The organism is Acinetobacter sp. YH12254 (assembly GCF_013417415.1).
Classification (GTDB): Bacteria; Pseudomonadota; Gammaproteobacteria; order Pseudomonadales; family Moraxellaceae; genus Acinetobacter; species Acinetobacter pseudolwoffii.
Genome location: NZ_VPEB01000010.1, coordinates 115,344 through 159,447 on the forward strand (window position 1 = coordinate 115,344; position 44,104 = coordinate 159,447).

At 45.3% G+C, this 44,104-nt stretch carries 38 protein-coding genes and 1 pseudogene (1 of these 39 running past the window's edge); 27 read left to right on the forward strand and 12 right to left on the reverse strand.

What is annotated here, in order from left to right; translation table 11 throughout:
* The 4 genes from FTV29_RS09655 to FTV29_RS09670 all read left to right on the forward strand — a co-directional run.
* Window positions 1-418 carry the 3' portion of an MFS transporter gene (locus FTV29_RS09655; RefSeq protein ID WP_005170902.1) on the forward strand. 863 nt of this gene lie to the left of the window's left edge, so the window shows 418 of its 1,281 coding nt (coding positions 864-1,281); its start codon lies beyond the left edge, outside the window; its stop codon occupies window positions 416-418.
* A 41-nt stretch (window positions 419-459) separates the two neighbouring features.
* The gene (locus tag FTV29_RS09660) at window positions 460-1,131 is read left to right on the forward strand and encodes a 3-oxoacid CoA-transferase subunit A (RefSeq protein ID WP_005170906.1); all 672 of its coding nucleotides are present in this window, start codon (window positions 460-462) and stop codon (window positions 1,129-1,131) included.
* Complete coding sequence (locus FTV29_RS09665; protein WP_005170908.1) at window positions 1,131-1,784, forward strand: 3-oxoacid CoA-transferase subunit B; 654 nt, start codon at window positions 1,131-1,133, stop codon at window positions 1,782-1,784. The genes FTV29_RS09660 and FTV29_RS09665 overlap by 1 nt, the downstream gene beginning before the upstream one ends.
* Window positions 1,785-2,034: 250 nt before the next feature.
* A protein-coding gene (locus FTV29_RS09670) for an IS5 family transposase (RefSeq protein ID WP_373683606.1) occupies window positions 2,035-2,786 on the forward strand; the annotation gives its coding sequence in 2 pieces (ribosomal slippage) (window positions 2,035-2,269 and window positions 2,269-2,786; 753 coding nt in all).
* A 22-nt stretch (window positions 2,787-2,808) separates the two neighbouring features.
* Here FTV29_RS09670 and FTV29_RS09675 read toward each other — a convergent pair.
* Window positions 2,809-3,557 (reverse strand): IS5 family transposase gene (locus tag FTV29_RS09675; protein WP_373683607.1). Its coding sequence is split into 2 segments (ribosomal slippage): window positions 2,809-3,227 and window positions 3,227-3,557, totalling 750 coding nucleotides; the frame shifts between segments, so codons are not numbered across the junction.
* Window positions 3,558-3,670: 113 nt separating this feature from the next.
* Here FTV29_RS09675 and FTV29_RS09680 point away from each other — a divergent pair.
* Complete coding sequence (locus tag FTV29_RS09680; RefSeq protein ID WP_180072863.1) at window positions 3,671-6,256, forward strand: EAL domain-containing protein; 2,586 nt, start codon at window positions 3,671-3,673, stop codon at window positions 6,254-6,256.
* A gap of 24 nt (window positions 6,257-6,280) precedes the next feature.
* On the opposite strand, the gene FTV29_RS09685 is transcribed toward FTV29_RS09680, so the two are convergent.
* From FTV29_RS09685 to FTV29_RS09695, 3 genes are all read right to left on the reverse strand, one after another.
* Window positions 6,281-7,480: an MFS transporter gene (locus tag FTV29_RS09685; protein WP_005170915.1), complete on the reverse strand. Its 1,200-nt coding sequence runs from the start codon at window positions 7,478-7,480 to the stop codon at window positions 6,281-6,283.
* Between the two features lie 17 nt (window positions 7,481-7,497).
* Entirely contained in the window at window positions 7,498-8,763 is a 1,266-nt protein-coding gene (locus tag FTV29_RS09690; protein WP_180075431.1) for a DcaP family trimeric outer membrane transporter, read from the reverse strand.
* A 227-nt stretch (window positions 8,764-8,990) separates the two neighbouring features.
* Window positions 8,991-10,289, reverse strand: a complete 1,299-nt coding sequence (locus FTV29_RS09695; protein WP_180075432.1) for an MFS transporter — start codon at window positions 10,287-10,289, stop codon at window positions 8,991-8,993.
* A 447-nt stretch (window positions 10,290-10,736) separates the two neighbouring features.
* On the opposite strand from FTV29_RS09695, the gene FTV29_RS09700 reads away from it, so the two are divergent.
* From FTV29_RS09700 to FTV29_RS09710, 3 genes are read left to right on the forward strand one after another with little or no spacing between them, the layout of a single operon-like run.
* Window positions 10,737-11,510, forward strand: coding sequence for an enoyl-CoA hydratase (locus FTV29_RS09700; RefSeq protein ID WP_180075433.1), 774 nt, complete (start codon window positions 10,737-10,739; stop codon window positions 11,508-11,510).
* A gap of 2 nt (window positions 11,511-11,512) precedes the next feature.
* Window positions 11,513-13,033, forward strand: a complete 1,521-nt coding sequence (locus FTV29_RS09705; RefSeq protein WP_180075434.1) for a 3-hydroxyacyl-CoA dehydrogenase — start codon at window positions 11,513-11,515, stop codon at window positions 13,031-13,033.
* Between the two features lie 25 nt (window positions 13,034-13,058).
* Window positions 13,059-14,270 carry a 3-oxoadipyl-CoA thiolase gene (locus FTV29_RS09710; RefSeq protein ID WP_005170929.1) on the forward strand — a complete coding sequence of 404 codons (1,212 nt, stop codon included), beginning with the start codon at window positions 13,059-13,061 and terminating at the stop codon, window positions 14,268-14,270.
* Window positions 14,271-14,396: 126 nt separating this feature from the next.
* Here the strand turns inward: FTV29_RS09710 and FTV29_RS09715 are convergent, their stop codons facing one another.
* On the reverse strand, window positions 14,397-14,834 hold the full coding sequence (locus tag FTV29_RS09715; protein WP_005170934.1) for a PaaI family thioesterase: 438 nt from the start codon (window positions 14,832-14,834) through the stop codon (window positions 14,397-14,399).
* Window positions 14,835-14,944: 110 nt separating this feature from the next.
* Between FTV29_RS09715 and FTV29_RS09720 the strand changes: the two genes are divergently transcribed.
* The 8 genes from FTV29_RS09720 (at window position 14,945) to FTV29_RS09755 (ending at window position 24,696) form a co-directional block, all read left to right on the forward strand.
* Window positions 14,945-15,700 carry a class II aldolase/adducin family protein gene (locus tag FTV29_RS09720; protein ID WP_180075435.1) on the forward strand — a complete coding sequence of 252 codons (756 nt, stop codon included), beginning with the start codon at window positions 14,945-14,947 and terminating at the stop codon, window positions 15,698-15,700.
* Entirely contained in the window at window positions 15,697-16,620 is a 924-nt protein-coding gene (locus tag FTV29_RS09725; protein ID WP_100328626.1) for a glyoxylate/hydroxypyruvate reductase A, read from the forward strand. The genes FTV29_RS09720 and FTV29_RS09725 overlap by 4 nt, the downstream gene beginning before the upstream one ends.
* 35 nt (window positions 16,621-16,655) lie before the next feature.
* A complete protein-coding gene (locus FTV29_RS09730; RefSeq protein WP_180000070.1) occupies window positions 16,656-17,444 on the forward strand; it encodes an enoyl-CoA hydratase-related protein in 789 nt (262 codons plus the stop codon).
* A gap of 11 nt (window positions 17,445-17,455) precedes the next feature.
* Window positions 17,456-18,436 (forward strand): nitronate monooxygenase family protein, encoded by a 981-nt coding sequence (locus tag FTV29_RS09735; protein ID WP_180075436.1) that lies wholly within the window; start codon window positions 17,456-17,458, stop codon window positions 18,434-18,436.
* 211 nt (window positions 18,437-18,647) lie between these two features.
* Window positions 18,648-20,450 (forward strand): acyl-CoA dehydrogenase C-terminal domain-containing protein, encoded by a 1,803-nt coding sequence (locus tag FTV29_RS09740; RefSeq protein ID WP_159515775.1) that lies wholly within the window; start codon window positions 18,648-18,650, stop codon window positions 20,448-20,450.
* Window positions 20,451-20,585: 135 nt separating this feature from the next.
* Window positions 20,586-21,425 (forward strand): alpha/beta fold hydrolase, encoded by an 840-nt coding sequence (locus tag FTV29_RS09745; RefSeq protein ID WP_005170949.1) that lies wholly within the window; start codon window positions 20,586-20,588, stop codon window positions 21,423-21,425.
* Window positions 21,426-21,440: 15 nt separating this feature from the next.
* Window positions 21,441-22,937 (forward strand): NAD(P)/FAD-dependent oxidoreductase, encoded by a 1,497-nt coding sequence (locus tag FTV29_RS09750; protein WP_005096896.1) that lies wholly within the window; start codon window positions 21,441-21,443, stop codon window positions 22,935-22,937.
* 76 nt (window positions 22,938-23,013) lie between these two features.
* Window positions 23,014-24,696 carry an AMP-binding protein gene (locus FTV29_RS09755; RefSeq protein WP_180075437.1) on the forward strand — a complete coding sequence of 561 codons (1,683 nt, stop codon included), beginning with the start codon at window positions 23,014-23,016 and terminating at the stop codon, window positions 24,694-24,696.
* A 70-nt stretch (window positions 24,697-24,766) separates the two neighbouring features.
* Here FTV29_RS09755 and FTV29_RS09760 read toward each other — a convergent pair whose 3' ends face one another.
* Window positions 24,767-25,990 (reverse strand): CaiB/BaiF CoA-transferase family protein, encoded by a 1,224-nt coding sequence (locus FTV29_RS09760; RefSeq protein WP_005096893.1) that lies wholly within the window; start codon window positions 25,988-25,990, stop codon window positions 24,767-24,769.
* 332 nt (window positions 25,991-26,322) lie between these two features.
* Between FTV29_RS09760 and FTV29_RS09765 the strand changes: the two genes are divergently transcribed.
* Window positions 26,323-27,594 (forward strand): MFS transporter, encoded by a 1,272-nt coding sequence (locus FTV29_RS09765; protein WP_074382789.1) that lies wholly within the window; start codon window positions 26,323-26,325, stop codon window positions 27,592-27,594.
* 81 nt (window positions 27,595-27,675) lie between these two features.
* Here the strand turns inward: FTV29_RS09765 and FTV29_RS09770 are convergent, their stop codons facing one another.
* Window positions 27,676-28,167, reverse strand: a complete 492-nt coding sequence (locus FTV29_RS09770; RefSeq protein ID WP_005170960.1) for a MarR family winged helix-turn-helix transcriptional regulator — start codon at window positions 28,165-28,167, stop codon at window positions 27,676-27,678.
* 447 nt (window positions 28,168-28,614) lie between these two features.
* Here FTV29_RS09770 and badH point away from each other — a divergent pair, with 447 nt between their 5' ends.
* The 4 genes from badH to aliA all read left to right on the forward strand — a co-directional run bounded on the left by badH (window position 28,615) and on the right by aliA (window position 33,104).
* Window positions 28,615-29,382, forward strand: a complete 768-nt coding sequence (gene badH, locus FTV29_RS09775; protein WP_005096889.1) for a 2-hydroxycyclohexanecarboxyl-CoA dehydrogenase — start codon at window positions 28,615-28,617, stop codon at window positions 29,380-29,382.
* 62 nt (window positions 29,383-29,444) lie between these two features.
* Window positions 29,445-30,227 carry a 2-ketocyclohexanecarboxyl-CoA hydrolase gene (gene badI, locus FTV29_RS09780; RefSeq protein ID WP_005096888.1) on the forward strand — a complete coding sequence of 261 codons (783 nt, stop codon included), beginning with the start codon at window positions 29,445-29,447 and terminating at the stop codon, window positions 30,225-30,227.
* 12 nt (window positions 30,228-30,239) lie between these two features.
* Window positions 30,240-31,397, forward strand: a complete 1,158-nt coding sequence (gene aliB / locus FTV29_RS09785) for a cyclohexanecarboxyl-CoA dehydrogenase (RefSeq protein ID WP_005096887.1) — start codon at window positions 30,240-30,242, stop codon at window positions 31,395-31,397.
* Window positions 31,398-31,448: 51 nt separating this feature from the next.
* Entirely contained in the window at window positions 31,449-33,104 is a 1,656-nt protein-coding gene (aliA, locus tag FTV29_RS09790; RefSeq protein ID WP_180075438.1) for a cyclohexanecarboxylate-CoA ligase, read from the forward strand.
* Window positions 33,105-33,190: 86 nt separating this feature from the next.
* Here the strand turns inward: aliA and FTV29_RS09795 are convergent, their stop codons facing one another.
* Together FTV29_RS09795 and FTV29_RS09800 are read right to left on the reverse strand one after the other, a co-directional pair.
* Window positions 33,191-33,868 carry a type 1 glutamine amidotransferase domain-containing protein gene (locus FTV29_RS09795; protein ID WP_180075439.1) on the reverse strand — a complete coding sequence of 226 codons (678 nt, stop codon included), beginning with the start codon at window positions 33,866-33,868 and terminating at the stop codon, window positions 33,191-33,193.
* A gap of 168 nt (window positions 33,869-34,036) precedes the next feature.
* On the reverse strand, window positions 34,037-34,921 hold the full coding sequence (locus FTV29_RS09800) for a LysR family transcriptional regulator (RefSeq protein ID WP_005096883.1): 885 nt from the start codon (window positions 34,919-34,921) through the stop codon (window positions 34,037-34,039).
* Between the two features lie 176 nt (window positions 34,922-35,097).
* On the opposite strand from FTV29_RS09800, the gene FTV29_RS09805 reads away from it, so the two are divergent.
* From FTV29_RS09805 to FTV29_RS09830, 6 genes are all read left to right on the forward strand, one after another.
* Window positions 35,098-36,627, forward strand: a complete 1,530-nt coding sequence (locus FTV29_RS09805; protein WP_180075440.1) for a CoA-acylating methylmalonate-semialdehyde dehydrogenase — start codon at window positions 35,098-35,100, stop codon at window positions 36,625-36,627.
* An 11-nt stretch (window positions 36,628-36,638) separates the two neighbouring features.
* Complete coding sequence (gene mmsB / locus FTV29_RS09810) at window positions 36,639-37,529, forward strand: 3-hydroxyisobutyrate dehydrogenase (RefSeq protein ID WP_180075441.1); 891 nt, start codon at window positions 36,639-36,641, stop codon at window positions 37,527-37,529.
* A gap of 86 nt (window positions 37,530-37,615) precedes the next feature.
* Entirely contained in the window at window positions 37,616-39,265 is a 1,650-nt protein-coding gene (locus FTV29_RS09815) for an AMP-binding protein (protein WP_180001365.1), read from the forward strand.
* Window positions 39,266-39,324: 59 nt separating this feature from the next.
* A complete protein-coding gene (locus FTV29_RS09820) occupies window positions 39,325-40,452 on the forward strand; it encodes an acyl-CoA dehydrogenase family protein (RefSeq protein ID WP_005096876.1) in 1,128 nt (375 codons plus the stop codon).
* A 19-nt stretch (window positions 40,453-40,471) separates the two neighbouring features.
* Window positions 40,472-41,245: an enoyl-CoA hydratase gene (locus FTV29_RS09825; RefSeq protein WP_005096874.1), complete on the forward strand. Its 774-nt coding sequence runs from the start codon at window positions 40,472-40,474 to the stop codon at window positions 41,243-41,245.
* Between the two features lie 20 nt (window positions 41,246-41,265).
* Window positions 41,266-42,327 carry an enoyl-CoA hydratase/isomerase family protein gene (locus FTV29_RS09830; RefSeq protein ID WP_180075442.1) on the forward strand — a complete coding sequence of 354 codons (1,062 nt, stop codon included), beginning with the start codon at window positions 41,266-41,268 and terminating at the stop codon, window positions 42,325-42,327.
* Between the two features lie 89 nt (window positions 42,328-42,416).
* Here the strand turns inward: FTV29_RS09830 and FTV29_RS09835 are convergent, their stop codons facing one another.
* The 3 genes and pseudogenes from FTV29_RS09835 to FTV29_RS09845 form a co-directional block, all read right to left on the reverse strand.
* The gene (locus tag FTV29_RS09835) at window positions 42,417-42,587 is read right to left on the reverse strand and encodes a hypothetical protein (protein WP_005096870.1); all 171 of its coding nucleotides are present in this window, start codon (window positions 42,585-42,587) and stop codon (window positions 42,417-42,419) included.
* A gap of 184 nt (window positions 42,588-42,771) precedes the next feature.
* The gene (locus tag FTV29_RS09840; RefSeq protein WP_180075443.1) at window positions 42,772-43,641 is read right to left on the reverse strand and encodes an SDR family oxidoreductase; all 870 of its coding nucleotides are present in this window, start codon (window positions 43,639-43,641) and stop codon (window positions 42,772-42,774) included.
* Between the two features lie 343 nt (window positions 43,642-43,984).
* Window positions 43,985-44,104 (reverse strand): annotated as a pseudogene (locus FTV29_RS09845) (IS30 family transposase); the annotation flags it as partial.

Genomic DNA, 44,104 nt, shown 5'->3' on the forward strand with positions numbered 1-44,104 from the left:
GATGTGTACCAAAGTCATTGCCGGTTTTATTGCCGACCGTATTGGCCGTCGTGCAGTGTTCGCATTTGGCACCATGGGCACCGCAATTTTTATTCCGGTGATTGTGTTTGGTAATACCCCGGACAATATTCTCTGGCTGATGCTGTTTTTCGGATTTCTTTACGGTATTCCCTATGGCATTAATGCCACCTACATGACGGAAAGTTTCTCGACCAAAGTACGTGGAACTGCGGTTGGTGGTGCATATAACGTGGGCCGTTTAGGTGCTGTTTTTGCCCCACTGACGATTGGTTATTTTGCTCAGGGTGGATCTATTGGAACCGGTTTATTGATCATGGGAATTGCCTATTTTCTTTGTGGCTTGATTCCGGCTTTCTTTATTAAAGACCGCTTATTTGATCCGCAAAAAGCCGATTGATCTACCAATCAAAATATATAGAAAAGATGCTAGGAAGCAATATGATGAATAAAATCACGCAGGATATCGAAACAGTTCTCAAACAGATTCCTGATGGTGCACACATTATGACCAGTGGTTTCGGTCTGGCAGGCCAACCGGTGGAACTGATCGAAGCACTGATTGATCTGGGCCCGAAAGATTTAACCATTATCAATAATAATGCAGCCTCTGGAGATCGTGGACTTACCAATTTACTGTTATCGGGACTGGTCAAAAAAATGATCTGTTCCTTTCCACGCGCCAATAACTCTACTGTATTTGAAGACCTGTACAAGGCTGGAAAAATTGAACTGGAACTGGTTCCGCAGGGCAATCTGGCCTGCCGTATTCAGGCAGCAGGTGCCGGCTTAGGGGCAGTTTTCACGCCGACTGGCTTCGGCACCAAAATTGCAGAAGGCAAAGAAACGCGCCACATTAATGGCAAGGATTATGTGCTGGAATATCCGATTCATGCCGATTATGCCTTGATCTATGCCAATCAGGCAGACCGCTGGGGCAATTTGACCTACCGCAAGGCAGCGCGTAATTTTGGTCCGATCATGGCCAAAGCGGCGACAACCACTATCGCTCAGGTACATCAGATTGTGGAGCTGGGAGATCTTGATCCAGAGATTATCGTAACGCCGGGCATTTTTGTACAGCATGTGGTTCAGGTCGGAGATATCAAATAATGACTATTCAAAAACGTACTCGTGAACAGATTGTGGCAAAAGTCGCGCAAGATATTCCAAGCGGTTCTTTTGTCAATCTGGGCATCGGTTTACCGACCCGTGTGGCAGGTCATTTAAAACCGGAACAGAACGTGATCCTGCACTCTGAAAATGGTGTTTTGGGTTTTGCGGCCTTGAATGATCCTGAACAGGCAGATGATGACCTGATTAATGCCGGCAAGGAACTGGTGAGCATGCTGGAAGGCGGCAGTTTTATGAACTCTGCAGATTCCTTCGATATCATGCGCGGTGGGCATCTGGATATTTGCGTCATGGGGGCCTTTCAAGTGGCGATTAATGGTGATCTGGCCAACTGGCATACCGGTAATGCCGCTGCTGTACCTGCCGTAGGCGGCGCCATGGATCTGGCCGTCGGTGCCCGTTGTGTTTATGTCTGTATGGAACATGTCACCAAAAACGGTGCAGCCAAAATTGTTGAAGAGCTGACTTATCCGATTACCGGCAAGCACTGTGTAAACCGTATTTATACCGATTTGTGTGTGATTGAGCTCAAAGACCAGCAGGCCCGGGTCATTGAGATGGTGGAGGGGTTAAGCTTTGAGGAACTGCAACAGCAGACCGGATGTAAATTGCTGGATCATCGGCAGCAGTAGACAGCGCAGAGCTTCACCTTGTATAAATTACAGTATGCCTGTAACTTGTAAATCGTAGCTTAGGCTGCGATTTACGCATGTTTAAATGCTGAGTATTACATATAGATTTTGAATATCTGGAATAAGGCCGATCTTTACGCAATTTGAAGATATAAATACAAATTTTTGCTAGGGCGTGTCCTCATTTGAAAAATTGGTTTTAAATACTTAAAATCCTCCTTTAAGCTCTTTTGATTTCTATATTTTTTCAATGGCACGTACTCTTCTCACCGATGATATCTGGCAGCAAATTCAAGATACTATGCGATTACACGGTTGTTACTGTTCAAAGAATAGTAGAAATATCATGGAAGCGATCTTATGGAAACTGCGTACAGGCGCCACATGGCGTGATATTCCCCAAGAATTTTGTCCTTGGCAAACTGCTTACAATCGCTTTAATCGTTGGGCAAGCAAGGGATTGTGGGATAAATTTTTTTTAGATTACGAGGCATCTTGGATCAAGAATGGGTATTCATTGACGGAAGCTACATACGCGTGCATCAACATGCAAGTGGAGCTCGGCATGGTTTCGAAAGAGCAATTGGACAATCACGCGGTGGACGAACAACAAAAATACATCTTGCAACCGACGCGAATGGATTACCGATTGATTTTAAAATCACTGAGGGTGACGTCCACGACAGTCAAGTTGCAAAACAACTGATTGATACGGTAGACGAGGCAACTTATCTCATTGCTGATAAGAGGTATGATGCTGAGCACATTAGAATATATGCCAAGAACAAGAATATGATTCCCATTATTCCATTGAGATCAAACAGTAAGAGATCGAATAAGGAATTTGATAAATATCTATATAAATTAAGACATTTAGTTGAAAATGCTTTTGCGAGATTAAAACATTTCCGTGCTATTGCAACTCGATTTGATAAACTGGCACGCAATTATAAATCTATGATTCGTATAGCCTGTATATTTATTTGGTGCAAAGCCAAATGAGGACACACCCTAGGGCGTGTCATCAATTAAGCCAAATGATTGTTGAAGCCAGGTAGATCGCTGATAAGAAGTTTTGAGCCAATTTATCATAGCGTGTGGCAATAGCACGATACTGCTTGAGCTTGGCAAAAAAGTTCTCGATCAGATGTCTTGCCTTGTAGAGATTTCGATCATAATCACGCTGATCAATAGAATTACTTTTCGCTGGCATCACAACTTGACCCTTCGCCTCTAAAATTGGATCAATGACTCGATCCCTGGAGTTGTAGGCTTTATCCATAAGCCAGGTCTGGCTCAACGATAAGTCCAGCAACACATCTGAACCGTTTAAGTCATGGACCTGCCCATCAGTGAGATAAAATCCTGTTGGGTTGCCTAAAGCATCAGTACGGGCATGAATTTTGGTGCTTAAGCCCCCTTTACTGCGTCCAATCGCCTGATTTCCCCCCCCCCAGCGCTGTGTTGATGAGCACGTACAATGGTGGAGTCTAACATGGCATATTCATTATCACTGTCATGTGACAGTACTTCAAAGACTCTCTGCCACACACCTGTTTTAGCCCAACGACTAAAACGAGTATGCACGACTCTAAAATCACCAAAGCGTTCGGGTAAGTCTCGCCACGGGATACCTGAACGATACCGATACAATACCGCTTCAACAAATAGTCGGTTATCTTTGGCCGTTACTCCAACAGTACCCATTCGTCCAGGTAACAGATCTTTAATCTGTTCCCACTGCTCATCTTTTAATGCATAGCGTTTAGTCATAAAAGTATAATGGGGACAAGGCGGTTTTCCTCAAGCTAATTGATGACACGCCCTAATGATTGTTTTAAAAATAAGTCTAGAATATTAGCAAGCTAAGGAAGGTGATATTCTGCATGGATAGTAACTGTGATGAACAAGATATTTTTCATATTTTCAACCTGATTGGCCGCCATACCGAGCTTAAACCTATTCTCGATATCATCAGTCAGTGGCTTGAATCGCGTATTCCAGATGCGTTTGTCACCATCATGCTCTATAAAGAAGACACGCAAACCTTAAGCTTTATCAGTGGTAAACAGCACTTTTCAAAAGAATATTGCAGCGCAATCCAGGATTTAAAAATCGGGCCAGATCAAGGCACTTGCGGTACGGCTGCCTTTTTGCGTCAGCTCGTCATTAGTCCACACTTGATGAAAGATCCCAACTGGAGGTCTTACCGTGCTTTGATCAATGCAGAAAAACTGTCGAGCTGCTGGTCAACACCGATCATTAGCGCATCGGATGTTTTATACGGCACTTTTGCAACTTACTATCGAACGCCTAAAATACCGACAGAGTCTCATATCCGGCTGTTACAGCAAGCTGCGAATTTGGTTGCACTCGCGATCGAGCTTGATCATGAACGGCAGAAAGGACAGGCAATTAATGAAAAGTACTGTTCTTTCTATACCTATCATCCCGATATCATTTTTGAACTGGATTTACAGGGCTATGTGCTTAATACCAACATTGCCTGCCAGGAAATTACAGGTTTTTCCGAGGAGCAAATTCAAAACCAGCATTATTGTGCATTTATACCTACCGAATTCCAGGAACTTGCCAATGTTTCATTTTCAGAAACGCTGCAAGGTAAAGCACAACATTATGAACTTCCGATTTATAACGTTCAGGGAGATATTATCTGGCTGGATTTAACCAATTTGCCGATTATCCAGAACCAGAAAGTTACCGGTGTGATTGGTATTGCACGAGACATTACTTTACGCCGTAAAAATAAGGAAGCTCTACGACTATTAAAGCGTGGGGTCGAGGCAAGTCCAAATGGGATTTTTATCACCGATGTTTCGGAAAAAATGTCGATGGTATATGTCAACCCGGCTTTTCTGAAACTCACCGGTTATACCGAACAGGAAGTTCTGGGACGAAGTTGCTTTTTCCTATATGGAGCGGATACGGCAGCAGATCAGATTTTGTTACTCCAGCAAGCAGTAAAACAACAACAAGAAGCGCAGGTAACCATCAAAAATTATTGTAAGGATGGCAGCTGGTTCTGGAACCGTTTGACCCTTGGCCCGATTTTTGATCAAAACGGAAACTGCACCCATTTTCTGGGGATTCAGGAAGACATTACCCAGCAGCGTATTCATGAAGAATATATCAAGCATCAGCACACCCATGACCATTTAACCGGCTTGCCGAATCAGCATGCTTTCAAGCAGATTCTAGAGCAGGTTTTTGCACAGCGGCACGATAGCGCACAGCCTTTAATCCTGCTGTATATAGATCTGGATGACTTTAAAAATATTAATGATAGTCTGGGACATCTGGTCGGTGACCAGATTCTGAAAAGTGTGGGTGAGCGCTTGCAGGGTTTCGCTCAGGAAAACAATGTGCTATGCCGCTTTGCCGAAGATGAATTTATTTTACTCATGTCAGGTGAGTATGCGCAAAGTGAAGTCGAGGCTATTGCTGAAAAAATGCTGGAGCTGCTGTCCCAGCTTTTTATCGTGGATGAATACAAGATTCATTTAAGTGCCAGTATTGGTATTGTTGCAGATGACAGTTCGATTCAGCATTCTTCTGAGCTGATTTATCAGTCTGTTCTGGCGATGCAGGAAGCCAAAAGACAAGGCCGAAATATCTGGCAATGGTATGAAAAAACCAATATGAAACCTGCACCAGAAATAGATTATGCAAATCTGCGTATGGAACTGATGCAAGCGATCAACCAGAAACAGTTTAATCTTTTCTATCAACCGATTATTAATCCTGCAAATGGTCAGGTGACTGGCGTAGAAGCTCTGATTCGCTGGCAGCACCCGCAGCAGGGTTATATTTCTCCTGCGGTTTTCATTCCGCTTGCAGAACGAACAGGGCAAATTATCGGTGTAGGCCAGTGGGTTCTGGAAAAAGCCTGCGTAGATATTGCTGCATGGAACAAGCAGCACAATCGTCAGATCACCGTATCGGTCAATATTTCTCCGCTCCAATTCCGCAGGGCAGGTTTCCTGCAAATACTTAAACATGTCCTTGCAAGCAGTCAATTGCCTCCGGAACTGCTCAAAATTGAGATTACCGAAGGGGTGATTATTAATGGCGCAGATCGCACCATTGAAATTTTGAAAACGGTACGTGCTTTAGGTGTTCAAGTCGCGATTGATGACTTTGGGACCGGCTATTCAAGCCTGAGTTATCTACGGCGCCTACCGATCAACCAGATCAAGCTAGATCGGAGTTTTATCGAGGAACTGACACTGGATGATCAGAATGCTGCAATTGTTCAATCCATCATTCATCTGGCCCATCAGCTTGATTTAGATGTTGTGGCTGAAGGTGTGGAAACCTTGAATCAAGCCCAATTACTTTATCAACAAGGCTGTGATTTACTACAAGGCTTTTTTTATGCGAAACCTGCGCCTTTAACTGAATTAAAGCCTCTTTATTTATCCATGGAATCTGATCATCCGCAAAGAAATTAAAAATTCAAGGTGAAAGTACAGTGATTAAGGTCTGGGCTGGATATTCACCAAATTGTGTTTTTGATTCAGGTCATAATAATTAATTACAAACATCAGCAAGGCAAATAGAAAACCGAGTGCTACACAGGCCGGCCAGCCATAGATTTTCCATAAACTTAAAGACAGAAATGCACCAAGCCCGGCACCAGAAAAATAACAGGTCATGTAGATGGCATTAATACGCGAGCGGGCTTGGACTGAAAGCCGATAGACCAGATTCTGGTTGAGTACATGTAAAGATGAAATGCCAAAATAGGCAATCATCAGGCCCAGAATATATAACCATAAACTGCGCTGTGCAAAAGCCAGAGGAATCCAGGCCAAAATCAGTCCAGCTGTCGCGAGCTGTGCCAGCCACTTCTCCCGATGGCGGCCAATCATTTTCCCCGTCCATTGTGAAGACCAGATCCCGATTACCCCCACGACGCCCATCAGACCAATCTGGAAGTCATTAAAATGGTAGGGTGCTTCTGCCAGAATAAAAGTCATGGTGGTAAAAATGATGCTCAGCATTCCAAAACCCAGACCGCCGATAAGACTCCGTCGCATCAACATCGGTTCGGTCTTGGCAAAGGTAAATAAGGAATAATAGATCTGTAAAATGCTCATCTGTAACTGGCTTTTCGCTTTGGGTAACTGATACCACATCGCAATACTTAAAAGTAAAATGGCGCAACCACTTAATAAGTACACGGCATGCCAGGACCATAAGGTAGAAATCATTCCTGATACAGTTCGGGCAAACAGGATACCGACCAGAACACCACTCATCAGCAGACCCACCACTTCGGCACTTTTTTCACGCTGCGATAAATTGGCGGCAAAAGGAATCAGAATCTGGGTGCTAATAGAACAAAATGAGGCAAGCAGGGTAAAGCCATACAGCATCTGCAAATTACTGCTGGCAGACAGTCCGATCAGTGCCAGGCCGGTACAGCACATCAGGCTACAGATATATAAACGCTTTTCAAATAAATCACCCAGAGGCACAAACAAAAACAGACCGGCTGCATAGCCAATCTGAGTCAGGACCACTGTCCAGCCAGACTGCGCCACACTTATATTTAAGTCCTGGGCAATCGAATAAATTAAGGGCTGGTTAAAGTAATTACAACCTGCGCAGAGCGCGCAGGTCATGGCCATCATAAACATGAAACGGCGTGAGGGTTGCCCTTGGGCTGACATCCTTGTCTCCTCAGACTTTAGAAGCGATAGGTCGCTGATAAATTTACCCGTGAAATATCAGCTTCTTTGGCATCAAAGGTTTCGCGTTTACCATGATGATATTCCGCGCCCAGATTGATATTCGGAACTGGAGAATAAATCACATTGGCCACATAGTCGGTTAAGCGTTTATTACTTTCCGGATTTGCTCTTGCATATTCACTTGAGTCATCAAAGTCGACCAGACTGCCGGAAATGCTGCTCCGCCATTTTGGTGTGAACTTATGGGTAAAGCCGATATTCAGACTGTTAAATGAATTCAGTAAAAGTTCATCATTTGCAGTATCAACTGAATAATCGCCACCCCAGGCTGCGCCATCGACGGTCGAGCCCTGAACTAAATAGGCCGCAATCCGCTGATCCCCGACGATATGAAAATAATTGCCCTGAACCGAGTTTTTATCATCAATAAGATAGCGTCCACCAACGCCCACGCCCCAGCCGATTTTATTAATATCACCTGTATCCGTTTGAGCCTGCTTTTCATTGACAAAGCCTTGTGCCAATAAATGTAAGGGACCAGACTGATGCACATATTTGCTGGTGAATGCCGGTAAGGCAGATGAGCGGTCGCCACTTGCCATATATTCCAGGCCAATATTCCAGGTGTTTTCCGGATCAAGTTTGAAAGCATAACTGACTTGAGGCGTACGCAGAACCGAACCGCCGAGCAGTAAACTGTAGTCTACTGCTTCTGTGCTGATTTCAGGGGTAGACATCAGTGACCAGGCCTGACCAAAAGTCCAGTTATAATATTTAAAATGGGCATGACGAATGCGTAATCCGCCATCACCTTTACCATTATTGGTCCAGAAATCAGCTTCTACACGTGCCGATACATTTGGATTGCCGCCAATATCTTTGGCCAGAAAACCAATCCGGCTGGCCGCTAAAGTGAAATCTGAACGTACCGAATCCGGTTCAGTAAAAGGCACTTTATTGATCTGGTTAATGGTACGGCCACGCGTTTCGGTGGTGCTCTTAAAATCTACTGCGCCATCCAGGCGGATCAAGCCATAAACATCGACATTATCAAGCATTGAGCCTAAAGTCTTGGCGTCTGCAGTTTTAGTTTGTTCCTGTTGGGCTTTTAAGGACAACTGGGCTGCTTTTTGTTGTTCCAGCTCAGCCTGAATTTGCTTTAATTGCGTTTCTAAAAACTCGATACGATCAGGAGAAACCTCTGCTGAAAATGCCTGTGCTGATGCGATACTGCAAAGCGTAACTAATACTATTTTTTTCATTTCTTAATCCCTAAAGAAATTTTCAGATGTAAATAAGGAAAGCGCTTTCCTTTTGATTGCCTTAATTTTTAAATTTAAATAAAGGTGATTTTGACTTTCGAAGCATGAATATCGTGCTCGTCAAATGAGCAATACTCTGTTCAGCTAAAAACAGATATTGGCTTGCAAGGTCAAAAAAGATGAAGTGTGAGGAGGGTGGTTTGTTGAGCCGCCCTCCAGGTGGTCAGTTATTCTGCTTTTTGTGGATCGTATAAACGGTCTTTAATAAACAGGGCAGGAATCAGGCCACACAGGAAATAAGCTGCACCCATCACCATCAGGCCGGTTCCGATTGAACCATGCATCGCCAGATAACCGATGGTGATTGGAGCAAAGACAGCACCAATTCGGCCAATGTTAAATGCACCGCCGACAGCAGTACCGCGCACCCCGGTCGGAAAGCTTTCAGTCAAATACGTTGCATTAATGGCATAAGGAATACCGTACAGGAAACCGAAGATCAGCATTAAGACACCAATATTTTCAGGGGTATGCAGATATACCACCACTGGAATAAAAATCGCGGTGCCCATGGTGCCAAAAGCAAATACGATGCGGCGGCCAATTTTATCTGCCACATAGCCGGCAATCACTTTGGCAAAGATCATGGTCAGGAAAGTACCGACCATATAAAGGGCCATTTCCTTGAACTTGATGCCTAATTCAGCTTCCAGATATGTCGGTAACCAGTTGCTTACTCCAAAATAACCGAACAGCAGGAAACCGGAACTGAAAGACCACAAGATAAACATTTTGCCATGGGTCTTGTCTTTCAGAATGGTGACATATGGATTGCCTTTTTTGGCATCATTATCCACGATCTGACCCGTACGCTTCATTTCACGGACACGTTTCCATGATTCTGGCTCAGGCACCATAAAGTGCATCAAGACACCCAGTGCCAGTGGTGCAATGGTAATCCAATACAGCATACGCCAGCCAAACTCGGGAATAATCCAGCCAGACAGCAGGGTAATCACCAGCGAGCCCAAGGTAAAACCGGTCATGAGTGTGGCCAATACTGTGGTACGGTATTTGGTTGGCACATATTCAGACATCAAGGTGTTGCAGGCAATATATAAACAGCCTAAACCCAGACATGAAAGCGTACGCAAAATTGCAAATTCAGTATAAGACTGGGCAAAACCTGAATAGGCAGACAGTAGGGAGAAGGTGATGGTTGCCAGTACAATCACACGAACCCGTCCAAATCGATCACAGGCCCATCCACCGATAAACCCGCCAATCCCCATACCCAATAAAGACCAGCTGCCTAAAGCACCCGCCTGCATCGAGCTTAAACCCCATTCTGCTTTTAAACTAGTCAGGCTGAAAGCCAAAATACCAATATCCGCACCGTCACACAGCAAGATCAGGAAAGCAAAGATAAAAGCTGTAATCCACAGGCGTTTTGGTGCCTGTTTAATGGTGTCCTCGGAAGAGACAGGTGTTTTATTGTCTCCTGTGACGATCGTGTCGCTTGTCATTCTTATATCCTCTATTTATTAAAAACAGCATTCCTATGCTGCCACTACATCCATTTTATTCCTCACGGATACGTATTTTCCTTGATCTAAGGAGATTGCTTCTGTTTGCCTTAGCCGTATCCACCATCCGGCTGCAGTGATTTTTTCAATTTCCAGGCTGAAAAATCAGCATTTACTGAGGATTTATGTTTCACAAATCAATATTTAGTTTTGCTCTGTGGTTATTTTTTACTTAAATAAACAACCAAATTACATTTAAAATATTTAATTCCGTATTGCGAAATCAATTAATCATAAAATTACTAGCCAAACAAGAGTTTTTACTCTATTTTTAGTAAAAAATAACTTATTAGAGTTTATGGACTAAAAAAACTTGATTTAATGACCTAAAAATCATATGTTTTATACAAAATAAAGTTTCGCTATACAAAATAAATGGAGATTATAATGGAACAGGTCGTTCAAATAGAGCAAATCTCGACGCATGTGGCGATGGTTAAAATTCATCGGCCTGAAGCAAAAAATGCCTTGAATAAAGAAGTACGTCAGAAACTTGCTGCTGCTTTTCTACAGCTCAATGATGATGAAAATATCCGTGCCATTATTCTCACTGGGGGCGAAACAGACTTTGCCGCAGGGGCCGACCTGAAAGAATTAGCGACTGCTGAAACTATCCAGATGATGCAGCGCCGTACTGAACGTTACTGGCAGGCTATTGCCCAGTGTTCAAAACCGGTGATTGCCGCTGTAAACGGATATGCACTGGGGGGTGGCTGTGAACTGGCAATGCATGCTGACATTATTATTGCCGGAAAAAGTGCCCAGTTCGGTCAACCGGAAGTGAAAGTTGGCGTGATGCCGGGTGCAGGTGGCACTCAACGTTTATTCCGTGCAGTGGGTAAATTTCATGCCATGCGCATCATCATGACCGGTTGTCTGGTACCTGCGCCGGAAGCTTATCAAATTGGCCTGGTCTCTCAAGTGACCGAGGACAATGAAACCCTTGCCACTGCCATCAAGATGGCCGAAGGTCTGGCAAAATTACCGCCAATTGCCTTGGAGCAAATCAAGGAAGTGGCATTACTGGCCGAAGATGTGCCGCTCAATGCCGGACTTAGCCTGGAACGTAAGTCTTTCCAGATGCTGTTTTCTTCAGAAGACCAGAAAGAAGGCATGCAGGCCTTTATTGAAAAACGTAAACCGAATTATCAGGGACGATAAGCATGAGCATTCAAATTCAGAAAATCGGTATTATTGGTGTCGGCACCATGGGTGCAGGCATTGCCCAGATTGCCATTCAGTCTGGGCATGATGTGGTGTTATTTGATGCCAAAGCCGGTGCAGCCGAACAGGCGCAGGAAAAACTGGCTAAAACACTGAATACACTGGCCGATAAAGGCAAGTTTAGCCACGAAAAAGCAGCTGAAGATATTGCCCATTTATCAATCGCGCAGCAGCTAGAAGACTTGAAAGATTGTGATCTGATTGTTGAAGCGATTATCGAAAATCTGGAAATCAAGCAAAAGCTGATGCAGCAACTGGAAGCGCTTGTAAAACCGGAAGCCATTCTGGCATCGAATACCTCTTCATTATCGATCAGTGCCATTGCTGCCAATTGCAGTCAGCCGGAACGTGTGGCCGGCTATCATTTTTTTAATCCGGTACCACTGATGAAAGTGGTGGAAGTGATTGAAGGCTTCAATACCCGCGCTGATATTGTGCAAGCCTTGACTCAATTATCTACCAAGATGGGACATCGCCCGGTCAAAGCCAAAGATACCCCAGGATTTATCATTAACCATGCCGGTCGGGCCTTTGGCAGTGAAGCCTATGCCATTCTGAATGAAAATGTCACGCCATTTTATGAGATTGACCGGATTTACCGCGATGGGATCGGTTTTAAAATGGGACCTTTTGAGCTAGGCGATCTGACCGGTATGGATGTATCGCATCCGGTGAGTGAATCGATTTATCACCAGTATTATGAAGAAGCACGTTACCGTCCAAGTGTGATTACCCGTCAACGCTTTATTGCCAAACAGCTCGGTCGTAAAACCGGTAAAGGCTTCTATGATTACACTTCAGGTAGCAAAGTAGGTGATGTGGCTCCAACACTGGTTGAAAAGCTCGATCACTATCCAGCAGTCTGGCTAGGCACAGAATATAGTGAAGATCGTCAGGCGCTTGAGCAGTATCTGCAACAGTTCAATATTCAGATCGAACAAACTGAAACACCTTCGGCAGATGCCTTAATCTTAATTGCCACTTATGGTGAAGATGCAACTTCAGCCGCTGTCCGTTATCAGGTGACACCTCAGCAAGTGGTCTGCATCGACCTGCTCTATGGTCTGAATAAACATCGCACTTTAATGCCAACTCTTGTGACCAAGCCTGAACTGACTCATGCCGCACAATCGATTTTTAATCTGGATGGCGTGACTGCGAGCACAATTCAGGAAAGTGTCGGCTTTGTGGCGCAGCGTGCTTTGGCGATGATTGTGAACCTTGGTTGTGATATTGCCCAGCAAGGCGTAGCTACGGTAGAAGACATTAACATTGCCGTGAAATTAGGCCTCGGTTATCCGCATGGCCCAATTGAATGGGGTGATGTATTGAGTGCTGAAAAAATCCTGAAAATTCTGGATCGCATGACCGCGATTACCCGTGACCAGCGCTACCGTCCAAGTCCTTGGCTGCGTCGCCGTGTTCAGCTCGGTTTAGCACTTGTCCATAGCACACATTAATTAAAAAGTTAAAGGAATAACATTCATGTTAAATGCATATATCTATGATGGGTTACGTTCACCAATTGGTCGCCATGCAGGAAGTCTGGCAAGTGTCCGTCCAGATGATCTGGCAGCAACCGTAATTAGAAATCTGCTGGAAAAAACCGGTATTCCGGCAGCAGATGTAGAAGATGTCATCTTTGGCAGCACCAATCAGGCCGGTGAAGATAGCCGTAATGTGGCACGTTTTGCAGCATTGTTAGCCGGTATGCCGGTCACTGTGCCCGGACAGACCATCAACCGTCTATGTGCTTCGGGTCTAGGGGCAGTGATTGATTCGGCGCGCGCGATTACCGCAGGCGAAGGTGAGCTGTATATTGCCGGTGGTGTAGAAAGCATGTCACGTGCGCCTTTTGTGATGGGTAAAGCAGAAAGCGCGTATTCACGTGAGGCCAAAATTTATGATACGACCATTGGTACCCGTTTTCCGAACCGTAAATTCACTGAACAGTTTGGCGCACACAGCATGCCGGAAACTGGTGATAATGTGGCTGAAGAATTTGGTATTTCACGTGAACAGGCAGATACTTTCGCCGCTGCATCACAGGCAAAATATCAGGCAGCAAAAGAAGCAGGTTTCTTTGCAGGTGAAATTACTCCAATTGAAGTTTCTCAAGGACGAAAATTGCCGCCTAAACAGGTCACTGAAGATGAGCATCCACGTGCTTCTTCAACATTTGAAGCATTATCCAAGTTAAAACCGCTATTTGAAGGTGGGGTGGTGACTGCGGGGAATGCATCAGGTATCAATGACGGCGCTGCAGCACTGATGATCGGCAGTGAAAAAGTTCAGGAACAGTACGGCTTAAAACCTCTGGCGCGGATCCTGTCTTCAGCCGCGGCTGGGATTGAGCCACGCATCATGGGTGCAGGTCCAATTGAAGCAATCAAAAAAGCCGTAAAACGTGCAGGCTTAACGCTGGACGATATGGACATTATCGAGATCAATGAAGCATTTGCCAGTCAGGTATTGTCTTGCCTGAAAGGTCTGGATGTTGCTTTTGATGATCCGCGTGTCAACCCAAATGGTGGCGGAATTGCGATTGGCCATCCACTGGGCTGTTCGGGTGCGCGTTTGGCTTTAACCGTTGCGCGTCAGTTACAGCGTACCGGTAAAAAATATGCCGTGATCAGCCTGTGTATTGGTCTGGGTCAAGGCTTGGCAATGGTGATTGAAAACCCTGAAGCAGCTTAACCGCTTGAGTTATCACCTTCATGCCATGTATAGATGATATGCATGGCATTTTTTATTGCGCTATTTATATAGATAGAGAAATAAAAATCCCTGCACATGCAGGGAATGTTTAAATCAGTTCAAAGACTATTTGCGTCCAGTCACCAATAAAGTCGCTGAACCAAAGGCATAAACTTTACCTTCTTTATCGACAATCCGGCCTTCTGAAGTGAGTACATTACGTCCGATCCGGATGACTTCACCAATGGCAGTATAGGTTTCACCACTTTTCATGGCTTTCAGCATTTTCACATTCAGATCGATGGTCGAAAAACTTACCCCGGCATCAACCGTCGTATGCACGGCAGCACCGGTCGCACTGTCTAAAACCGTTGCACAAAAACCGCCATGAATCCCACCTTGTAAATTGTAATGGCGCTGATCGGGGCGTACTTCATATTCCACATAGTTCTCACGCACCAACGTTAGACGCATGGGAATAATTTCACTCATGGCTGAACTGGAAATTTCCCCATTCTTGATGGCAGTGAGATATTCAAGTCCGTTTAATTGTGATGTTGGCATAGCAACTCCTTGTAATGATTTATTTCGCCTTATGAAATAATATTCTGTTTTTCTAAAATTATGATATAACAGATAGTGATCAAAATGCTATATTTTTCCAGGATGGAATCATGACAATAAAAACTCTGGTTACAGATGCTGAATGGCAGGCACGTTGTGAGCTTGTAGCGCTTTATCGCATTATTGCGCATTACCGGATGACCGACCTGATTGATACCCATATCAGTTTAAGAGTGCCCGATCAGCCAGACTGCTTTCTGATTAATCAGTATGGCGTCGCTTTTGAAAAAATGCGTGCCTCAACGCTGGTCAAGATCAATCATGCAGGACAGGTCGTAGAAAGCTATGAACAGGACAAGCCGGTGAATATGGCTGGCTTCGTGATCCACTCCGCAATTCACGAAGCACATCCTCATCTGAATTGCGTCATTCATACACATACCGCAGATGGGATAGCCGTTTCTGCCCAGAAACATGGACTTCTGCCAATTTCCCAGCATGCGCTGAAATTTTATCAGCAGTTGGCCTATCACGAGTATGAAGGCGTGGCACTGTCAACAGATGAGCAGGAACGCCTGATTGAGGATTTAGCTGGTCATCGTGCCATGATTTTACGTAATCATGGCCTATTAACGGCTGGCGAAACCATTGCACGGGCTTTTCATGAAATTTATTTTCTGGAGCGCGCCTGTCAGGTACAGGTCAAGGCTTTAAGTGGCGGTGCTGAATTACATTATCCAAGTGAAGACGTGCGGATTAAAACCGCCAAACAGTTCGCCAGTCCGTTGGTAGAACCGATTTTACAGCGTGCCTGGCAGGCTGCTTTATCCCTGATTGAGCATCAATATACGGAGTATGCATCATGATTGTGATTTCCAGTACTGTGCCGAACATTGAAGCCATTCTGGTCAAGTCTTTTCAGAAATATGCCCCTGAGGACAGTTTTTGTACAGTGGACAGCCCGGAAGCAGAGCAGGCGACCACGGCCGCCTGCTGGTTTCCAGATCTGGAGAAATTGCAGCAGCTTCCAAAACTTGGCCTGATCCATTCGATTGCGGCCGGGGTCGAGCATTTAAACTTGAATGAGATACGACCGGATCAAGCCGTGTGCCGGGTACTCGATCCGCATCATCAAAAAGGCATGTTTGATTATCTGCTTTGGGGTGTGCTGTATTTTCAGCGTTATTTTGACCGCATGATTCAGCAACAAAAGCAGCAGCTATGGAAGCAGTATCGTCAGAGTTATAGCCAGCATATCCAGATCGGAATTATGGGCCTTGGGCATATGGGGGCTTATGTAGCAGAACGTTTTGCCGACATGGGCTATCAGGTCTCGGGCTGGGCCAATTCCCCGAAAGAGATTAAACAGGTTAAAAGCTATGTCGGTTCAGAACAGTTGTCCGATTTCCTGGCTCAAAGCCAGATCCTGATTAACCTGTTGCCACTTACAGAAGAGAATACCGGCATTCTATCTACTGAATTATTCCAGCAACTCCCTGAACAGGCAGCTCTCATTCAGGTCGGGAGAGGCCAGCATTTAATCGAACAGGATTTATTGAAGGTGCTGGATTCAGGTCATCTACGAGGTGCAATTGTCGATGTGTTTGAACAGGAGCCACTGCCTGCCGAGCATCCATTCTGGCAGCATGAAAAAATTATCGTAACCCCACATGTGGCCTCACATGCGCCGATGTCGGTAGTGGTGGAACAGATTCTGGAGAATGACCGCCGTTTCAAGCAGGGTCTGGAGTTGTGTCATCAGGTAGATGTCAACAAAGGTTATTAATTGTAGGGATACAGATAAAAATAAGGAGATTGCGAATGTGGGATACGATTCAAACTCAGGTTCAGCAAGGCATCGCGACTTTAAGCTTTAACCGCCCGGAGTCACTTAACAGTTTTAACCGGAAAATGCATGAGGAAGTGCAGCAGGTGCTGAAAAGCTGGAATACAGATCCGGATATACGGGTGATTGTGATTCGTGGCAATGGTCGGGCCTTTTCAGCGGGACAGAACTTAAAAGAACGTGCCGGACAGCTCGGCAAGGTGCCTTTGCCACCACAAGGTTCGCTGGCCAAATATTATAATCCCTTGATTAAGCTGATCCGTGAGAGTCCCAAACCGGTGATTGCAGCAGTAAATGGAGTTGCTGCCGGTGCAGGTGCCAATATCGCGCTGGCCTGTGATCTGGTCATTGCCAAGGAAAGTGCCCGATTTATTCAGGCCTTTTCCAAAATCGGCTTGATTCCCGATGCTGGTGGCACCTGGATGTTGCCACATTTAATCGGTTATGCACGTGCCATGGCACTGACTTTACTCGGTGAACCCTTACATGCCAAAGAGGCTGCCGAAATGGGCATGATCTGGAAAATGCTTCCAGATACAGAATTTGATGTTTATATCGACGACATTACACAGCGACTGGCACAACAGCCGACTTATGCACTGGCTTTAACCAAACAGGCCTTGCAACGCAGTGCTGAAAATACCATCGACCAGCAACTGGAGCTGGAACAAAACCTGCAATATCTGGCGCTAAACAGTCAGGATTATAAAGAAGGCGTCCAGGCTTTTTTCGAAAAACGCCCTGCACAATTTACCGGATGCTAAGGAGAGCTTGCATGAACATTCAGACCCGTATAACCGAGCTTTTAGGGATTCGCTATCCGATTATTCAGGGTGGCATGATGTGGGTCGGTACAGCGGAAATGGCCAGTGCTGTATCTAATGCTGGCGGCTTGGGAACATTAACGGCACTAACGCAACCAACGCCAGAAGCACTGGTCAAGGAAATTGCACGTTGCCGTGACATGACTGATCAGCCTTTTGCGGTGAATCTGACTTTATTACCCGCTGTGAATCCGCCGCCGTATGCCGAATATCGACAGGCCATTATTGAAAGCGGTATCAAGATCGTAGAAACAGCAGGCAATAAGCCACACGAACATATTGAGGCATTTAAACAGCATGGCATCATTGTGATTCATAAATGTACCTCGGTTCGTCATGCACTTTCAGCGCAAAGAATCGGTGCGGACGTGATCTCGATTGACGGTTTTGAATGTGCCGGGCATCCGGGTGAAGATGATATTCCTGGCCTGATCCTGATTCCTGCGGCAGCAGATCAGCTTACTGTACCGATTGTGGCCAGTGGCGGTTTTGCTGATGGTCGTGGTCTGGTCGCAGCATTGGCTTTGGGTGCAGAAGGCATCAATATGGGCACACGCTTTTGTGCGACTCAGGAAGCGCCAATCCATCTGAACATCAAACAGTTTTATGTCGACAATGATGAAAGGGCGACACATCTACTGTATCGGCAGTTTAGAAATACTGCGCGTGTTGCCAAAAATGCAGTATCTGAGCTGGTGGTGAAAATGAGTGAAGATCCAGGTCTGGAGTTTGAACAGATTCGTCCCTATGTCAGTGGTTTAAAAGGCAAGCTTGCGCTGGAAAATGGCGATGTAGATGCGGGCGTACTGACCGCTGGACAGGCGATGGGATTGATTCATGATATTCCGACCTGTCAGGCGCTGATTGACAATATCATGCAGGATGCCGAGCAGATTATTTATCAACGTTTGGCTCAATTTTTCCCGCGCTAGATCATCTAAGCGTTATCACTCAATAAAAAGCCATTCAAGCATGAATGGCTTTTTTTCATGTTGAATATTTTTATTTTTTAAATAGGAAATTTCACAGAATGACTAGATTTTATACTGGGACTTATATTATATTGGATTTAAAACATAATTTCGTATTATGAAATTTTAAGTCATAAATATACAAATTAAAAACTCATGCAAGGGAATTACGATGAGAAATTATATTGCGCCATTAAAAGACATGACGTTTGTGCTGAAAGACTTGCTCAATGTGGAACAGAAATATCAGGGCTATACCAGGTTCGCAGACAAAGTATCGATGGATATTATGGAGCAATATCTGGAAGTCGCTGCCGATTTTTGCCAAAACGAACTGCTACCGATTAATGCCACAGGCGATCAGCAGGGTTGCCGTTTACAAGATGGCGTGGTAACCACACCAGATGGTTTTAAAGCGGCTTATGATAAATATGTGGAACTTGGCTTTACCTCATTAACCGGTGATGAAAAATATGGCGGCCAAGGCTTCCCGACTTTATACCGTATCGCGATTTCAGAAATTATTACCGCGACCAACTGGTCTTGGGGCATGTATCCGGGCCTATCACACGGTGCTATGCGCACTCTGGAACACCACGGAAGCGATGAGCAAAAACAGAAATTTCTGGTGCCTTTAATTGCCGGCCGCTGGACTGGAACCATGTGTTTAACCGAATCGCATGCTGGTTCAGATCTGGGATTAATCCGTACCAAAGCAGTGCCAAATGAAGATGGCAGTTATAGCATCAGCGGTGAGAAAATCTTTATATCTGCCGGTGAACATGACCTGGCTGAAAATATTGTGCATATCGTACTGGCACGTTTACCCGATGCGCCTGCCGGTACCAAAGGTATTTCGCTGTTTATCGTGCCGAAATACAATTTGGATGAAGCGGGCAATGTGGCTTCGCGTAATGGCGTGGTCTGCAGCGCGCTTGAACACAAAATGGGGATTCACGGGAATGCGACTTGTGTACTGAATTTTGACAATGCCAAAGGTTTTCTGATCGGGCCTGAAAACCGCGGCCTGAACTGCATGTTTACCTTTATGAACTCGGCGCGTATTGGTACAGCGATTCAGGGTCTGGCAGCAGCAGAATCTTCTTATCAGGGCGCATTGGCTTATGCCAAAGACCGTCTGGCCATGCGTTCTTTGGAAGGTGCCAAGGCGCCCAACCAGCCAGCAGATCCAATTATTGTGCATCCGGCTGTACGTAACATGCTGCTGACTCAAAAGGTATTTGCAGAAGGTTCACGTGCGCTGGCCTATTATCTGGCGACCTATGCCGATATTGCTGAAGCAACCGATAATCCCGATGAGAAAAAAGCAGCTGAAGACCGTCTGGCATTACTCACCCCAATTGCCAAAGCACTCATGACTGAAACAGGCGTGGAAGCGGCGAAGCATGGTATGCAGGTCTTCGGTGGTCACGGTTATATTACCGAGCATGGCATGGAGCAGATTGCCCGTGATGCACGTATTGCCAGCCTTTATGAAGGCACCACTGAAATTCAGTCGATTGATTTATTGGCGCGTAAAGTTCTGGGTTCAAAGCTTGGCTTGCTGACTGCATTGACCGATGAGATTCAGGCTTATGTGAAAGATCATCAGCAACATGCCCAATTAAGCCAGCAAGTTGCACAAGTCAGCCAGCTAACCGAACAGTGGCTGGAGCTCACCAAAACCATTCAGACTCAGGCACAACAGTCTGTCAATGAAATTGGTGCGGCCTCAGTCGATTATTTATATTTCTCCGGTTATGTGGTGTCGGCTTATTTATGGCTAAAAATGGCGATTACGGCACAGCAGAAAATTGAACAAGGTCATACCGATCCGTTCTATGCAGCAAAAATCAAAACTGCACAATTCTTCTTTGCACGGATTTTACCAAGAACTGCAACGCATACTGCCAATATTCTAGCGGGTGGTGAAAGCCTGTTCCTGCTTGAAGCTGAAGAGTTCAAATTCGATTAAACCTTTTGACCCACGATCGCCTCTCTTGATCGTGGGTCTTTGTTTAATAACCCGTTTTGCATCTCAACTGTATTCAATATCAGTTTTTTTCTCTGCGGTTGAACAGACTATAAAACAACAAGATCAGGAGTCTATATGGATTTAGACGTGATTACTCGACAGTTTCCTTATGCTGATTTGCAACTTAACTATCACGAAGTCGGACAGCGTTCTGCATTTCCCAGCATTATTCTGATTCATGGCACAGGTGGAAATACCGACAAGCATTTTAGTTATATTTTTCCGATGCTGGGCATGCATCAGCGGGTGTTATCAATTGATTTGCACACACCTGATAAAGCTGATCTGGCGATTAGCGATTTCAGCCAGCAGGTCGAAGCACTGATTCAGCATGCAGTTGCAGAAGATGAAACTATTACAGTCGTAGGTTATTCACTCGGTGCCGTGATTGCTGCACAAGTCGCCGCGAGTCTCAAACAGCGCGTAGCGCGCTTGATTCTGTTAGCCGGTTGGGCAAAGACCAGCTCGGTGCAGCAACTGCGGACAAGCATCTGGCAACAGTTATTTAATGAACAATCCGCTGCCTTGCCGCATTTTGTCAATTATTGCCTGTATAGCGATGATTATCTATGTGCCCGTAGCGAACAACAGGTGCTTGATCTGGCACGCTTTGTTAAACCTTCCCAAGATGCAGCCAAACAACGTGAACTGAATTATCGCATTGATATTACCTCGATCTTGCCGGACATTTGTGCGGAGACCTTAATCGTCGCTTGCCATGAAGACCGCATGATACCTCTGGCTCAAGCAAAGCTGCTGTTTGCCTCAATACAGGACAGTCGTTATATCGAAATTGCGTCGGGACACGCACTGTATATCGAAGCGCCTGCAGAAGTGCTGCAACTGGTGAACCAGTTTAGCCAGCATCCACAGCAGTATCCGGCAAATCAAAAAATCCAGCCGTCGATGCCTTAAAACAGGAGAAAAATAATGCAAGCTCCAGTACAGCGCAGCAAGATTTTAATCGTAGGCAGCGGTTTCGGTGGTTTGGGCATGGCAATCCGTCTGAAACAGCAGGGCATTCACGACTTTAAAATCATTGAACGTGCCGCAGAAGTCGGTGGAACATGGCGTGATAATACCTATCCCGGTGTCGCCTGTGATGTGCCATCTCATTTATATTCTTTTTCTTTTATTAAAAATCCGGACTGGTCGCGTGTCTTTCCGCAAGGAGCAGAAATTCAGCGTTATTTAATCCAGTGCTGTGATCAGGAAAATATCCGGCCACATATCGACTTTCAAACTCAACTGGAAAAAGCTAGCTGGAATGCCAAAGCACGTATCTGGGAAATTCAGACTTCTCAAGGTCTGTATCAGGCAGAAATTTTAATCACAGCAACCGGACATCTTGCGGATGAACATCTCCCGCAAATTCCGGGTCTGGCAGAATTTCAGGGCCAGGTCATGCATTCCGCGCGCTGGAATCATCAGCTGAATCTGGATAATCAGCGCGTGGTTGTGGTCGGTTCTGGAGCTTCAGCAGTTCAGCTTGTGCCGGAAATTGCCAAAATGGCCAAAAGCCTGACCGTCTTGCAACGTAGTGCGCCATATATATTACCGCGGCCAGACCGGGCTTATTCTGAGTCAGAAAAACAGCTTTTCCGCAAAGATCCGGACAGTATGTCAGCACTCAGACACTCGTTGTTCTGGGGCAATGAATACAATTTTGCCCAGCGTCGTAATCTGAAAAGCCAGATCGAGCGGGTCAAGAAAAATTGTCTGCAATTTTTAAAACATCAGATTTCAGACCCTGAGTTACAGCATAAACTCACTCCGCATTATGAGCCGGGTTGCAAGCGCTTATTGCTCTCTAATGATTATTATCCAACCTTTTTAAAAGCGCATGTCACGCTTGAAGACTCGGCCTTGGCAGAAGTAAGCCAAGATGGCGTAATAAGCAAATCCGGCCATGAATTTCCTGCAGATATCATTGTATTTGCCACTGGGTTTGAAGCAGCACGTCCACCTTATGCGGCAAAGGTCGTCGGTAAACATGGCCTAAGTCTGGAACAACAATGGTCTAGCGGCATGCAGGGCTATCAGTCAACGACCGTACATAATTTTCCAAACCTGTTCATCCTGAATGGACCCAATACCGGCAGTGGTCATAATTCAGCGCTTTATTTTCTGGAAACCCAATTTGATCTGGTGCTGGATGCCTTGCAATTTTTTGAGCTGAATCAGATTCAGGTTTTCGAGGCTGATCAGCATGCTGAAAATAGTTATATGCAGGAGCTGCAGCAACTGTCTCAAGGCAGTGTCTGGCTATCGGAAAGCTGTAAAAGCTGGTATCTGGATCCGGTCAGCCGCAAGTTGACTCTGGTCTGGCCAGATTATGCGCATTCATTCAGAAATAAAAATCAGCATTTTATTCGTAGCGGTTATCACTACCAGTATCTGGAGCAAATGCAGCAAAAACTGGTGTAAAAGCCTGCTAGGAAAATTGAAACCTTAGAGTTTTAACAATACGAAATAAATTTAAAGCAAAGATAGGAGTGCTGTAATGAAAAATCAGCTATGGATGGAAGAATATAAAAAGTGGAATATCAATCCGGAATTTACCCGGCCAGATCCCGAGAAAACCCTGAGCATGACGATTGCTGATAATTTAGTTAAATTTCAGGATAAAACTGCATTTATCTATCGGAATCGCAAGTTCAGCTATAAAGACATCGACGTATATAGCCAGAAATTCGCCACCTATTTGCAGGAGTTGGGGCTGGCAGCTGGTGGCCGTATTGCAGTAATGTTGCCGAATATTATTCAGTACCCGATTGCGACCTTTGCCATTATTCGTGCCGGTTATGTGCTGGTCAATGTCAATCCGATGTACACTCAGCGCGAGCTGTATCATCAGCTACAGGATTCAGGGGCAGAAGCCTTGATTATTCTGGGACAGACTTTGGAGCAATTAACAGCACTAGATGAATGTCCTGCACTCAAATATGTGATTTCAACGCATCCGATGGATTTTATTCAGGATCAGCCCGTGACAGTTTCTCGTCAGGCTGCAGAATATCCAGATAAACGGTTTTTTGACTTTAAACAGGCGATTGATCAAGTCGAAACGATCGATTTCAAGACGCCTGTACAGCATCAGAAAGATACGGTCATTCTGCAATATACCGGTGGAACAACGGGTGTATCCAAAGGTGCTGAACTGAGCCATCGCAATATTCTTTTTAATATCGCGCAGAACAGTACGGTCTTTATCAGTCATTTCGGAGATCGCTATGCTACCGAAGATGAATATGTGTTCTGTGCCTTACCGCTGTATCACATTTATGGTTTTACTATCTGCCTGTTCAGTTATGGTTTGAGTCGCGGTTTCGCCAATGTCCTGATTCTGAACCCGAGAGATCTGGATGCTTTGCTGGATCAATATCAGAAACACCCACCGACTGTTTTTCCGGGCGTGAATACCATGTTTAACGCGCTGGGACATCATCCTCGATTTCGTGAGCTGGATCATTCACGTCTTAAAACCACCACAGGTGGTGGATCGCCTATTTTAAAAAGCACTGCCGAGTTATGGCATGAAATCACAGGCTGCCAGATTTATGAAGGTTATGGACTTTCTGAAACATCACCTACTGCGACCTTTAATCCACCGCTGAGCCGACGCTTTAGTGGCACCATTGGTTTGCCACTGGCAGGAACTGAAATCCTGATTTTAAACGATGAGGCCAAGCCGGTTGAGTTTCAGCAGGCTGGAGAAATCGCCATTCGAGGACCTCAGGTGATGAAAGGTTACTGGCAGCAACCGGAAGCAACGGCTCAGGCATTTACGAAAGACGGCTTCTTTCTGACAGGCGATATCGGCTGTATGGATGAGCAGGGTTATATCACCATTCTCGATCGTAAAAAGGACATGATTCTGGTGTCTGGTTTTAATGTCTATCCGAATGAGCTGGAAGGCGTACTGTCCAAGCATCCCAAAATACTGGAATGTGCCGTGATCGGGATTGAGGATGAAAAATCCGGGCAGGTACCCAAGGCATTTATTGTGAAACAGGATGCCAACCTGACTCAAGATGAGGTCATGGCTTTCCTGAAACAGCAACTGACCAGTTATAAACTGCCAAAATACATTGAGTTTGTGGCTGGATTGCCAAAGTCTACAGTAGGCAAAATTCTGCGTCGTGAACTGCCTCGTACTGTTCAGTCGAGTGCCAAAGTCTGCTAAAGAATAATCTAATTCATTAGATTTAAAGTAAAAAAGGAATCTAAAGATTCCTTTTTTATTGCTTGCTAGCTTATCGCTGCTGGATGACTTTTTTGCTTTTCAGCTCATCTATTTCATCCGGGCTTAAAAACTGGCTTAAGACTACATCGGTATCTTCACCTAAACAGGGTGGCGCTTTTTTATACTCTACCGGGGTCTTGGAAAGTTTAATCGGTGAGCCAATCGAGGTGTAATCTTCACGTAAAGTGTGTGGCATCTGGATGACCATCTCACGTGCCAATACCTGTTCTTCTTTCAGAGTCTGCTTCAGGTTATTAATCATACCAACCGGAACTTTGACTGCATGAATCAGATCCACCCAGGTTTGTGCGGGTTGCTTATAGAAATGTGCCTGTAGCACTGTGGTCAGCTCTTCACGATGCATCACCCGTCCTGAATTTTTTAGGAAACGAGGATCTTCGGCGACCTCAGCCAAGCCCACTGCCTGACACAAGGCCTTGAATTGCAGGTCATTGCCACAGGCGATAATAAACTCACCTTGCTGTGCCTTAAACACCTGATAAGGCACAATATTGGCATGCGCATTTCCAAAGCGGCCCGGCACTTTGTCTGAAGTCAGATAATTCATTGCCAGAACGGAGAGGGAAGCCACCTGGGTATCCAGCAGTGCCATATCGATATGCTGGCCTTCACCGGTTTTTTCCCGCGACAATAATGCCGCCTGAATGGCAATTGCAGAATATAAACCGGTGGTCAGGTCAGCAAAAGCCAGACCGGCTTTTTGCGGGCCGCCTCCCGGCAAGTCATCGCGTTCACCGGTGACGCTCATCATGCCACCCATGCCCTGAATAATAAAATCATAACCTGGTTCGTGTGCACGTGGGCCGTTCTGACCAAAGCCGGTAATTGAACAGTACACCAGACGCGGATTTAACTGACTCAGACTTTCATAATCCAGACCATATTTTTTTAGAGAACCCGCTTTATAATTCTCGATGACCACATCACTTTGCTGGGCAATTTTTTTAATGATCTCTTGACCTTCAGGCGTAGACAGATCCACGGCAACTGAATGTTTACCGCGGTTGGCAGAAAGATAATATGCCGATTCATGCGTATCTTCCTGCTTGTCATTTTTTAGCCAGGGCGGGCCCCAGATTCGCGTGTCATCCCCGTGATTAGGTTTTTCAATTTTAATCACTTCGGCGCCTAAATCGGCCAAAATTTGACTGCACCACGGGCCGGCTAAAATACGGCTTAAATCCAGTACGCGAAAGCCTGTTAAAGCACCCATCCTTACACTCCCTGTTTTATTGTATTCAATATCATCTAATTTCTAATCCTCATATCAAAATATCTTAAAATGATTTAATAATCAAATTAGCGATAACTAATTTCGTATAACAAAACTTAATATCAAATATTGTTGAAAATTCAACTTATCTTAATTACCTTGATTGGGCTCGACAGGAACAGCAAAAATAAAAGGAGATCTGAAAATCTCTCAGAGAAACCAAGAAAAACAGGAGCTAAAAATTGTCAGGATTGCATTTGTAGCAACCCGTCTATGTGCAAGATGGCAATTAAAACATCAATACGAAATAAGCAATAACAAGGATATTTACAATGACGGATCTCGCAACAGAATTAGGAAAAATCAAGCCCACGACCAAAAGAACCCAGCAAATTGCCTTTATATTTGCTTTTCTGGCCTTACTGGTCGATGGCGCAGACATGTTATTGCTGTCATTTAGCTTGAACAGTCTCAAAGCTGAGTTTGGCTTAAGCAATTTACAGGCAGGAGCACTGGGAAGTTTCACTTTGGCCGGGATGGCCATTGGCGGATTTATGGGCGGTTGGGCCTGTGACCATTTAGGCCGGGTACGCACCGTGGTCATTTCCATCCTGATTTTTTCTACATTGACTGCGGCACTGGGTTTTACCCAGAATTTTGAACAGTTCGCGCTATTACGCTTTCTGTCTGCATTCGGAATTGGCGCTTTATATATTGCAGCCAATACATTGATGGCAGAATATGTACCTACTGAATATCGGACAACAGTCTTGGGAACCTTACAGGCAGGCTGGACAGTCGGTTATATTGTGGCGACCTTGCTTGCTGGCTGGATTATTCCAGACTACGGCTGGCGGATGCTGTTCTTTGTCGCGATTATTCCAGCCGCCATGGCATTTTTTATCCAGAAACTGGTGCCAGAACCAGAGTCTTGGCAGCGGGCCAGACTGCAACGTTTATATGCGCCTGCAGATGTAACGGCAAATCGACCTGTTAAAAAAAGTACCACCAAGGAAATTTTTGCCGATCCTAGAAACCGCAGAATGTTTATCCTGTGGATTTTAACCGCTGGCTTTTTACAGTTTGGTTATTACGGCGTCAACAACTGGATGCCGGCCTATCTAGAATCTGAATTACATATGGATTTTAAATCGATGGCAGGTTATATGATTGGGACTTATGTCGCCATGATTTTCGGCAAGGTTCTGGCTGGCTTTGCAGCAGACCGTTTAGGACGCCGTTTTGTCTTTGCCTTTGGTGCTATTGGCACAGCGATCTTCCTGCCGGTGATTGTACTGTTTAATAGCCCTGACAATATTGCCTATCTGCTGATTTTCTTTGGTTTCCTGTACGGTATTCCTTATGCGATTAATGCCACCTACATGACCGAAAGCTTTGCAACCTCGATTCGTGGTACTGCGGTTGGTGGTGCTTATAATGCCGGGCGTATTGGCGCCATGTTTGCACCTGCAATTATCGGGGCGGCTGCAAGTGGTGGCTCTATCGGTTTGGGCTTCCTGATTATGGGCGGTGCATATTTCTTATGTGGTGCTGTATCCGGGATCTTTATCAAGGACCGTCAATATGATCCGCAAAAAGCATAACTATTCATAAAGTCTGTAAAAATGAGCCTGCTCGGGCTCATTTTTATATGAATCAAAGTGAAGCATCGTGCTTCTCATTTTTTATTCTGCATTCATTTCTTTTGGCAAATGAATATTTTTCAGGCCGTCATTGACTTTATTAAGAAGGTGAATCAGAGTAATGGCATCATCAAAAGTCAGCTTGTTCAAAGCCTGTCCATAAAAATCAAAAAAATCATTCTGCAAACTATCCCAGGTTTTAAAGCCTTCGCTGGTCAGCGCGACATTTTTAGCACGTCTGTCTTGCTCACTGATAATCCGTTCAACCAGACCATCACGTTCCAGACGTTTTAAAACTGCGTCCAGATTTTGCCGGCTTACACCGAGGTATTCGGTCAAATCAGAAAATGACATCCCTGATTTTACCCGCGGCCGAGACAAGGCTCCCAGTACAGCCCAATGCACTGGAGAAATTCCCAGTTCATTCGAGCATTTGCGATCCAGCGTATTCCCCACCTGAAACAGCCTGAAAAAAAGTCTATTGTGGGCAGAGTATAAGGATTGATCATATTTTTTTGACACAGTATCACTCATTTGATAAGCCACCCAGCTCAACACGTTTAAATAAAAAAGAGTATAGCTTAGAGCTCACTCGCATAAATCGAATTCCAGATTGCAGCGCGCATGTAGAACCCAAGTACACTGGCACCATATTAACTTGAGAAATCATGATTTTTTTCTCTTTATTCAGTCAGCTTGATTGAATGAAGCAACATAAAAAGTTTTTTCGATTCAGGTTGCATTATTCTGAAAATGAGCCTGTGATTGATAGTGCAAATCTAAGAGTAAAGCTGATATGTGTCAATGTCTTTAATTTGTTAAAATTATAAGTTATTGATAATAAGTTATAAAATAAATATATAAACTTATTTTATGTAAATATATTGACATAAAAATATTCTAATTCTATTTTAGTGATAACAGGCGATATATGAACAATAGTTAATCAGAATCAGATAAAAATATACCAGGGAGAGTTAAATGAAAGGGTTGAAGGATAAAGTCGTAATTGTGACCGGTGGCGCAGGTGGCATCGGTTCAGCAACCTGCCGCCGTCTGGCGGAAGAAGGTGCGAAAGTTGCGATCTTTGACATGAATATTGCAGCAGCAGAAAAACTGGCCGCAGAAATTAACCAGCAGAATGGCCAGGCCCTGGCTGTGCAGTGTGACATTACTCAAAATACTGTTGTGGAGCAGGCTGTACAGCAAGTAGAAGCCGAGCTTGGGCCGATTGATGGACTGGTCAATAATGCCGGTTGGGATATTTTCAAACCTTTTATCAAAACGAATCCGCAAGAATGGGAAAAACTGATTCAGATCAATCTGGTCGGTATGCTGAATATGCACTTTGCCGTTCTGAAAGGTATGGTCGAGCGCAATTCTGGCAGTATTGTTAACATTGCCTCTGATGCTGCCCGAGTCGGTTCTTCAGGTGAAGCGGTTTATGCTGCATGTAAGGGCGGACTGCTTTCATTCTCAAAAACACTGGCCCGTGAACATTCTCGTCATAACATTAAAATTAATGTGATTTGTCCGGGACCAACCGATACAGCCTTACTGGCAGGTGTCACCGAAGGTGCATCGAATCCAGAAAAATTACGTGAGGCTTTCACTCGTGCTATTCCACTCGGTCGTTTAGGTCAACCTGAAGATTTAGCCTCTTCGATTGCCTTCTTTTTAAGTGATGATGCCAGTTTTATTACTGGACAAGTACTCAGTGTTTCGGGTGGTTTAACCATGAGTGGTTAAGCAAAAACTGCTAGAAAATATGGAAAATAAAGTCAGACAGAGAAATACAGGAAGTAATAACAATGATTTTTGAAGATATCTTATACGAAGTAAAAAACGGTGTGGCATGGATTACGATTAACCGTCCAGAAAAAATGAATGCCTTTCGTGGTACGACCTGTGATGAATTAATCAAAGCCTTAAACAAGGCCGGCTATGACCGTGAAGTCGGTGCGATTGTACTGACTGGCGCCGGTGATCGTGCTTTCTGTACCGGCGGGGATCAATCCGCGCATGATGGAAACTATGATGGCCGTGGCACCATTGGTTTGCCAATGGAAGAATTACATACGGCAATGCGTGATGTGCCTAAACCGGTGATCGCTCGTGTACAAGGTTATGCGATAGGTGGTGGAAACGTATTAGCCACCATTTGCGATCTGACCATTTGTTCAGAGAATGCCATTTTTGGTCAGGTGGGCCCGAAAATGGGTTCAGTCGATCCGGGTTATGGCACAGCATATTTAGCACGTGTAGTCGGTGAGAAAAAAGCCCGTGAAATCTGGTATATGTGCCGTCGCTATACGGGCCAAGAAGCGGTTGCAATGGGTCTTGCCAATAAATGTGTACCCGCCGATCAACTTGATGCTGAAGTACAGGCTTGGGCCGAAGAAATCTGTCGGCGTAGTCCGACAGCCATCGCCATTGCCAAACGTAGCTTCAATATGGATACCGCACATCAGGCGGGGATTGCCGGCATGGGCATGTATGCACTAAAACTGTATTACGACACGGAAGAATCGCGTGAAGGCGTCAATGCACTCAAAGAAAAGCGCCAGCCTGAATTTCGTAAATTTTATAAATAAGGAAGATACAGCATGACTAAAAATCCTTATATTACGGAAGACTTAGAGTTTTTAGCAGAAACTGCTGAAAAGTTTGCGCAAAAATATATTGCCCCCGGTTTTTTAGAACGCGATCAAAGTCGGGTGTTTGATCGTGATCTGGTCAAAAAAATGGGAGAAATGGGCTTTATTGCACCAGAACTTCCTGAACAATATGGCGGCCAAGGCATGGGACGTCTGGCAGCAGGCATTATTCATGAAGCGGTAGCCAAAGCGGATTTAAGTTTTTCCTATATTAATTTGCTGGCTTCTTTGAATGGCCAGATTCTGGCGGAACATGGTCAACCCGAAGTGGTTGAACCGTGGCTGAAGAAACTGACCGCCGGTGAAGCAATTTTTTCGATTGCCTTGACTGAGCCGCGTGGCGGTTCAGATGCTGCGAACCTGCGTTTAAAAATCGAACGTGACGGCGATGAATATATCATTAATGGCGAAAAAACCTCGATTTCTGCAGCCGATCAGGCCGATGCTTCGGTGGTGTTTGGCCGTACTGGTGCCCATGAGGACGGCGCACATGGCGTGACAGCACTTCTGGTTCCCATGAATTTATCTGGCATTAGCACCACGCGTTTTGACTGTCATGGGCAACGTGCCATTGGTCGCGGTTCAATCTTCTTTGATAATGTTCGCGTTCCGGTCAATCATCGCTTAGGTGATGAAAACAAAGGTTTTGTGCAGGTCATGCAAGGCTTTGACTTTTCACGTGCCTTGATTGGTTTACAGGTTCTGGCTGTTGCACGTGTCAGTCTGGATGAAGCCTGGGAATATGCGGCGCAACGTGAAGCCTTTGGTCAGCCCTTAACAGCATTTCAAGGCGTGTCGCATCCATTGGCCGAGTATGAAACCCAGGTAGAGGCCGCGCGTTTACTCTGTCTGCAAACCTTATGGCTCAAAGACAATCATCTGCCACATACTTCCGAAGCTGGAATGTGTAAATGGTGGGGGCCAAAACTGGCCTATGACGTGATTCATCAATGCTTATTGACCTTTGGTCATGCCGGATATGACCGTGGTGTGATGGAACAGCGCATGCGTGATGTACTCGGCTTCCAGATTGGTGACGGAACAGCGCAGATCATGAAAACCATTATTGCGCGTAAAAAAGCAGGACGCAAAGCGGTACCGGCTTAGCTCATATTGAGCTCAGCCCTGGCCGATATAATTAAAATCAGGAGTAACCGAATGGAATTCGATGCAGTTCTTATAGCTTCCAGAAAAGAAAAAATGCTGAAAGAAGGCTACTGGTTAAATAAAACCATTATTGATTCTCTGCGTCAGACCATCGACAAGAATCCAGATAAAACCGCACTGGTCGGTTTTAAAGTGGAAGATCAAACGGAGCAAGTGTTTAGCTATCAGGATCTCTGGAACATGACCAATAAAATTGCTTTAGGTTTAAAGCAATTGGGTGTGGCTAAAAATGATGTGGTCTCGTGTCAGTTGCCGAACTGGTGGGAATTTACCTTGCTGTATCTGGCCTGTAGCCGCATCGGCGCCGTACTGAATCCATTGATGCCGATTTTCCGGGAACGGGAACTGGAATTCATGCTGAAACATGGTGAAGCCAAAGTATTTATCGTACCAAAAAGCTTCCGTAATTTTGATCATGAACAGTTGGCAAATCACTTAAAGACTAAAATTGAGACCTTGCAACATGTGGTGGTGGTCAATGGTCTTGAAGAGAATAATTTTGATCGGGTATTGGTCAATCATGGTCTTGAGCAAGATTCTTCCGCCGTTACAAACCTAGATCAGCTTGAAGCTCGTCCTGATGATATTACCCAGCTGATTTTTACCTCAGGCACTACCGGTGAGCCGAAAGGGGTGATGCATACCGCCAACACTTTATTTTCCAATATTGTTCCCTATGCAAAACGGCTACATTTAAATCAAAATGATGTCGTGTTAATGGCTTCACCAATGGCGCATCAAACCGGCTTTATGTATGGCCTGATGATGCCGATTGAACTGAATGCCAAAGTGGTTTTGCAAGATGTCTGGGATGTATCGCAAGCAGTCGATTTAATTCATCAGCATCAGGTCAGCTTTACCATGGCCTCTACACCATTTCTGAACGATCTGTCCACTACAGTGGCAGAACGGCATGATCAGGTCAGCAGCCTGAAAACCTTCTTATGTGCCGGCGCACCAATTCCAGGGCCGTTAGTCCAAAAAGCACGGGAAACTTTGGGCGTTAAAGTGATTTCCGCCTGGGGCATGACCGAATGTGGCGCAATCACCACCACACGACCTGAAGATAATGATGAACGTTCTTTTAGCACCGATGGTATTGCTCTACCGGGCGTAGAAATCAAAATCGTCAACAAAGCGGGGGAGATTAAGCCCTTCAATGAACCGGGACGATTAATGATTCGTTCATGTTCAAGTTTTGGCGGTTATTTAAAGCGCGCGCATTTAAATGATACCGATGCAGAGGACTGGTTTGATACAGGAGATATCGCCTATCAGGATGAGCAAGGCTATATCAGGATTTGGGGACGTAAAAAAGATGTGATTATTCGCGGTGGAGAAAACATTCCGGTGGCGGAAATTGAATCGCTGCTTTATAAACACCCGAATATTGCCGTCGTGGCACTGGTGGCCTATGCTGATGAACGACTGGGCGAAAGAGCCTGTGCCATTATCAAGCTCAAAGATCCGGCTCAGCCCGTGGCACTGAGCGATATTGTCAACTTCTTGAAAACCCATAATCTGGCAGTGCAATATATTCCTGAGCGTTTAGAGATTTGGGAAGATATTCCGATGACGCCATCTGGTAAAATTCAGAAATTTAAGCTTCGCGAACTTCTGGCCAATCATATTGCTTCAGCCAATTGATCTTTAAAGATAAACTCCTGAAATATATTCAGGAGTTTTTGCTATAGATTGAAATGGGAAGCCAAACCTTAAATTGATTTATCGCGTTATTTTAATAACTTCAATAAAGCTTCAGCTGTCACAGCCGAAGAGGCAGGATTTTGTCCGGTAATGAGCAGACCATCTTCTTGGACATAAGCCTGCCAATCATCAGCTTTGGAATATTGGCCACCTTTTTCTTTGAGCATGTCTTCCACTAGAAATGGCACAATATCGGTCAGGCCCACGCCGTCTTCTTCGCTATTACTGAAACCGGTGACCGATTTACCTTCGACAATCGAGCGACCTTCAGCATCTTGAACATCACGAAGTACGCCCGGCGCATGACAAACCAATGCCACAGGTTTATTGGCCTGCAAAGTCTGCTCAATCAAGGAAATAGAGTTCTGGTCTTCGGCTAGATCCCATAATGGACCATGACCACCGGGATAGAACACTGCATCAAAATCCTGATTTAAGACTTCACTTAATTTATATGTATTGGCAAGCTGCTGCATGGCCACTTCATCTGCTTCAAAACGCTGGGTGGTTTCAGTCTGTGCATCCGGTTCATTACTTTTTGGGTCTAAGGGCGGCTGGCCACCCGCAGGAGAAGCCAGAATTAGCTCTGCACCTGCATCAACAAAGCTATAGTAAGGTGCAGCCAGTTCTTCCAGCCAGAATCCGGTTTTCTTTCCGGTATCGCCAAGCGTGTCATGTGAAGTCAGAACGATCAGAATTTTCATATTATTTTCCTGTATCTCATTAAATATTGCGAATGGCTGCTTGTTAATTTAACAAGTCGCGGGCATCAGGAATGTTGTGATACGTTCATTTGCTGTATCGATACGTTTGTGTTTGAGTTGAATTAACTTAAGGCTGTATTTATGAAGCGAACAGTTTTTTAAGCGCAATTATCTGCCCATTAACAGGTCTTGCTGAAGGTCCGCCTGTTTACGCAGAAAATCCCAGACCAGTTTAATTTTCGGTTCGTGTTGCAGATCGACCAGCGTCAGCATCCAGAAAGTGTGGGTAAAACTGACCTGATCGCCCAGAACCTGTTGCAGTTCGCTTTTATCATGGGCCAAAAATTTCGGTAAAATAGCTAGCCCGGCACCGGCACTGACCGCAATTTGCTGGGCCAGAATACTGTTACTGCGAAAACAGGCAGTCAATTGCAGCGGTAAACGTTCCAGCGAATACAGGGCCGAGCTATAGACCAGATCATCAATATAATCGACAAAACGGTGCTGCTTGAGGTCTTCCAGTTTTTTAATTTGCGGATTTTTCTGTAAATAATGCTGACTGCCATACAGTTTTAGACAGTAATTCGACAGACGGGTAATGATATAGGGGCCCGATTTGGGCCGGTCAATCGCAATTACAATATCGGCTTCACGATGCGAAAGTTTGATCGCTTTCGGCACCGGAATCAGGTCAATGGTCAGTAAAGGGTAGTGCTGGGAGAACTCGGCCAGTAAGCGCGCTAAAAATGCCGTTCCAAAGCCTTCTGGAGCACCAATCCGAACCCGGCCTTGCAAGGGATCGTTGCGTTTGTCAATCTGGATAAAGGATTGTTCCATCAGTTCCACACGCGGCACCAATGCCAGACCTTCCGAGGTCAGCTCATACCCTGTCGCTTCGCGTTTAAACAGTTGCGTGCCAAGGGTATTTTCCAGCGCCTGAATCCGCCGTGCCACGGTACTGTGTTCCACCCCAATCAAGCGTGCTGCATTGGTGAGCGTTTTGGCACGTGCCAAAACCAAAAAGAAACGTAAATGATCCCAATCTACTTTCATCTTCTATTTAACATCCTGTTAAATCCCTGTGCATATTTGCACATCTATCGTGCATCAATTTCTATTGGTGGTCAAAGTGTTCTTTGTTAGTCTGCTGAAACAGCGTAAAAATAATACGTTTAAAACAGCCAGTAAAGGCAGACACAACGACAATAACAAACCAGCACGGAGCGACCATGAACGCCATTCATCATCCACAGCAAAGTACCGGATTCACCACCGCAAAACTCCTCATTAATGGTGAATTTGTCGAATCAAAAACCAGTCATTGGCAAGATATTATCAACCCTGCCACTCAAGAAGTTTTGGGTCAGGTACCATTTGCAACTGCAGAAGAAGTCAATGCCGCGATTGCTGCCGCACAAAATGCCTTTGCCAGCTGGCGCCAAACCCCGATTCAGGCACGTATGCGGATTATGTTGAAGCTGCAGGATCTGATTCGTACTAACTTAAAAAGTATTGCCCAAGTATTAACGGCGGAACAGGGCAAAACCCTGGCTGATGCCGAAGGTGACATTCAGCGTGGCTTAGAAGTGGTGGAGCATGCCTGTTCTATTGGTTCACTACAAATGGGTGAATATGTTGAAGGTGTGGCACGTGGGGTCGATACCTATACCTTGCAGCAACCACTCGGTGTTTGTGCGGGAATTACGCCGTTTAACTTTCCGGCGATGATTCCACTGTGGATGTTCCCGATGGCGATTGTCTGCGGTAATACCTTTGTCTTAAAGCCCTCGGAACAGGATCCGCTATCGACCATGATGCTGGTGGAACTGGCAATTGAGGCAGGCGTACCTGCTGGTGTGCTGAATGTAGTGCATGGCGGTAAAGAAGTGGTGGATCTGCTGTGTACCCATCGTGACATCAAAGCCATTTCCTTTGTCGGTTCAACCGCTGTGGGTACGCATGTCTACAATCTGGCCGGCCAGCACGGTAAACGTGTACAGTCGATGATGGGCGCGAAAAACCATGTCGTGGTGATGCCGGATGCCAATAAAGAACAGACCCTGAATGCGTTGGTGGGTGCAGCATTTGGTGCAGCCGGTCAGCGTTGTATGGCGCTTTCGGTGGCCGTGATGGTCGGGGACACCAAGCACTGGGTCGATGAACTGGTTAATAAAACCAAAACTTTGAAAGTTAATGCAGGCCATGAACCGAATACTGATGTTGGGCCAGTGATTTCGACCCGTGCCAAAGCCCGTGTCATCGATCTGATTAATAGTGGTGTTGAACAAGGCGCTGAATTGCTGCTAGATGGGCGTGATGTACAGGTTCTAGGCTATGAAAAAGGTAATTTTGTCGGACCAACGATTTTTAATCAGGTCACGACCGATATGCGCATTTATCAGGAAGAAGTATTTGGTCCGGTACTGGCGATCATACATGTTGATACTTTAGAACAAGCGATTGAGCTGATTAATGCCAATCCATTCGGTAACGGCGTTGGACTCTTTACCCAAAATGGCAATACGGCACGCACATTCCAGCACCAGATTGATATCGGTCAGGTCGGTATTAACATTCCAATTCCTGTACCTGTGCCGTTCTTCAGCTTTACCGGTTCGCGTGGTTCAAAACTGGGGGATTTAGGTCCTTATGGCAAGCAGGCAGTGCAGTTCTATACCCAGACCAAAACCATTACCAGCCGATGGTTTGAAGATGACCAGGAAACCACCGGTGTCAATACCACGATTAGCCTGCGCTAAGGAGTATCAGCATGAAGATTGCATTTATTGGTTTGGGCAACATGGGCGGCTCCATGGCACATAACCTGCTCAAGTCGGGCCATCAGGTTTTTGGTTATGACTTAAGTGCAGTGGCTTTACAGCATTTTGCAGAAGCGGGCGGTATCGTTTGTGACAGTCCACAAGCGGCCGCAAAACAGGCAGATTTTGTGGTCAGCATGTTACCTGCAGCCAAGCATGTACGTGAAGTTTATCTTGGTGAGCACGGTATTCTGAACGTGCTTCAGGCGGGCAGTTTGTGTGTCGACAGCAGTACCATTGACCCGCAAACCATTCAGGAAGTTGCTGCAGCAGCGCAGGCCAGACAGATTCGCGTCTGCGATGCGCCAGTCTCTGGCGGGACTTTGGGCGCCAAAGACGGTACCTTGACCTTTATGGTGGGTGCAGACGATGCCACCTTTGAGGCCGTAAAACCGGTCCTTGGCTGTATGGGCAAAAATCTGGTGCATTGTGGTGCGGTGGGAACAGGACAGGTTGCAAAAATCTGTAATAACCTGATTCTGGGGATTTCCATGACTGCTGTTGCAGAAGGCATGGCACTTGGGGCCAAACTGGGAATTGATCCGCAAGCACTAGCCGGGGTAATCAATAGTTCCACCGGACGTTGCTGGAGTTCTGAAATCTATAATCCCTGGCCGGATATCTGTGCCAATGCACCGTCATCACGGGGTTATACCGATGGTTTTGCAGCACAGCTGATGCTTAAAGATTTGGGCCTGGCTGTCGATGCAGCGCAACAGGTGGACCAACCGGTGGTTCTGGGTAGCATGGTGCAGAAACTCTATCAACAGCTTTGTCAGGAAGGGGATGCGCATCTGGATTTTTCCAGCATCATGCATCAATACACCACGCCACCTGCTTAAAACTTAAAATATCCAGATGGAGCAAGGATTCGCTTCATCAACAATACCTTGTCAGTAATAACGATAAATTCAGGCTGAGGTTTAACATGTTAGATTATCAAAAAACGATTGAAAATTTTGATTTAGATGCAGTGGCAAAGCAGTATCTGTCCGGTTCGATGCAGGCGCTGAACGCCTGTTATGAATGCTGCGACCGCCATGCAGATTCCGATGCAATTGCTTTGCACTGGTACGGTAAAGATGGCCGTAAAGAACAGTATAGCTTTCGCGAACTCAAGAAATACTCCAGCCAGTTTGCCAACTTTTTAAAATCTCAAGGCATTGGCAAAGGCGACCGCGTTTCCGGATTATTACCGCGGACTCCAGAGCTGATCATTACCATTTTAGCGACCTGGCGGATTGGTGCAGTGTATCAACCTTTATTTACTGCCTTTGGTCCCAAAGCCATTGAACATCGCATTCAGCTGGCGCAAAGCAAGCTGGTAGTGACTGATCTGGCGAATCGGGAGAAACTATCCGATCTTAGCGCTTGTCCCACGATCGTCACTGTACATGTCGAAACCGAGGCAGAGCGTTATCCACAAGACCTCAGTTTTTGGACGGTGTTAAACCGCCAGGCTGAAGGTTGTGAACTGGAAATGCTCAGTATCGATGAGCCATTTTTATTGATGTTTACCTCTGGAACCACTGGACCGGCCAAGCCCTTAAAAGTTCCACTTAAAGCCCTGATTGCTTTTGCCGGCTATATGCACAATGCCATCGGTCTAACCGAAAATGATGCTTTCTGGAATATTGCTGATCCGGGCTGGGCTTATGGCTTGTACTATGGGATTACCGGCCCGTTATTGCTCGGACACTCGACCCTGTTTTATGAGGGTGGTTTCAATGCCGAAAGTGTCTGCGACATTGTCAAGCAATATGGTATTACCAATCTGGCCGGTGCGCCGACCGCTTACCGCATGATGATGGCAGCAGATGCTGAACAGATGGCACAGCTACGGGGCAAGTTGCGCGTGGTCAGCAGTGCTGGAGAACCTTTAAACCCGGAAGTGATCCGCTGGTTTAAAGAGGTGCTGGATGTGCCAATTTATGACCATTATGGCCAGACTGAAGTCGGGATGGTGGTGTGTAATCATCATGCGCTACAACATCCGGTCCGTTCAGGTTCGGCAGGCTTTGCCAGCCCGGGTTACCGGATTGCAGTCGTCGATGAACAAGGTCATGAATTAACGGCTGACGTTCCGGGCGTCCTGGCAGTGGATATCAGTCAATCACCCATGATGTGGTTCTCGGGTTATGAAGAAAGCCGTAAATCGCCCTTTGTTGGACATTACTATTTAACCGGTGATACCGCGGAAATTCATGCTGATGGCAGTATGAGCTTTGTTGGACGTAGTGATGATGTCATTACCACCTCAGGCTATCGCGTGGGGCCATTTGATGTGGAAAGTGCCTTGCTGGAACATGATGCCGTGATTGAAGCAGCAGTCATTGGCGTGCCTGATCCTGAACGTACCGAAGTGATTAAAGCCTTTGTGATTCTGGCGAATAACTTTGCAGCTTCATCTCATCTGGAAGAAGAACTAGGCCAGTTTGTGAAAAAGCGTTTGTCTGCGCATGCCTATCCGCGCCTGATTGAATTCGTCACAGAATTGCCAAAAACCCCGAGTGGCAAGATTCAGCGTTTCTTACTGCGTAATCAGGAAATCAACAAGCAGCAGGTAAAGACCGCATAACTAGCCAAAGCCAGCAGATTGAATAAAAATATTAAATAAAGAGATTGAAGGAAGCATCCATGCAATTTACGGAAGAGCAACAACTGATTCAGGATATGGCCAAAAGCTTCGCTCAGGAACAGATTAAACCTTTTGCCGGCGAGTGGGATCAAAAAGGCATATTTCCTAAACAGACCTTGTCTCAAATGGGTGAGCTAGGTTTTTTAGGCATGCTGATTCCAGAAGAGTGGGGCGGTTCAGGTACAGGCACGCTGGCTTATGTACTGGCCCTCGAAGAAGTGGCAGCGGCAGATGGTGCAACGTCCGCCATCATGAGCGTACACAACTCGGTGGGTTGTGTGCCGATTCTCAAGTTTGGAACGGAACAGCAAAAGCAGCAGTTTCTAAAACCTTTGGCTCAAGGGCAAATGATTGGTGCCTTCGCCCTGACCGAACCGCATACCGGATCGGATGCTGCAGCGATTAAAACCCGGGCCGTGAAAGATGGCGATCACTACATTATCAATGGCGCCAAACAGTTTATTACCTCGGGTCATAATGCCGGGATGATTATTGTCTTTGCCGTGACCGATCCAACTGCGGGAAAAAAAGGCATGAGTGCATTTTTAGTGCCGCGCGACACGCCCGGTTATGAAGTGATTCGGGTCGAAGAAAAACTCGGTCTGCATGCTTCGGATACCTGTCAGATTGCTTTAACCGATGTCCGCGTTCATGAAAGTTTAAGACTCGGTGCAGAAGGTGAAGGCTTAAAAATTGCCTTGGCCAATCTGGAAGGTGGACGGATCGGCATTGCCGCACAAGCAGTGGGTCTGGCCCGCGCTGCATTGGAAGAAGCGACTGTTTATGCACATGATCGCGTGGCCTTTGGCAAACCGATTTTTGAACAGCAGGCGATTTCGTTCAGGCTGGCCAGCATGGCCACCGAAATTGAAGCGGCGCGACAACTGGTCCATTTTGCTGCACGTAAAAAGGAAGCAGGTGAAAGCTGTTTAACCGAAGCCTCTATGGCCAAACTCTTTGCTTCGGAAATGGCAGAACGTGTCTGTTCCAAAGCGCTGCAGATTTTTGGCGGTTACGGTTATCTGAAAGACTTTCCGATTGAACGCATTTATCGCGATGCGCGTATTTGTCAGATTTATGAAGGCACCAGCGATATTCAGCGTCTGGTAATTGCACGTAGTTTATAATTTTAAAGGGATTTTTATCATGCAATGGCAAACTATTTTACTCGAACAGCGTAACGGGGTCGGGCTAATTACTTTAAATCGTCCACAAGCCTTAAATGCCTTGAATAATCAATTGATCGTTGAAGTGAATCAGGCGCTGGATCAGCTGGAAAAAGACCCGCAGATTGGCTGTATTGTCATCACTGGTTCGGAAAAAGCCTTTGCTGCAGGTGCAGATATCAAAGAAATGGCAGATTTAAACTTTCCGCAAATTTATCTGGATGATTTTTTCAGTCTGGCCGACCGGATTGCCCAGCGCCGTAAGCCCTTAATTGCTGCGGTGAGTGGCTATGCCTTGGGCGGTGGTTGTGAATTGGCCTTAATGTGCGATTTTATTTACTGCGCTGATAATGCAAAATTTGGTTTGCCTGAAGTCACTTTAGGGGTATTGCCCGGCATTGGCGGAACGCAACGTTTAACCTTGGCGATTGGTAAAGCCAAAGCCATGGAAATGTGTCTGACTGCACGTCACATGGGCGCGCAAGAAGCCGAGCAAAGTGGGTTAGTGGCACGTGTCTTTGCCAAAGAAGAGTTACTAGAACAAACTCTGCAAGCTGCCGAAAAAATTGCTGAAAAGTCGCTTACGGCCGTGATGATGATTAAAGAATCAATTAATCGGGCTTTTGAAGTCAGTCTGGCCGAAGGTCTACGCTTTGAACGACGGATATTCCATTCCATTTTTGCCGGTGCTGATCAAAAGGAAGGCATGCAGGCTTTTGTCGAAAAACGCCCAGCCAAATTCACCCATCAATAAAACAAAAATAGGAAAATAAAATGAGTGATGAAAATAATTTAGCGATTCGGGTACAAGGACGTTTAGGCATTATCAGCCTGGACCGCACCAGTCATTTAAATGCCTTAACCCTGCGGATGATTCAAGGGATTCAGTCACAACTAGATCAGTGGCGCCATGATCCAGCGGTGCAAGCGATTCTGATCAATTCTAACAGTCCCAAGGCATTCTGTGCCGGAGGAGACATCCGTTATCTGTATGACAGCTATCAGGCAGGCAATACCCAATATCAGGATTTTTTTGCCACTGAATATAGCATGCTGAGCACACTGCGCAATTTTCCAAAGGCTGTCATCGTGATGATGGATGGTTATGTTCTGGGCGGCGGCTTTGGTCTGGCTCAAGCCTGTCATATTAAAGTGAGCAGTGAAAAATCACGCTTTGCCATGCCAGAAACCGCGATTGGATTTTTCCCGGATGTGGGAGCCACCCACTTTCTCTCCCGACTGGATGATGTAGGCATTTATATGGCGTTGACAGGGGAGCAGATCAGCAGCAGTGATGCGCTATATCTGGATCTGGTCGATTATCATGTACCGAGTGAAAATTTTGCTGAACTGGAAACCGCATTGATTGCTGCACCGGTATTAAATCAGATTGAAATCCAGAAAATCATCAGTGCGTACATTACCCATCCGGTAGAAAGCGAGTTGCAAAAACGTGCAGATCTGATTAGTCAGCATTTTGGCCATCCAAACCTCGATGAGATCGAACAGAGTTTGGTACATGCAAGTAGTGCTACCGATCAGGAGTGGGCCAATAAAATGCTGGTCATCTTGCAGCAACGTCCAGTCATGGCCAAGCAAACGAGTCTGAAGTTACAGCAGGCAGGACAAAATTTATCGCTGGAAAAATGTATGCAACTGGAGCGAGATCTGCAGGATGTCTGGTTGGAGCAAGGCGACTTTATTGAAGGTGTACGTGCACTGATTATTGATAAAGATAAAAATCCACAATGGCAAACCGATAATTCGAAATTTGAAAAAACGCTGGAAAAACTCTGGCCGGTTTGGACTCAACAGCGCGTAGAAAATACATATTAAAGATTCAGATTAAAAACCCTCTCATACGCAGTAATGAGAGGGTTTTTCGCCGAGCTTTCAACATAGGATTTTACCCTAACTTACTATTATTAATGGGATTTTTTCCTTTTCTTGCCACCGCCATCTTGCTTGTTGACAGTAGACCAGGCAATACGTTCGGCTTCCTCCTCAGAATGACCGCGTTCTTTTTCGCTTTCTTCAATATGTTCGGCCTGCCGTTTTTGTTTATCGGTATAGGCTGATTTGTCACCTCTAGGCATATTGCTGTCCTCATCAAGGTTGGCTGAAATTACTATAACAATGACCTGTTTCTATGGCGGTAAATATCTGTCATGTATTTGTTGAAATTATTTTATAAAACCAGCATCTTTTAAGTGATAGAAAACCTGAAGAATAAATGAATGAAGATAACGGTTCTCACTGACTGTTATCTTCAAATTCTAATTAACCGTTAATGATACTGCCTCCATTAACATGAATGACTTGACCGGAAATATAACTGGCTTCTTCACTCGCTAGAAATAAATACGCTGGTGCGACTTCACTAGGCTGGCCCATCCGACCCATGGGTGTCTGTTTACCGAACTCTTTGAGCTGTTCTTCATCAAAACTGCTTGGAATGAGGGGAGTCCAGATGGGGCCGGGTGCTACGCCGTTGACCCGGATCCCGGTTTTATTTTTTAACAAACTGGTGGAAAGACTGCGGGTAAATGTGGTGATGGCACCTTTGGTACTTGAGTAATCAATCAGTTCATCATGTCCATGATAACTGGTAATACTGGTGGTATTAATAATGCTGTCACCTTCTTGCATGTGCGGAATCACAGCCTGAGTCAAGTGAAACATCGACAGAATATTCACATTAAAGGTCTTAAAAAGTTGCTCAGGAGAAATATCGCTAATACTTTTTTGCGGATATTGAACCCCGGCATTATTGACCAGAATATTAATGGTTTTAAATTCCTGAAGCGTCTGCTCAACCATTTTCTTGATTTCATCTTGATCTTGTAAATCACACTTGATCAGTAAACAACGCCGTCCTGCATCCTCTACCATCTTTCTGGTATCTTGAGCATCCTGATCTTCATCCAGATAACAAATCACAATATCAGCACCTTCACGGGCAAACAAGACCGAGACTGACCGACCTATACCGCTATCGCCACCTGTGATCAGGGCGATTTTACCTTTAAGTTTATCGCTACCTTTATAATTCGGTTTGATGACTTCCGGTGCAGGATCCATTTTGGTTTGCACACCAGGTTGATGATCTTGAGTTTCAGTTGAAGCAGGGGTTTCAGGATAGTTATTCATGTTTTCCCTTTTTCTGTACAAAGTTTAGAAATATCTTAGAGGCTTTCTAGCTTTATGCATTCGGTCTCAACATTTAATAACAGAATGCATTCGAGATTTATCAATTATTCATAGAGCTGTGATTGACATGATTTTAAGTAAAACTAGATACCGCCATTGTCTAAATCTTAATAGAACAGAATACCGCCTATGGTTTACAGCATTCTATCTCTCACATTTTGAGCAACCATTTCTATCAGAGTTTTTATGTCCTTTTAGGATATGGCTCTAGATTTAATTAAGCATCTAAAATTATTGAATAAATTAATAATTATGATATTCATTAAAATTGATCTGGGCGGATTCAAGCGGCAAGTGCAACAGTATAAAAACCAGCCATAACATCACTAGGCGTATACCAACCTAGTGTTTTTCTAGGACGATGGTTGAGTGCAAATTCTATCTGCTCTATTTGTTCGTTTGA

Bases quoted from the DNA above. Each gene is read 5' to 3' on its own strand.
- FTV29_RS09830 (WP_180075442.1), top strand. From the start codon at position 41,266: ATGAGTGATGAAAATAATTTAGCGATTCGGGTACAAGGACGTTTAGGC.
- mmsB (WP_180075441.1), top strand. From the start codon at position 36,639: ATGAAGATTGCATTTATTGGTTTGGGCAACATGGGCGGCTCCATGGCA.
- FTV29_RS09840 (WP_180075443.1), bottom strand. From the start codon at position 43,641: ATGAATAACTATCCTGAAACCCCTGCTTCAACTGAAACTCAAGATCAT.
- FTV29_RS09825 (WP_005096874.1), top strand. From the start codon at position 40,472: ATGCAATGGCAAACTATTTTACTCGAACAGCGTAACGGGGTCGGGCTA.
- FTV29_RS09720 (WP_180075435.1), top strand. From the start codon at position 14,945: ATGACAATAAAAACTCTGGTTACAGATGCTGAATGGCAGGCACGTTGT.
- FTV29_RS09835 (WP_005096870.1), bottom strand. From the start codon at position 42,587: ATGCCTAGAGGTGACAAATCAGCCTATACCGATAAACAAAAACGGCAG.
- FTV29_RS09680 (WP_180072863.1), top strand. From the start codon at position 3,671: ATGGATAGTAACTGTGATGAACAAGATATTTTTCATATTTTCAACCTG.
- FTV29_RS09795 (WP_180075439.1), bottom strand. From the start codon at position 33,868: ATGAAAATTCTGATCGTTCTGACTTCACATGACACGCTTGGCGATACC.
- FTV29_RS09685 (WP_005170915.1), bottom strand. From the start codon at position 7,480: ATGTCAGCCCAAGGGCAACCCTCACGCCGTTTCATGTTTATGATGGCC.
- FTV29_RS09765 (WP_074382789.1), top strand. From the start codon at position 26,323: ATGACGGATCTCGCAACAGAATTAGGAAAAATCAAGCCCACGACCAAA.
- FTV29_RS09700 (WP_180075433.1), top strand. From the start codon at position 10,737: ATGGAACAGGTCGTTCAAATAGAGCAAATCTCGACGCATGTGGCGATG.
- badH (WP_005096889.1), top strand. From the start codon at position 28,615: ATGAAAGGGTTGAAGGATAAAGTCGTAATTGTGACCGGTGGCGCAGGT.
- FTV29_RS09800 (WP_005096883.1), bottom strand. From the start codon at position 34,921: ATGAAAGTAGATTGGGATCATTTACGTTTCTTTTTGGTTTTGGCACGT.
- FTV29_RS09730 (WP_180000070.1), top strand. From the start codon at position 16,656: ATGTGGGATACGATTCAAACTCAGGTTCAGCAAGGCATCGCGACTTTA.
- FTV29_RS09725 (WP_100328626.1), top strand. From the start codon at position 15,697: ATGATTGTGATTTCCAGTACTGTGCCGAACATTGAAGCCATTCTGGTC.
- FTV29_RS09745 (WP_005170949.1), top strand. From the start codon at position 20,586: ATGGATTTAGACGTGATTACTCGACAGTTTCCTTATGCTGATTTGCAA.
- FTV29_RS09805 (WP_180075440.1), top strand. From the start codon at position 35,098: ATGAACGCCATTCATCATCCACAGCAAAGTACCGGATTCACCACCGCA.
- FTV29_RS09760 (WP_005096893.1), bottom strand. From the start codon at position 25,990: ATGGGTGCTTTAACAGGCTTTCGCGTACTGGATTTAAGCCGTATTTTA.
- FTV29_RS09770 (WP_005170960.1), bottom strand. From the start codon at position 28,167: ATGAGTGATACTGTGTCAAAAAAATATGATCAATCCTTATACTCTGCC.
- FTV29_RS09705 (WP_180075434.1), top strand. From the start codon at position 11,513: ATGAGCATTCAAATTCAGAAAATCGGTATTATTGGTGTCGGCACCATG.
- FTV29_RS09735 (WP_180075436.1), top strand. From the start codon at position 17,456: ATGAACATTCAGACCCGTATAACCGAGCTTTTAGGGATTCGCTATCCG.
- FTV29_RS09750 (WP_005096896.1), top strand. From the start codon at position 21,441: ATGCAAGCTCCAGTACAGCGCAGCAAGATTTTAATCGTAGGCAGCGGT.
- FTV29_RS09820 (WP_005096876.1), top strand. From the start codon at position 39,325: ATGCAATTTACGGAAGAGCAACAACTGATTCAGGATATGGCCAAAAGC.
- FTV29_RS09665 (WP_005170908.1), top strand. From the start codon at position 1,131: ATGACTATTCAAAAACGTACTCGTGAACAGATTGTGGCAAAAGTCGCG.
- badI (WP_005096888.1), top strand. From the start codon at position 29,445: ATGATTTTTGAAGATATCTTATACGAAGTAAAAAACGGTGTGGCATGG.
- FTV29_RS09660 (WP_005170906.1), top strand. From the start codon at position 460: ATGATGAATAAAATCACGCAGGATATCGAAACAGTTCTCAAACAGATT.
- FTV29_RS09695 (WP_180075432.1), bottom strand. From the start codon at position 10,289: ATGACAAGCGACACGATCGTCACAGGAGACAATAAAACACCTGTCTCT.
- FTV29_RS09740 (WP_159515775.1), top strand. From the start codon at position 18,648: ATGAGAAATTATATTGCGCCATTAAAAGACATGACGTTTGTGCTGAAA.
- aliA (WP_180075438.1), top strand. From the start codon at position 31,449: ATGGAATTCGATGCAGTTCTTATAGCTTCCAGAAAAGAAAAAATGCTG.
- FTV29_RS09815 (WP_180001365.1), top strand. From the start codon at position 37,616: ATGTTAGATTATCAAAAAACGATTGAAAATTTTGATTTAGATGCAGTG.
- aliB (WP_005096887.1), top strand. From the start codon at position 30,240: ATGACTAAAAATCCTTATATTACGGAAGACTTAGAGTTTTTAGCAGAA.
- FTV29_RS09715 (WP_005170934.1), bottom strand. From the start codon at position 14,834: ATGCCAACATCACAATTAAACGGACTTGAATATCTCACTGCCATCAAG.
- FTV29_RS09755 (WP_180075437.1), top strand. From the start codon at position 23,014: ATGAAAAATCAGCTATGGATGGAAGAATATAAAAAGTGGAATATCAAT.
- FTV29_RS09710 (WP_005170929.1), top strand. From the start codon at position 13,059: ATGTTAAATGCATATATCTATGATGGGTTACGTTCACCAATTGGTCGC.
- FTV29_RS09690 (WP_180075431.1), bottom strand. From the start codon at position 8,763: ATGAAAAAAATAGTATTAGTTACGCTTTGCAGTATCGCATCAGCACAG.